Source organism: Pseudomonas sp. MPFS, from assembly GCF_022537035.1.
Lineage (GTDB): Bacteria > Pseudomonadota > Gammaproteobacteria > Pseudomonadales > Pseudomonadaceae > Aquipseudomonas > Aquipseudomonas sessilinigenes.
Genome location: NZ_CP066123.1, coordinates 1873041 through 1929312 on the forward strand (window position 1 = coordinate 1873041; position 56272 = coordinate 1929312).

At 61.6% G+C, this 56272-nt stretch carries 52 protein-coding genes (2 of these 52 only partly in view); 36 read left to right on the forward strand and 16 right to left on the reverse strand.

The window, feature by feature from the left end; translation table 11 throughout:
* Both I9018_RS08700 and I9018_RS08705 read right to left on the reverse strand, forming a co-directional pair.
* A protein-coding gene (locus I9018_RS08700; protein ID WP_241109213.1) for a VacJ family lipoprotein crosses the window boundary here: on the reverse strand, positions 1-417 show its 5' portion. It extends 372 nt beyond the left edge of the window; only the first 417 of its 789 coding nucleotides appear in the window; the start codon lies at positions 415-417; its stop codon lies beyond the left edge, outside the window.
* Positions 410-1708, reverse strand: coding sequence for a serine/threonine protein kinase (locus I9018_RS08705; RefSeq protein WP_068578525.1), 1299 nt, complete (start codon positions 1706-1708; stop codon positions 410-412). Before I9018_RS08705 ends, I9018_RS08700 begins: the two co-directional genes overlap by 8 nt.
* A 231-nt stretch (positions 1709-1939) precedes the next feature.
* Between I9018_RS08705 and I9018_RS08710 the strand changes: the two genes are divergently transcribed.
* Entirely contained in the window at positions 1940-2305 is a 366-nt protein-coding gene (locus I9018_RS08710) for a hypothetical protein (RefSeq protein ID WP_068578527.1), read from the forward strand.
* A gap of 10 nt (positions 2306-2315) precedes the next feature.
* Here the strand turns inward: I9018_RS08710 and I9018_RS08715 are convergent, their stop codons facing one another.
* Positions 2316-3869, reverse strand: a complete 1554-nt coding sequence (locus I9018_RS08715) for a beta (1-6) glucans synthase (protein WP_068578529.1) — start codon at positions 3867-3869, stop codon at positions 2316-2318.
* Positions 3870-4199: 330 nt separating this feature from the next.
* Here I9018_RS08715 and I9018_RS08720 point away from each other — a divergent pair, with 330 nt between their 5' ends.
* The 3 genes from I9018_RS08720 to I9018_RS08730 all read left to right on the forward strand — a co-directional run bounded on the left by I9018_RS08720 (position 4200) and on the right by I9018_RS08730 (position 7205).
* The gene (locus tag I9018_RS08720; protein ID WP_124346141.1) at positions 4200-5048 is read left to right on the forward strand and encodes a glycine betaine ABC transporter substrate-binding protein; all 849 of its coding nucleotides are present in this window, start codon (positions 4200-4202) and stop codon (positions 5046-5048) included.
* A gap of 190 nt (positions 5049-5238) precedes the next feature.
* The gene (locus I9018_RS08725) at positions 5239-5550 is read left to right on the forward strand and encodes a DUF485 domain-containing protein (RefSeq protein WP_068587932.1); all 312 of its coding nucleotides are present in this window, start codon (positions 5239-5241) and stop codon (positions 5548-5550) included.
* On the forward strand, positions 5547-7205 hold the full coding sequence (locus tag I9018_RS08730; protein WP_068587930.1) for a cation acetate symporter: 1659 nt from the start codon (positions 5547-5549) through the stop codon (positions 7203-7205). Before I9018_RS08725 ends, I9018_RS08730 begins: the two co-directional genes overlap by 4 nt.
* A gap of 250 nt (positions 7206-7455) precedes the next feature.
* On the opposite strand, the gene gltA is transcribed toward I9018_RS08730, so the two are convergent.
* Positions 7456-8745, reverse strand: coding sequence for a citrate synthase (gene gltA / locus I9018_RS08735; RefSeq protein ID WP_068587928.1), 1290 nt, complete (start codon positions 8743-8745; stop codon positions 7456-7458).
* 350 nt (positions 8746-9095) lie between these two features.
* Here gltA and sdhC point away from each other — a divergent pair, with 350 nt between their 5' ends.
* The 12 genes from sdhC (at position 9096) to I9018_RS08795 (ending at position 23476) form a co-directional block, all read left to right on the forward strand.
* Positions 9096-9482, forward strand: a complete 387-nt coding sequence (sdhC, locus tag I9018_RS08740; RefSeq protein WP_015634665.1) for a succinate dehydrogenase, cytochrome b556 subunit — start codon at positions 9096-9098, stop codon at positions 9480-9482.
* Entirely contained in the window at positions 9476-9844 is a 369-nt protein-coding gene (gene sdhD, locus I9018_RS08745) for a succinate dehydrogenase, hydrophobic membrane anchor protein (RefSeq protein WP_068587926.1), read from the forward strand. Before sdhC ends, sdhD begins: the two co-directional genes overlap by 7 nt.
* A gap of 3 nt (positions 9845-9847) precedes the next feature.
* On the forward strand, positions 9848-11620 hold the full coding sequence (gene sdhA, locus I9018_RS08750) for a succinate dehydrogenase flavoprotein subunit (protein WP_068587925.1): 1773 nt from the start codon (positions 9848-9850) through the stop codon (positions 11618-11620).
* Positions 11621-11632: 12 nt separating this feature from the next.
* Complete coding sequence (locus tag I9018_RS08755; protein WP_022643104.1) at positions 11633-12337, forward strand: succinate dehydrogenase iron-sulfur subunit; 705 nt, start codon at positions 11633-11635, stop codon at positions 12335-12337.
* A gap of 263 nt (positions 12338-12600) precedes the next feature.
* Positions 12601-15432, forward strand: coding sequence for a 2-oxoglutarate dehydrogenase E1 component (locus tag I9018_RS08760; RefSeq protein WP_068587923.1), 2832 nt, complete (start codon positions 12601-12603; stop codon positions 15430-15432).
* A gap of 42 nt (positions 15433-15474) precedes the next feature.
* Complete coding sequence (gene odhB / locus I9018_RS08765; RefSeq protein ID WP_068587921.1) at positions 15475-16692, forward strand: 2-oxoglutarate dehydrogenase complex dihydrolipoyllysine-residue succinyltransferase; 1218 nt, start codon at positions 15475-15477, stop codon at positions 16690-16692.
* Positions 16693-16793: 101 nt separating this feature from the next.
* Entirely contained in the window at positions 16794-18230 is a 1437-nt protein-coding gene (gene lpdA / locus I9018_RS08770; protein WP_068587920.1) for a dihydrolipoyl dehydrogenase, read from the forward strand.
* A 227-nt stretch (positions 18231-18457) separates the two neighbouring features.
* Positions 18458-19624, forward strand: coding sequence for an ADP-forming succinate--CoA ligase subunit beta (gene sucC, locus I9018_RS08775; protein ID WP_068587918.1), 1167 nt, complete (start codon positions 18458-18460; stop codon positions 19622-19624).
* Positions 19624-20505 carry a succinate--CoA ligase subunit alpha gene (gene sucD, locus I9018_RS08780; protein WP_068587916.1) on the forward strand — a complete coding sequence of 294 codons (882 nt, stop codon included), beginning with the start codon at positions 19624-19626 and terminating at the stop codon, positions 20503-20505. The genes sucC and sucD overlap by 1 nt, the downstream gene beginning before the upstream one ends.
* A gap of 352 nt (positions 20506-20857) precedes the next feature.
* Positions 20858-22171, forward strand: coding sequence for a branched-chain amino acid transport system II carrier protein (gene brnQ, locus I9018_RS08785; RefSeq protein ID WP_241109214.1), 1314 nt, complete (start codon positions 20858-20860; stop codon positions 22169-22171).
* A 166-nt stretch (positions 22172-22337) separates the two neighbouring features.
* Positions 22338-23078 (forward strand): DUF599 family protein, encoded by a 741-nt coding sequence (locus I9018_RS08790; RefSeq protein WP_124346145.1) that lies wholly within the window; start codon positions 22338-22340, stop codon positions 23076-23078.
* On the forward strand, positions 23075-23476 hold the full coding sequence (locus tag I9018_RS08795; protein WP_068587910.1) for an MAPEG family protein: 402 nt from the start codon (positions 23075-23077) through the stop codon (positions 23474-23476). Before I9018_RS08790 ends, I9018_RS08795 begins: the two co-directional genes overlap by 4 nt.
* A 66-nt stretch (positions 23477-23542) precedes the next feature.
* On the opposite strand, the gene I9018_RS08800 is transcribed toward I9018_RS08795, so the two are convergent.
* Positions 23543-23794, reverse strand: a complete 252-nt coding sequence (locus tag I9018_RS08800; RefSeq protein WP_068587938.1) for a hypothetical protein — start codon at positions 23792-23794, stop codon at positions 23543-23545.
* A 158-nt stretch (positions 23795-23952) separates the two neighbouring features.
* On the opposite strand from I9018_RS08800, the gene I9018_RS08805 reads away from it, so the two are divergent.
* From I9018_RS08805 to I9018_RS08820, 4 genes are all read left to right on the forward strand, one after another.
* Positions 23953-24429: a PaaI family thioesterase gene (locus I9018_RS08805; RefSeq protein ID WP_068587908.1), complete on the forward strand. Its 477-nt coding sequence runs from the start codon at positions 23953-23955 to the stop codon at positions 24427-24429.
* A complete protein-coding gene (locus I9018_RS08810) occupies positions 24426-24878 on the forward strand; it encodes a PaaI family thioesterase (RefSeq protein ID WP_068587906.1) in 453 nt (150 codons plus the stop codon). The genes I9018_RS08805 and I9018_RS08810 overlap by 4 nt, the downstream gene beginning before the upstream one ends.
* A gap of 89 nt (positions 24879-24967) precedes the next feature.
* Positions 24968-26872 carry a molecular chaperone HtpG gene (gene htpG, locus I9018_RS08815; protein WP_068587936.1) on the forward strand — a complete coding sequence of 635 codons (1905 nt, stop codon included), beginning with the start codon at positions 24968-24970 and terminating at the stop codon, positions 26870-26872.
* Between the two features lie 74 nt (positions 26873-26946).
* Positions 26947-27675, forward strand: a complete 729-nt coding sequence (locus I9018_RS08820) for a dienelactone hydrolase family protein (protein ID WP_241109215.1) — start codon at positions 26947-26949, stop codon at positions 27673-27675.
* 45 nt (positions 27676-27720) lie between these two features.
* Here the strand turns inward: I9018_RS08820 and I9018_RS08825 are convergent, their stop codons facing one another.
* Together I9018_RS08825 and I9018_RS08830 are read right to left on the reverse strand one after the other, a co-directional pair.
* A complete protein-coding gene (locus tag I9018_RS08825) occupies positions 27721-28593 on the reverse strand; it encodes a pirin family protein (protein WP_241109216.1) in 873 nt (290 codons plus the stop codon).
* Positions 28594-28654: 61 nt separating this feature from the next.
* The gene (locus tag I9018_RS08830) at positions 28655-29071 is read right to left on the reverse strand and encodes an OsmC family protein (protein ID WP_068587900.1); all 417 of its coding nucleotides are present in this window, start codon (positions 29069-29071) and stop codon (positions 28655-28657) included.
* Positions 29072-29265: 194 nt separating this feature from the next.
* Between I9018_RS08830 and I9018_RS08835 the strand changes: the two genes are divergently transcribed.
* From I9018_RS08835 to I9018_RS08845, 3 genes are all read left to right on the forward strand, one after another.
* Complete coding sequence (locus I9018_RS08835) at positions 29266-30228, forward strand: amidohydrolase family protein (RefSeq protein ID WP_241110123.1); 963 nt, start codon at positions 29266-29268, stop codon at positions 30226-30228.
* Between the two features lie 79 nt (positions 30229-30307).
* The gene (locus I9018_RS08840) at positions 30308-30772 is read left to right on the forward strand and encodes a DUF3859 domain-containing protein (RefSeq protein ID WP_068587980.1); all 465 of its coding nucleotides are present in this window, start codon (positions 30308-30310) and stop codon (positions 30770-30772) included.
* A 139-nt stretch (positions 30773-30911) separates the two neighbouring features.
* Positions 30912-32537, forward strand: coding sequence for a methyl-accepting chemotaxis protein (locus tag I9018_RS08845; protein ID WP_241109217.1), 1626 nt, complete (start codon positions 30912-30914; stop codon positions 32535-32537).
* A gap of 24 nt (positions 32538-32561) precedes the next feature.
* Here I9018_RS08845 and I9018_RS08850 read toward each other — a convergent pair whose 3' ends face one another.
* From I9018_RS08850 to I9018_RS08875, 6 genes are all read right to left on the reverse strand, one after another.
* Positions 32562-33767 (reverse strand): ISL3 family transposase, encoded by a 1206-nt coding sequence (locus I9018_RS08850; protein WP_241107952.1) that lies wholly within the window; start codon positions 33765-33767, stop codon positions 32562-32564.
* Between the two features lie 142 nt (positions 33768-33909).
* A complete protein-coding gene (gene fabB, locus I9018_RS08855; RefSeq protein ID WP_068587977.1) occupies positions 33910-35130 on the reverse strand; it encodes a beta-ketoacyl-ACP synthase I in 1221 nt (406 codons plus the stop codon).
* Positions 35131-35141: 11 nt separating this feature from the next.
* On the reverse strand, positions 35142-35657 hold the full coding sequence (fabA, locus tag I9018_RS08860; RefSeq protein WP_241109218.1) for a 3-hydroxyacyl-[acyl-carrier-protein] dehydratase FabA: 516 nt from the start codon (positions 35655-35657) through the stop codon (positions 35142-35144).
* A gap of 248 nt (positions 35658-35905) precedes the next feature.
* Positions 35906-37807 carry an ATP-binding protein gene (locus I9018_RS08865; RefSeq protein ID WP_241109219.1) on the reverse strand — a complete coding sequence of 634 codons (1902 nt, stop codon included), beginning with the start codon at positions 37805-37807 and terminating at the stop codon, positions 35906-35908.
* On the reverse strand, positions 37804-38727 hold the full coding sequence (locus I9018_RS08870; protein WP_241109220.1) for an ABC transporter substrate-binding protein: 924 nt from the start codon (positions 38725-38727) through the stop codon (positions 37804-37806). The genes I9018_RS08865 and I9018_RS08870 overlap by 4 nt, the downstream gene beginning before the upstream one ends.
* Position 38728: 1 nt before the next feature.
* On the reverse strand, positions 38729-40855 hold the full coding sequence (locus I9018_RS08875; RefSeq protein ID WP_241109221.1) for a TonB-dependent receptor: 2127 nt from the start codon (positions 40853-40855) through the stop codon (positions 38729-38731).
* Between the two features lie 195 nt (positions 40856-41050).
* Here I9018_RS08875 and I9018_RS08880 point away from each other — a divergent pair, with 195 nt between their 5' ends.
* The 10 genes from I9018_RS08880 to I9018_RS08925 all read left to right on the forward strand — a co-directional run bounded on the left by I9018_RS08880 (position 41051) and on the right by I9018_RS08925 (position 49605).
* On the forward strand, positions 41051-42076 hold the full coding sequence (locus tag I9018_RS08880) for an NAD(P)H-dependent glycerol-3-phosphate dehydrogenase (protein ID WP_068587967.1): 1026 nt from the start codon (positions 41051-41053) through the stop codon (positions 42074-42076).
* Between the two features lie 18 nt (positions 42077-42094).
* Positions 42095-42442 (forward strand): DUF4389 domain-containing protein, encoded by a 348-nt coding sequence (locus I9018_RS08885; protein ID WP_124346150.1) that lies wholly within the window; start codon positions 42095-42097, stop codon positions 42440-42442.
* Entirely contained in the window at positions 42439-42888 is a 450-nt protein-coding gene (sixA, locus tag I9018_RS08890) for a phosphohistidine phosphatase SixA (protein WP_241109222.1), read from the forward strand. The genes I9018_RS08885 and sixA overlap by 4 nt, the downstream gene beginning before the upstream one ends.
* A gap of 158 nt (positions 42889-43046) precedes the next feature.
* A complete protein-coding gene (locus I9018_RS08895) occupies positions 43047-44714 on the forward strand; it encodes an AMP-binding protein (protein ID WP_241109223.1) in 1668 nt (555 codons plus the stop codon).
* Between the two features lie 31 nt (positions 44715-44745).
* Positions 44746-45189 carry a hotdog fold thioesterase gene (locus I9018_RS08900; protein ID WP_068587959.1) on the forward strand — a complete coding sequence of 148 codons (444 nt, stop codon included), beginning with the start codon at positions 44746-44748 and terminating at the stop codon, positions 45187-45189.
* A 114-nt stretch (positions 45190-45303) separates the two neighbouring features.
* Positions 45304-46110 (forward strand): alpha/beta hydrolase, encoded by an 807-nt coding sequence (locus I9018_RS08905; RefSeq protein WP_068587957.1) that lies wholly within the window; start codon positions 45304-45306, stop codon positions 46108-46110.
* A complete protein-coding gene (locus I9018_RS08910; RefSeq protein WP_124346154.1) occupies positions 46107-46961 on the forward strand; it encodes an alpha/beta hydrolase in 855 nt (284 codons plus the stop codon). Before I9018_RS08905 ends, I9018_RS08910 begins: the two co-directional genes overlap by 4 nt.
* 50 nt (positions 46962-47011) lie before the next feature.
* A complete protein-coding gene (locus I9018_RS08915; RefSeq protein ID WP_241109224.1) occupies positions 47012-47671 on the forward strand; it encodes a glutathione S-transferase N-terminal domain-containing protein in 660 nt (219 codons plus the stop codon).
* An 8-nt stretch (positions 47672-47679) separates the two neighbouring features.
* A complete protein-coding gene (locus tag I9018_RS08920; RefSeq protein WP_176719737.1) occupies positions 47680-48483 on the forward strand; it encodes a DUF4892 domain-containing protein in 804 nt (267 codons plus the stop codon).
* A gap of 69 nt (positions 48484-48552) precedes the next feature.
* The gene (locus I9018_RS08925; RefSeq protein WP_068587950.1) at positions 48553-49605 is read left to right on the forward strand and encodes an AI-2E family transporter; all 1053 of its coding nucleotides are present in this window, start codon (positions 48553-48555) and stop codon (positions 49603-49605) included.
* Between the two features lie 14 nt (positions 49606-49619).
* Here I9018_RS08925 and I9018_RS08930 read toward each other — a convergent pair whose 3' ends face one another.
* Together I9018_RS08930 and I9018_RS08935 are read right to left on the reverse strand one after the other, a co-directional pair.
* Positions 49620-50672 carry a HAMP domain-containing sensor histidine kinase gene (locus I9018_RS08930; RefSeq protein ID WP_124346157.1) on the reverse strand — a complete coding sequence of 351 codons (1053 nt, stop codon included), beginning with the start codon at positions 50670-50672 and terminating at the stop codon, positions 49620-49622.
* Complete coding sequence (locus tag I9018_RS08935; RefSeq protein ID WP_068587947.1) at positions 50672-51436, reverse strand: response regulator; 765 nt, start codon at positions 51434-51436, stop codon at positions 50672-50674. Before I9018_RS08935 ends, I9018_RS08930 begins: the two co-directional genes overlap by 1 nt.
* 314 nt (positions 51437-51750) lie before the next feature.
* Here I9018_RS08935 and pyrF point away from each other — a divergent pair, with 314 nt between their 5' ends.
* Positions 51751-52452, forward strand: coding sequence for an orotidine-5'-phosphate decarboxylase (gene pyrF / locus I9018_RS08940; RefSeq protein ID WP_241109225.1), 702 nt, complete (start codon positions 51751-51753; stop codon positions 52450-52452).
* Between the two features lie 61 nt (positions 52453-52513).
* On the opposite strand, the gene I9018_RS08945 is transcribed toward pyrF, so the two are convergent.
* Complete coding sequence (locus tag I9018_RS08945) at positions 52514-53518, reverse strand: NADP-dependent oxidoreductase (protein ID WP_068587943.1); 1005 nt, start codon at positions 53516-53518, stop codon at positions 52514-52516.
* A gap of 235 nt (positions 53519-53753) precedes the next feature.
* Between I9018_RS08945 and I9018_RS08950 the strand changes: the two genes are divergently transcribed.
* Positions 53754-54515, forward strand: a complete 762-nt coding sequence (locus I9018_RS08950; RefSeq protein WP_068587941.1) for an SDR family oxidoreductase — start codon at positions 53754-53756, stop codon at positions 54513-54515.
* 195 nt (positions 54516-54710) lie between these two features.
* On the forward strand, positions 54711-56272 hold the 5' portion of the coding sequence (locus tag I9018_RS08955) for a methyl-accepting chemotaxis protein (RefSeq protein ID WP_068587982.1). 409 nt of this gene lie beyond the right edge of the window; the window shows 1562 of its 1971 coding nt (coding positions 1-1562); the start codon lies at positions 54711-54713; the stop codon falls past the right edge of the window.

The window sequence follows — 56272 nt, forward strand, 5'->3', positions numbered from 1 at the left end:
GAGCAGCAGGCGGGCCGTGGTTTCCATCGAGCGCTGGCCCTTGAACTGCAACAGGCTGTTGAGCAGGTTGGGCACGTCGCCCAGGTTGTTGAAGAAGTTGCTGACCCCGGTGCGCAGGAACCTTGGCGTCACGTAGCGGTAGCCATCTACAACAGGCAGGAACACCCATTGGTCGAAGCGGTAGTTGAAGTGATAGACCCGGCGGTTCCAGGACTCCAGCGGGTCATAGACGTTCAGTGCACTGAGGGTCGAGCGTTCGAATTCACGCTGGTCCAGGCCCGGGTTGAACTTGAGTTGTTGCAGTGGCTCGGTGAACCCGTCGGTATCGGGGGCGGTGGTGGTGCCGGCCAGGCTGTTATCGGCCTGGGCATAGCCTGTGCAGAGCAACGCAGCGATAAGCAGGAGATGTTTAGCCACGGAAGAACTCCAGCATGGCGTCGCTGTTGACGCGGTAGTTGAGGTTGCCGCAGTGGCCACCATGGGGGTAGACGGTCAGGCGCTCGCCAAAGGTCCGGCGCAGGAAGCCCAGGTCGCCGGGGCCCAGGATCACGTCGTCGGCGTTATGCATCACGGCGATCTTCGGGCTGGCCTTGAGGTAATCCTGCAGGGCGTAGAGGCTGACCTGGTCGACCAGTTGCAGCAGGCTGCCGCCATCGGTGCGGGCGCGCCACATCGGGATCACTTGCTCGGTCAGGTAGCAGTCGAAGTCGCATTGCAGGGCACGCTTGAGGAAGGGCGTGAGGCTGGTGCCCTCGCGGATCGGGTACTTGGGCGGGGTAATCAGGCCGCGACGGTTGATCAGGTCCGAGGTGAAGGCGATGTCAGCCGCCGAGAAGCGGAAGGAGGTGCCGATCAGCATCGCCATCTGCTCGTTGCTCAGGTGCTGCTTGGATTGCTGCAGGTCGTAGAGCAGGGCATCGGTCAGGTCGATGTAGCCCTTCTGCTGGAAGTAGCGGGTGAGCTTGGCCAGCATCAGTTCGTAGAAGGTAGTGCTGTTGTTGATGCCCTTGACCTCGGTCTGCACCAGTTTGTCGAGGTTGGTGATCGAGGTGTAGAGGTTGACCGGAGGGTTGAGCAGCAGGACTTTCTTGAAGTTGAAGGTACGCCGGGTTTCGTCGAGCTTGCTGACGAACGCGGCATCCAGGGCGCCGAGGCTGTAGCCGGTGAGGTAGAAATCAGTGATCGGCAGCTTGGCATTCTGTGCCCGCACAGCCTGCATGACCCGGTAGAGATCCTGGGCGTCCTCGGCGGTCACGCCCGGGGTGGCGAAGCGCGAGGCGGCGCTGATGAAGTCGAAGCTGGTGGGCGAGGACAGCTGCACCACGTGGTAGCCGGCCTTGTAGTAGAGCTTCTTCAGGTATTCGTTGAGTGTGCTGTCGTAGCGTGCGCCAGTACCGGCGATCAGGAAGATCAGCGGGGCTGCATGGTCCTGGGTGGCGATGCGGTAGGTGAGCTTCTTCACCGCCCAGAAATTGTCCGGGAGGGTGAATTCACGCTCCGGGCGCAGGGTCAGGCTGTAGTCCGACTGACGGATGTCTTCATCGGAAGGCAGCTCCGGGCGCAGGTCCGGCGGCGTGGTGACGATGGTGGCTTCGAAGGGATTGGTCAATGGATAGCCGTAGCCGGCCGGGTCGACATCGACCGCCAGTGCGGACGCACTCAGGATAAGGCCGCCGAACAGGGCGGCGAAGCGCAAGGAACGAAGCATGACTGTATCCCTAGAAGGAAGGTGCCGAATGAGGTTCGCAGGCTATGACCACCGGGCTGCTGACGAAGTGCCATGGCTGGTTCAAATAACGCCTGGGTGCATCTGGCCGGGGTGATAGTAGCCGGACGATACACGTTGCCACCCCGAGCTGAACAGCTATCTGTGCGTCGTGCTTGCCAAGCGTGGCCGGAGCATTATGCTGGGCGCCGTTTTGATTGTTCGGAGTGTTGCATGTCTAGCCGCTTTCCCGTGATTGCCCTGCTCGTTGCCTTGCCGTTGTGGCTGGCCGCCAGCTATGGCCTGCGTTACGGCTTCATGGAGGACGCTCGCTGGGTGGGCGTCTGTATCGACGAGGCCGGGCGCTGGGAGTGTTCCCTGCGTTCCAGCCTGGGATGGATGATCCACTTCAAGGTGCTGGGTTGGAGTGCCCTGGGGGCGGCGCTCCTGGCGTTCGTCGTGCCCGGACGCGCTGGCTGGGGGCTGGCGACGCTGGCGTTGCTGGCCGCCATTCCGGCGTTGGTGCTGTACAACACCACCCTGGCGGTATTTGCCCTGGTGCTCGCCAGCCTGCGCCTGGTACGTGCCAGGCGCTGCTAGCCCGTCGGTTTCAGGCGATACGGGCCCTCAGGCTGCGCCACAGGGCGGCGACCATTAGCAGGCTGACCAGCGCCCATCCCCAGGCTTGCTGGTTGGCCAGGCCTTCCTGGTACAGCTGGGGGGCGATGGCCGCACCGATGATGAAGGTCAGCAGGGCTATCTCGCGACGTGGCACTCGTACTGGCCTGCACACGAATGCCAGCGCCGGCAGCAGCAGGGCGGCACTGGGGAAGCTGCGATAACGCGGATCGAATACCAGTTCCAGTGCCATCACCGCCGCGGCGAAGCCGGCTGCCGCCAGCCACCAGCCGGCGCGCTTCTCCAGGGTCGTGAAGAGCCGTTGGCGCCAGCCTTCACGTGGGCTCAGGGCCAGTGCGCAGTGAGCCAGGACCAGCAGGTTCAGACCCAGTAGCAAGGCTGCCCAGGCCCATTCGCCGGCGAAACGGCTGGTGACTCGCGTCAGTTCTGCGAAGGTACCGATGCTGCAGGCCGCCAGGGCCCCCAGCAATGGCAGCAGTAGGGCGGCTTTGGCGCTGCGGACTCGACCGCCGAGTACCAGGGTGCTGGCGAAGATCACCGCTCCCAGTCCCAGCCACAGCGGCCAGAAAGGCAGGTTGGAGACTGGCCCGGCAAGGATGCCCTTGTCTTGGCGATTGGCATCGAACAGCCCCCAGTAGCCGCCGACTGCCCCTTCGCTGGCGCGCTTCCAGGGTTGGTCGAAGGCCTCGATCAGGTTGTAGTGCCAGCCGTTCTGTTCTGCCAGGGCGACGAAACCGCGGATGAACCTGGCCTCGTTGACCCGGCTGGGGAGTGCGGTTTCGCGCTGGCGGCCCTCGCTGGGCCAGCCGGTTTCACCGATCAGTACGTCCTTGGGGGCGAAGCGGTTGCCGAACACCTGGCGTACTTCGGCCACATGATTGAGGGCTACGTCGATGTTCGATGGATCGTCTTCCCAGTAGGGCAGCAGGTGGATGGTCAGGAAGTCCACGGCGGGGGCGATTTCGGGATGCTTGAGCCAGAACTCCCAGACGTCGGCGTAGGTCACCGGCTGCTTGACGTTGTGCTTGACCTTGAGGATCAGGCGCGCCAGCTGTGGGCCGGTGACCTCCTTGCGCAGCAGCGCTTCATTGCCGACGATCACCGCGCTGACCACGTCCGGATTGGCGTTGGCTGAGGCGATCAACAGATCGACCTCTTTCTCGCTGTCCACCGGATTGCTGTTGATCCAGGCGCCGATCATCAGCTTCAGGCCGTGCTTGCGCGCCAGTTCCGGCAAGGCTTCCAGGCCGCTCATGGAGTAGGTGCGGATGCACTCGAAGCGGGTGGCCAGCAGCGCCAGGTCGGCATCCATGCGTTCGGGCCGCAGCTTGAATGGCTGGTCGAATGGCGACTGGTCCTTGTCGAACGGGGTGTAGGAGGCGCATTGCAACTTGTGGCTGGCGCTGGCGACATCCGGCAATTGCACCGGCTGGCCGAGGCCGTACCAGTAGCTGCAGAGGGCGATCAGGCCCAGCAGGCAGGCAAGCAGATAGGCGAGGGCGGGAAAACGAGGGGTGGCGGGCATGGTCAGGCCGTCAGGGGAACGAAGCCCGGCATCTTACCTGCATTCGCCCGCAGCTTGGTGGCCGGCATGATCCAGGCATGCAAAGTTCGGGCGGACCTGCTGGCCCTGAGAGGCGGATGCTGGCTACTGGCTTTCTGATGTCGCTGCTTGTTGCCTTGAGGTCGCAGCCAGAGCAGGTCGCGGATGGTGGCGGGTTGATGATCCAGGCATCAGTACTCCGCTGATGATCGAACGCGTTCGCGGTGAGGCGTGACGGAGGCGCCGAGCACCATAACCATACGTTGATGTGCCCGGCAGCCGCCCGGCACTGCACTTTTCGGGGAAGTAACGATGAAGATGCGACGACTCTTAGGCGTAGGTGCCGCAATGGTACTTGCCCTTGGCTCCAGCTTGGCCAGCGCCGACAGCAAGACCCTGAGCATCGGCTATGTCGATGGCTGGTCCGATAGCGTGGCGACGACCTACGTGGCCGCGGAGGTGATCAAGAAGCTCGGTTATGACGTCAAGCTGCAGGCGGTGGCGACCGGGATCATGTGGCAGGGCGTGGCCACCGGCAAGCTCGATGCGATGCTGTCGGCCTGGCTGCCGGTGACCCATGGCGAGTACTGGGCCAAGAACAAGGATAAGGTGGTGGACTATGGCCCCAACTTCAAGGACGCCAAGATCGGGCTGATCGTGCCGGAGTACGTCAAGGCCAAATCCATCGAGGATCTCAAGACCGATACCAGCTTCAAGAGCAAGATCGTGGGTATCGACGCCGGCTCCGGCGTCATGCTCAAGACCGACCAGGCGATCAAGGACTACGGGCTGGACTACAAGCTGCAAGCCAGCTCCGGGGCGGCGATGATCGCCGAACTGAGCCGTGCCGAGGAGAAGCAGGAGTCCATCGCGGTGACGGGCTGGGTGCCGCACTGGATGTTCGCCAAGTGGAAACTGCGCTTTCTCGATGACCCCAAAGGCGTGTATGGCGCCGCTGAAACCGTCAACAGCATCGGTAGCAAGGATCTGGCGAAGAAGGCGCCGGAGGTGGCAGCGTTCCTGAAGAAGTTCCAGTGGGCTTCGAAAGACGAAATTGGCGAAGTGATGCTGGCCATCCAGGAGGGCGCCAAGCCTGATGTTGCGGCCAAGGATTGGGTCGGCAAGCACGCTGATCGAGTGGCCGAATGGACGGCTAAATAGCAGCGCAGCGTCTATATCAAGGGTCTCGGGGCCATTCGCGGCAAAGTCGCGGATGGCCCTGTTTTTTTGCGGGGGAGAATTGGCGCGGGGGTTAATGTCGTTCTAATACTAAGGTCGTCTAGAACCTGCCGGATAGCCGCATAGAGTGGATTAGGTTCCACCTAAAATCTGTGCTGCGAGGATAAAAACAATGAACGACAGCATTTACCTCTCGATTCAAAACAGCCCGCGTTTCAAGGAGCTGGTCAGCAAGCGGGAGCGGTTCGCCTGGATTCTTTCGGCGATCATGCTTGGGCTTTACTCGGCTTTCATTCTGCTGATCGCCTACGGGCCCCAGGTCCTGGGGGCCAAGCTCAGTCCTACCTCTTCCATCACCTGGGGCATTCCCATCGGCGTTGGCTTGATTGTCTCGGCCTTCATCTTGACGGCCATCTATGTGCGGCGCGCCAACGGTGAGTTCGACGAGCTGAACAAGGCGATCCTGAAGGAGGCTCAGCAATGATCCGCCGTCTATTCGCTGCACTCGGCCTTGCCGCGTTCGCCCCGGCCCTATGGGCCGCTGACGCCCTGACGGGCGAGGTCCACAAGCAACCCCTCAACGTATCGGCGATCGTGATGTTCGTGGTGTTCGTCGGTGCCACCTTGTGCATTACCTACTGGGCTTCCAAGCGCAACAAGTCGGCCGCCGACTACTATGCGGCGGGTGGCAAGATCACCGGTTTCCAGAATGGCCTGGCGATTGCGGGCGACTACATGTCGGCGGCGTCCTTCCTGGGGATTTCCGCCCTGGTGTTCACTTCCGGCTATGACGGGCTGATCTACTCCATCGGCTTTTTGGTGGGCTGGCCGATCATTCTGTTCCTGATCGCCGAGCGCTTGCGCAACCTGGGCAAGTACACCTTTGCCGACGTGGCGTCCTATCGCCTCGGGCAGACCCAGATCCGCACCTTGTCGGCCTGTGGTTCGCTGGTGGTGGTGGCGTTCTACCTGATTGCGCAGATGGTGGGTGCCGGCAAGCTGATCCAGTTGCTGTTCGGCCTCGACTACCACGTCGCAGTGATCCTGGTGGGCATCCTGATGTGCCTGTACGTATTGTTCGGCGGCATGCTGGCCACCACCTGGGTGCAGATCATCAAGGCGGTCCTGCTGCTCTCCGGTGCGTCGTTCATGGCCTTGATGGTGATGAAGCACGTCAATTTCGATTTCAACACGCTGTTCTCCGAAGCAATCAAGGTCCACCCCAAGGGTGAGGCGATCATGAGCCCGGGCGGCCTGGTGAAGGATCCGATCTCTGCGTTCTCGCTGGGCCTGGCACTGATGTTCGGTACTGCGGGCCTGCCGCATATCCTGATGCGCTTCTTCACCGTGAGCGATGCCAAGGAAGCCCGCAAGAGCGTGCTCTATGCCACTGGTTTCATCGGTTACTTCTACATCCTGACCTTCATCATCGGTTTTGGCGCGATCCTGCTGGTGAGTACCAATCCAGACTTCAAGGATGCCGCGGGCGCCTTGCTGGGCGGTAACAACATGGCGGCGGTGCACCTGGCCAATGCCGTGGGTGGCAGCGTGTTCCTGGGCTTCATCTCGGCGGTGGCCTTTGCCACTATCCTGGCGGTGGTTGCCGGCTTGACCCTGGCAGGCGCTTCGGCGGTCTCCCATGACCTGTACGCCAGCGTGCTCAAGAAGGGCAAGGCCAACGAGAAAGACGAGATCCGCGTGTCCAAGATCACCACGGTGACCCTGGGTGTGCTGGCCATCGGCCTGGGCATTCTGTTCGAGAGCCAGAACATCGCCTTCATGGTGGGCCTGGCGTTCTCCATCGCGGCCAGTTGCAACTTCCCGGTGCTGCTGCTTTCCATGTACTGGAAGAAGCTGACCACCCGTGGTGCCATGATCGGTGGCTGGATGGGGCTGATAAGCGCGGTGGCGCTGATGATCCTCGGTCCGACCATTTGGGTGCAGATCCTGCACCACGAGAAGCCGATCTATCCGTATGAGTACCCGGCGTTGTTCTCGATGCTTATCGCCTTCGTTGGTATCTGGTTCTTCTCCATCACCGACAAGTCGGCCTCTGCGGCCAACGAAAGGGCGTTGTTCTTCCCGCAGTTCGTGCGTTCGCAAACCGGCCTGGGTGCCAGTGGTGCGGTATCGCACTAAGCGGTCTCCGACGTTCGGCTTCTATATAGAGGCAAAGTGATGGCGAAATGCCCTGGTCGAAAGGCCGGGGCATTTTTCATTGCCCGGGAAATGACCGCAGCGTTGTGGGGTGAGGGGGATGGCTCGATGCTAGCTTGGTGGTCGTGACGGCGAAGTGGCTTTATGCAAAGGCAGGGCAGGGGCAAAAAAATACGGCCTCTGAACAGAGGCCGTATTCGATGGAGCTAAGAACGGTAGTGCAAGGCCGGTCTTACTTGCGGTCTTCCAGCTTGGTGATGTCGCGCGACTCGTAGCCGGTGTACAGCTGGCGAGGACGGCCGATCTTGTAGGGGCTGGAGAGCATTTCTTTCCAGTGCGAGATCCAGCCGACGGTACGCGCCAGGGCGAAGATCACGGTGAACATGCTGGTTGGAATGCCGATGGCCTTGAGGATGATCCCCGAGTAGAAGTCGACGTTCGGGTACAGCGAGCGTTCGATGAAGTACGGGTCGGTCAGGGCGATCTCTTCCAGGCGCATGGCCAGTTGGAGTTGTGGATCGTTGTTGATGCCCAGTTCCTTGAGTACTTCGTCGCAGGTCTGCTTCATCACGGTGGCGCGAGGGTCGCGGTTCTTGTACACGCGGTGACCGAAGCCCATGAGCTTGAACGGGTCGTTCTTGTCCTTGGCCTTGGCGATGAACTTGTCGATGTTCGAGACATCGCCGATTTCATCGAGCATGGTCAGCACGGCTTCGTTGGCGCCGCCGTGAGCCGGGCCCCAGAGTGCTGCGATGCCGGCAGCGATACAGGCGAACGGGTTGGCGCCCGAAGAGCCTGCCAGGCGTACGGTGGAGGTGGAGGCGTTTTGCTCGTGGTCGGCGTGGAGGATGAAGATCCGGTCCATTGCCTTGGCCAGTACCGGGCTGATCGGTTTGATCTCGCACGGGGTGTTGAACATCATGTGCAGGAAGTTTTCCGCGTACGACAGGTCGTTGCGCGGGTACATCATCGGCTGGCCCATGGAGTACTTGTAGACCATCGCTGCCAGGGTCGGCATCTTGGCAACCAGGCGCACGGCGGAAATCTCGCGGTGCTGCGGGTTATTGATGTCCAGGGAGTCGTGGTAGAACGCCGAGAGTGCACCGACTACGCCGCACATGACCGCCATCGGGTGGGCATCACGACGGAAACCGTTGAAGAAGCTCTTCAACTGCTCGTGAACCATGGTGTGGTTCTTCACGGTGCTGACGAACTGGGCCTTCTGCTCGGCATTCGGCAGTTCGCCGTTGAGCAGCAGGTAGCAGGTTTCCAGGTAGTCCGACTTTTCAGCCAGTTGTTCGATCGGGTAGCCGCGATGCAGCAGGATACCCTGGTCGCCGTCGATGTAGGTGATCTTCGACTCGCAGGAGGCGGTCGACATGAAACCCGGGTCAAAAGTGAAGCGGCCCGTGGCCGTCAGGCCCCGAACATCGATTACATCGGGACCAACGGTGCCGGTTAAAATGGGCAGCTCGACGGGGGCTGCGCCCTCGATGATCAACTGCGCTTTTTTGTCAGCCATGTGGCCTCCTATTTATGCTTGAAATCATCAGACAGACCCCCCACGCAGGGCCCGCACCACTATAGTGAGATAAATCCGAATGTCAATTTGCCTAAAGTCTTGTCCCAGAAGGCTTTGGGAGGGATTTTTTAGCGAAATTCACTGCCATTTACGCCTTTTATGAAGGTAACGCAATCAGCTATTAGGGGAAGGTGTTTGCGTTGTCATTAGTAGCCTAACTGTCTATACTCGGCCACCGACCGCCATGGGCTTCTGGGCCCGTTTTGATGGGGGTCGCACTCCCTGGGTGGTGGTTACCTGACCAGTGCACTCCCCAACAACTTTGCCCTGATTGTTAGGGGCTCTTCAGTGTGAAAAAAGCCGTGAATAGCCAACGACCTGTAAACCTAGACCTAAGGACCATCAAACTCCCCATTACCGGCGTTACGTCGTTTCTCCACCGTGTTTCCGGCATCATTCTCTTCCTGGGCATCGGCATCATGCTGTACGCATTGAGCAAGTCCCTGGGCTCCGAGGAAGGTTATGCCGAGGTGAAGGCGTGCTTGACCAGTCCGCTGGCCAAATTCGTTGCATGGGGCCTCCTGTCCGCCTTGCTGTACCACCTGGTGGCGGGTGTACGCCATCTGATTATGGACATGGGCATCGGTGAGACGCTGGAAGGCGGCAAGCTGGGCTCGAAAATCGTTATCGCCGTATCCGTGGTGGTAATCGTTCTGGCGGGAGTTTGGATATGGTAACCAGCGTTACGAACCTGTCGCGTTCAGGCCTTTATGACTGGATGGCGCAGCGTGTGTCTGCGGTCGTTCTCGCGGCTTATTTCATTTTCCTGATCGGATACCTCGTAGCGAATCCGGGCATTGACTACACCCAGTGGCATGGCCTGTTCGCAAACAACTGGATGCGTATCTTCAGTCTGCTGGCCATGGTGGCCCTGGGCGCTCACGCCTGGGTCGGCATGTGGACTATCTCGACTGACTACCTGACGCATATGGCGCTGGGCAAGTCGGCGACAGCAGTACGTTTCCTTTTCCAGGCAGTATGCGGCGTCGCAATGTTCGCTTACTTCGTCTGGGGTGTGCAGATTCTCTGGGGTATCTGATTCATGGCTAACATTCCAACCATTTCTTTCGACGCCATCATCATTGGCGGCGGCGGCGCTGGCATGCGTGCTGCGCTGCAGCTGGCCCAGGGCGGCCATAAAACCGCGGTGATCACCAAGGTTTTCCCGACTCGTTCGCACACTGTATCTGCCCAGGGTGGCATCACCTGCGCGATCGCCTCGGCGGATCCGAACGATGACTGGCGCTGGCACATGTACGATACCGTCAAGGGTTCCGACTACATCGGCGACCAGGACGCTATCGAGTACATGTGTCAGGAAGGTCCGGCTGCGGTCTTCGAGCTGGATCACATGGGCCTGCCGTTCTCCCGCACCGAAACCGGTCGTATCTACCAGCGTCCTTTCGGCGGTCAGTCCAAGGACTACGGCAAGGGTGGCCAGGCTGCCCGTACCTGCGCTGCTTCCGACCGTACCGGTCACGCACTGCTGCACACCCTGTATCAGGGCAACCTGAAAGCCGGTACCACTTTCCTCAACGAGTACTACGCAGTTGACCTGGTGAAGAACCAGGACGGCGCATTCGTTGGTGTGATCGCGATCTGCATCGAAACCGGCGAGACCCTGTACATCAAGTCCAAGGCCACCGTTCTGGCCACCGGCGGTGCGGGCCGTATCTACGCCTCCACCACCAACGCACTGATCAACACCGGCGACGGCGTGGGCATGGCCCTGCGTGCTGGCGTTCCGGTGCAAGACATCGAGATGTGGCAGTTCCACCCGACCGGCATCGCCGGCGCCGGTGTACTGGTAACCGAAGGTTGCCGTGGCGAAGGTGGTTACCTGATCAACAAGCACGGCGAGCGTTTCATGGAGCGTTATGCTCCTAACGCCAAAGACCTGGCGGGCCGCGACGTAGTGGCGCGTTCCATGGTCAAGGAAATCATCGCTGGCAACGGCTGTGGCCCTAATGGCGACCACGTGATGCTCAAGCTGGATCACCTGGGCGAGGAAGTGCTGCACAGCCGCCTGCCTGGTATCTGCGAGCTGTCCAAGACCTTCGCCCACGTCGACCCTGTCGTCGCTCCGGTACCGGTCGTTCCTACCTGCCACTACATGATGGGCGGCGTTGCCACCAACATCCATGGCCAGGCCATCACTCAGAACGCCGCTGGCGAAGACACCATCATCCCTGGCCTGTTCGCAGTGGGTGAAGTGGCTTGCGTATCGGTACACGGTGCCAACCGCCTGGGCGGCAACTCGCTGCTCGACCTGGTGGTATTCGGTCGTGCGGCTGGCCTGCACCTGGAAAAAGCGCTGACCGACGGTATCGAATACCGCGATGCCAGCGATACCGATGTGGACGTTGCACTGAACCGCCTGGCCAAGCTCAACGAGCGCACCACCGGCGAAGACGTCGCTACCCTGCGTCGCGAGCTGCAGAGCTGCATGCAGAACTACTTCGGTGTATTCCGTACCGGCGAATACATGCAGAAGGGTATTGCCCAATTGGCCGATCTGCGCGAGCGCATCGCCAACGTCAAGATCAACGACAAGTCTCAAGCTTTCAACACTGCGCGTATCGAAGCACTTGAGCTGCAGAACCTGCTGGAAGTGGCCGAAGCCACTGCCATCGCTGCCGAAGTGCGCAAAGAGTCCCGCGGCGCTCACGCCCGTGAAGACTTTGAAGACCGTGACGACGAAAACTGGCTGTGCCACACCCTGTACTTCCCGGGTGAGAAGCGCGTTGCCAAGCGTGCGGTCAACTTCTCGCCGAAGACTGTTCCGACTTTCGAACCAAAAGTCCGGACTTACTAAAGGGTGATCGATATGTTGCAAGTTGAAGTTTATCGTTACAACCCTGACACCGACTCGGCTCCGAAAACCCAGGTTTTCCAGGTCGACACCGGTGGCAAGGACTTGATGGTGCTGGACGTGCTGGCCCTGATCAAAGAGCAGGACGAGGGGTTCTCCTACCGTCGCTCCTGCCGTGAAGGCGTTTGCGGTTCCGACGGCATGAACATCAACGGCAAGAACGGCCTGGCGTGCATCACGCCGCTGTCCGCCGTGGTCAAGAAGAACAAGCTGGTGATTCGTCCTCTGCCAGGTCTGCCGGTTATCCGTGACCTGGTCGTCGATATGAGCATCTTCTACAAGCAATACGAGAAGGTGAAGCCATTTCTGCAGAACGATACTCCGGCCCCGGCCATCGAGCGTCTGCAGTCGCCGGAAGAGCGTGAGAAGCTCGATGGTCTGTACGAGTGCATCCTGTGCGCTTGCTGCTCGACCTCTTGCCCATCCTTCTGGTGGAACCCCGACAAGTTCCTGGGTCCAGCCGCTCTGCTGCAAGCCTATCGCTTCCTGGCAGACAGCCGCGACACCAAGACTTCCGAGCGTCTGGCTTCGCTGGATGACCCGTTCAGCGTATTCCGCTGCCGGGGCATCATGAACTGCGTCAACGTTTGTCCGAAAGGCCTGAACCCGACTAAGGCCATCGGTCACATTCGTAACATGCTTCTGCAAAGCGGCGTGTGATTCAGCTGTTGTACCTGTAGGACCGCTGTACCGTAAAAGCCAGGGCGCGGGCTTCAACCCGCGTCATGGCTCTAACCTGAGCAGTAGCTTACAAAGTGGCTGCTCTATATTTTTGAAGAAATGAGACAAGCAGGGGCATCCGGGCTGGTACCCGGACTATCAGCGTGATCCTAAGTGGCTTGTTTTGGTCGCTGCATTCGGACTTCTGCAAGCTTGCTCGGTGTCGTCGCCGGTGGTGTTCCCCTAACCGAGGGTGACCAAGCATGCAAGAAAGCGTGATGCAGCGCATGTGGAACAGCGCCTACCTATCCGGTAGTAACGCTGCCTATGTGGAAGAGCTCTACGAGCTCTACCTGCACGACCCTAACGCTGTGCCAGAAGAGTGGCGCACTTACTTTGATAAGTTGCCTGCCGACGGCAACACTGCCATCGATGTTTCGCACTCGACGATCCGCGATCATTTCGTCTTGCTGGCAAAGAACCAGCGCCGCGCCCAACCGGTTTCCGCCGGTAGCGTGAGCAGTGAGCACGAGAAGAAGCAAGTTGAAGTGCTGCGATTGATCCAGGCCTATCGGATGCGTGGCCACCAGGCATCCCAGCTGGACCCGCTGGGACTGTGGCAGCGTCCTGCACCTGCAGACCTGTCGATCAATCATTACGGCTTGACCAATGCCGATCTTGATACGACCTTCCGTGCCGGCGACCTGTTCATCGGCAAAGAGGAAGCGAGCCTACGCGAAATTCACGAAGCGTTGCAGCAGACATATTGCCGCACCATCGGCGCTGAATTCACGCACATCACCGATTCCGAGCAGCGCCACTGGTTCCAGCAACGTCTGGAAAGCGTACGCGGCCGTCCAACCTATTCTGCCGACATCAAGAGCCATCTGCTCGAGCGTGTCACCGCGGCAGAAGGCCTGGAGAAGTACCTGGGCACCAAGTACCCAGGCACCAAGCGTTTCGGCCTGGAAGGTGGCGAAAGCCTGATTCCGATGCTCGACGAGCTGATCCAGCGCTCCGGTTCCTATGGCACCAAGGAAGTCGTGATCGGCATGGCCCACCGTGGTCGCTTGAACGTGCTGGTCAACACCTTCGGCAAGAACCCGCGCGAACTGTTCGACGAGTTCGAAGGCAAGAAGAAGGTTGAGCTGGGCTCCGGCGACGTGAAGTATCACCAGGGCTTCTCGTCCAACGTGATGACCTCCGGTGGCGAAGTTCACCTGGCGATGGCATTCAACCCGTCCCACCTGGAAATCGTTTCTCCAGTGGTCGAGGGTTCCGTGCGCGCCCGCCAGGACCGTCGCAACGACCCAACCGGCGAGAAAGTCCTGCCGATCTCCATCCACGGTGACGCGGCGTTCGCCGGTCAGGGCGTGGTCATGGAAACCTTCCAGATGTCGCAGACTCGCGGTTTCAAGACCGGCGGTACTGTGCACATCGTGGTCAACAACCAGGTTGGCTTCACCATCAGCAACCCGCTGGACTCGCGTTCCACCGAGTACGCCACCGACGTTGCGAAGATGATCCAGGCGCCGATCCTCCATGTGAATGGCGATGATCCGGAAGCGGTCCTGTTCGTGACCCAACTGGCCATCGACTATCGCATGCAGTTCAAGCGTGATGTGGTCATCGATCTGGTCTGCTACCGCCGTCGCGGCCACAACGAGGCGGACGAGCCAAGTGGCACCCAGCCGCTGATGTACCAGCAGATCACCAAGCAGCGCACCACTCGTGAGCTGTACGCTGATCGCCTGACCCAGGGCGGTGTGCTCGATGCAGAGCGCGTCCAGGCGAAGGTCGACGAATACCGCAACGCGCTGGACAACGGTCTGCACGTGGTGAAGTCGCTGGTCAAGGAACCGAACAAAGAGCTGTTCGTGGACTGGCGTCCGTATCTGGGCCACGCCTGGACTGCGCGTCACGACACTCGCTTCGACCTGAAGACCCTGCAGGAACTGTCCGCCAAGCTGCTGGAAATTCCGGAAGGCTTCGTGGTTCAGCGCCAGGTCGCGAAGATCTACGAAGACCGTCAGAAGATGCAAGCCGGCGGCCTGCCGATCAACTGGGGTTACGCCGAAACCATGGCGTACGCGACCCTGGCGTTCGAAGGTCACCCGATCCGCATGACCGGCCAGGACATTGGCCGCGGTACGTTCTCGCACCGTCACGCTGTTCTGCACAACCAGAAAGATGCCGGCACCTACATTCCGCTGAAGCATCTGTACGACGGTCAGCCGCGCTTCGACCTGTACGACTCGTTCCTGTCGGAAGAGGCTGTGCTGGCGTTCGAATACGGTTACTCGACCACCACGCCCAATGCGCTGGTGATCTGGGAGGCCCAGTTCGGCGACTTCGCCAACGGTGCACAGGTCGTGATCGACCAGTTCATCACCAGCGGCGAGCACAAGTGGGGTCGCCTGTGCGGCCTGACCATGCTGCTGCCGCACGGCTACGAAGGCCAGGGCCCTGAGCACAGCTCGGCGCGTCTTGAGCGTTACCTGCAGCTGTGCGCCGAGCACAACATTCAGGTGTGCATGCCGACCACCCCGGCACAGATCTACCACTTGCTGCGCCGTCAGGTGATCCGCCCGCTGCGCAAGCCGCTGGTAGTACTGACGCCGAAGTCGCTGCTGCGCCACAAACTTGCCATCTCGACCCTGGAAGATCTGGCCGAAGGTTCGTTCCAGACCGTGATCCCGGAAGTCGATGCACTGGACCCGAAAAAGGTCGAGCGCGTGGTTCTGTGCAGCGGCAAGGTCTACTACGACCTGCTGGAAAAACGCCGTGCCGAAGGCCGCGAAGATATCGCCATCGTGCGTATCGAGCAGCTGTACCCATTCCCTGAGGACGACTTGAAAGAAGTCCTGGCTCCTTACACCAACGCCAAAGCGGCGGTCTGGTGCCAGGAAGAGCCGATGAACCAGGGCGCCTGGTACTGCAGCCAGCACCACCTGCGTCGCAGCATCAGCAACCTCAACAAGTCTCTCGTACTCGAGTACGCGGGCCGTGAGGCTTCTGCTGCCCCAGCATGTGGTTACGCATCGATGCACGCCGAGCAGCAGGAAAAACTGCTGCAAGACGCGTTTACCGTTTAACGCCTTCGCGCACCTGAAACCGAATTTAAGGAACCACAGACAATGGCTATCGAGATCAAAGCCCCCACTTTCCCGGAATCGGTTGCCGATGGCACCGTTGCCACCTGGCACAAGCAACCGGGCGACGCCGTCAAGCGTGACGAGCTGATCGTCGACATCGAGACCGACAAGGTCGTTCTGGAAGTGCTGGCCACCGCCGACGGCGTGCTGGGCGCTATCGTCAAGAACGAAGGCGACACCGTTCTGTCCGACGAAGTCCTGGGCTCCATCGTTGAAGGCGGCGCCGCTGCCGCCGCTCCAGCTGCTGCCGCTCCGGCTGCCGCTGCTGCCCCAGCTGCCGCTGAAGGCGAAGACGACCCGATCGCTGCTCCAGCCGCGCGCAAGCTGGCTGAAGAAAACGGCATCAACATCGCTTCCGTTGCCGGTACTGGCAAAGGCGGTCGTGTGACCAAGGAAGACGTAGTGGCCGCTGTTGCTGCCAAGAAGGCCGCTCCAGCCGCTGCGCCGGCCAAGGCTCCGGCTCCAGCCGCTGCTGCTCCGGTATTCGCTGCTGGCGATCGCGTCGAGAAGCGCGTACCGATGACCCGCCTGCGGGCCAAGGTTGCCGAGCGTCTGGTCGAAGCCCAGTCGAACATGGCGATGCTGACTACCTTCAACGAAGTCGACATGACCGAAGTCATGGCCCTGCGTTCGAAGTACAAGGATCTGTTCGAGAAGTCCCACAACGGCGTGCGCCTGGGCTTCATGTCGTTCTTCGTCAAGGCTGCCACCGAAGCCCTGAAGCGCTTCCCAGCGGTCAACGCTTCGATCGACGGTTCCGACATCGTCTACCACGGCTACGCGGACATCGGCGTTGCCGTTTCCAGCGATCGCGGCCTGGTGGTTCCGGTTCTGCGTAACGCCGAGCTGATGAGCCTGGCTGAAATCGAAAGCGGCATCGCCACCTTCGGCAAGAAGGCTCGTGATGGCAAGCTGTCGATGGAAGAGATGACTGGCGGTACTTTCACCATCACTAACGGTGGTACCTTCGGTTCGATGATGTCCACCCCGATCGTCAACCCGCCACAAGCGGCCATCCTGGGCATGCACAACATTCTGCAGCGTCCTATGGCGGTCAACGGCCAAGTTGTCATCCGTCCGATGATGTACCTGGCGCTGTCCTATGACCACCGCCTGATCGACGGTAAAGAAGCCGTGACGTTCCTGGTGACCATCAAGAACCTGCTGGAAGATCCAGCGCGTCTGCTCCTGGACATCTAAAAAGCAGCTGCAGGCTGCAAGCGACGAACTTCGTGCCTTCGGGCGGGACGTTTGGAACTTGCAGCTTGCGGCTTCTAGCTTGCCGCTAAAAGGAACCTTTTATGACTCAGAAATTCGACGTGGTAGTGATTGGCGCGGGCCCTGGCGGCTATGTAGCTGCAATCAAGGCCGCACAGCTTGGCCTGACGACTGCCTGCATCGAGAAGTACACCGACAAGGAGGGCAAGCTGGCCCTCGGCGGTACTTGCCTGAACGTCGGTTGCATTCCTTCCAAGGCACTGCTGGACAGTTCCTGGAAGTTCCACGAGGCGCAAGATGGCTTTGCCATCCACGGCATCAGCCACTCCGGCGTGAGCATGGACGTACCGGCCATGGTCGGTCGCAAGGCCAACATCGTCAAAGGCCTGACCAGCGGTGTTGCCACCCTGTTCAAGGCCAACGGCGTCACTTCGATCCAGGGCCACGGCAAGCTGCTGGCTGGCAAGAAAGTCGAAGTCACCAAGCCTGACGGTTCGGTGGAAGTGATCGAAGCCGAAAACGTGATCCTGGCTCCAGGTTCGCGTCCAATCGACATCCCACCAGCCCCGGTTGACCAGAACGTGATCGTGGACTCCACTGGCGCCCTGGAGTTCCAGGCAGTGCCAAAGCGCCTGGGTGTGATCGGCGCCGGCGTCATCGGCCTGGAGCTGGGTTCGGTATGGTCGCGCCTGGGCGCACAAGTGACCGTGCTGGAAGCGCTGGATACCTTCCTGATGGCAGCCGATACCGCTGTTTCCAAGGAAGCGCTGAAAACCCTGACCAAGCAGGGCCTGGATATCAAGCTGGGTGCTCGTGTGACCGGCTCCAAGGTCAACGGTGAAGAAGTCGTAGTGACCTACACCGATGCCAGCGGTGAGCAGACCATCACCTTCGACAAGCTGATCGTAGCCGTTGGTCGCCGTCCTGTGACCACCGATCTGTTGGCTGCCGACTGCGGCGTGACCCTGGACGAGCGCGGCTTCGTGCACGTTGACGATCATTGCGCCACCACCGTCCCAGGCGTCTACGCCATTGGTGACGTGGTTCGCGGCATGATGCTGGCTCACAAGGCCTCGGAAGAGGGCATCATGGTTGTCGAGCGCATCAAGGGCCACAAGGCTCAGATGAACTATGACCTGATCCCTTCGGTTATCTATACTCACCCGGAAATTGCATGGGTTGGTAAAACCGAGCAGGCCTTGAAAGCTGAAGGCGTAGAAGTTAACGTCGGCACCTTCCCGTTCGCTGCCAGCGGCCGTGCCATGGCAGCCAACGATACCGGCGGTTTCGTCAAGGTCATCGCCGATGCCAAGACAGATCGCGTATTGGGCGTCCACGTGATTGGCCCAAGCGCTGCGGAACTGGTTCAACAAGGTGCGATCGGCATGGAATTCGGCACCAGCGCCGAAGACCTGGGCATGATGGTTTTCTCCCATCCGACCCTGTCCGAAGCCCTGCACGAAGCAGCCCTGGCTGTGAATGGCGGCGCCATCCACATTGCCAACCGCAAGAAACGCTAAGCAATAATAAGAAACCACGGCGGTTGGCCCGTCGTGAGCCTTGTGCGCAAGACTCACCGCGGAATATCCGCTGGACTCGACCTCTCAGGGTAGCGCCACACACTGGACCGGGGCCCAGGCTCCGGAACCCAGGTGTGGCGCTGGTTTGAGAGTAGCGGTCACAGGTGGTGCGGCACTCCTGGAGTGCAGCGCCGAATGCGCAGTACCTAACGAAGACGGTAAAAAGCATGAATCTTCACGAGTATCAGGGTAAGCAGCTGTTCGCTGAATACGGCCTGCCAGTATCCAAAGGCTACGCGGTAGACACCCCGGAAGAAGCAGCAGAAGCTTGCGACAAGATTGGCGGCTCCGAGTGGGTTGTCAAAGCCCAGGTTCACGCCGGTGGTCGCGGTAAAGCGGGCGGCGTCAAGCTGGTTCGCAGCAAAGAAGACGCTAAGGCATTCGCACAGCAGTGGCTGGGCAAGCGTCTGGTGACTTATCAGACTGACGCCAATGGCCAGCCTGTCACCAAGATCCTGGTTGAATCGTGCACTGATATCGCTAAAGAGCTGTACCTGGGCGCTGTCGTTGACCGTTCGAGCCGTCGCATCGTGTTCATGGCTTCCACCGAAGGTGGCGTGGACATCGAGAAAATCGCTCACGACACTCCAGAAAAAATTCTCAAAGCCACTATCGATCCACTGGTCGGCGCTCAGCCATTCCAGGGTCGCGAGCTGGCATTCCAACTGGGTCTGGAAGGCAAGCAAGTTGCCCAGTTCGCCAAGATCTTCGTAGGTCTGGCCAAACTGTTCCAGGATCACGACCTGGCCCTGCTGGAAGTGAACCCACTGGTCATCAAGGCCGACGGCGATCTGCACTGCCTGGACGCGAAGATCAACATCGACGCCAACGCCATGTACCGCCAGCCTAAGCTGAAGACCTTCCACGATCCGTCCCAGGACGATCCACGCGAAGCCCACGCTGCCAAGTTCGAACTGAACTACGTGGCCCTGGACGGCAACATCGGTTGCATGGTTAACGGTGCTGGTCTGGCCATGGGTACCATGGACATCGTCAACCTGCACGGCGGCAAGCCAGCCAACTTCCTCGACGTAGGTGGTGGTGCTACCAAAGAGCGCGTGACCGAAGCCTTCAAGATCATCCTGTCCGACGCCAACGTCGCAGCAGTACTGGTCAACATCTTCGGCGGCATCGTTCGCTGCGACATGATTGCCGAAGGCATCATCGGCGCCGTGAAAGAAGTCGGCGTGAAAATCCCGGTTGTTGTTCGCCTTGAAGGCAACAACGCTGAACTGGGCGCTAAAGTACTGGCAGAAAGCGGCTTGAACATCATCGCTGCTACCAGCCTGACCGACGCTGCTCAACAAGTTGTCAAAGCTGCGGAGGGCAAATAATGAGCGTCCTGATCAATAAAGACACCAAGGTTATCTGCCAAGGTATCACCGGTTCGCAGGGTAGCTTCCACACCCAGCAAGCCATCGAATACGGCACCCAGATGGTGGGTGGCGTAACTCCGGGCAAAGGCGGCACCGAGCACCTGGGCCTGCCAGTGTTCAACACCGTGAAAGATGCTGTAGCCGCCACTGGCGCCACCGCCAGCGTTATCTACGTTCCAGCTCCTTTCTGCAAGGACTCGATCCTGGAAGCAGCCTTCGGCGGCATCAAGCTGATCGTCTGCATCACCGAAGGCATTCCTACCCTGGACATGCTGGACGCTAAAGTTAAGTGCGACGAGCTGGGCGTGACCCTGATCGGCCCTAACTGCCCAGGCGTGATCACTCCGGGCGAATGCAAGATCGGCATCATGCCAGGTCACATTCACTTGCCAGGCAAGGTCGGTATCGTTTCCCGTTCCGGCACCCTGACCTATGAAGCCGTCAAGCAGACCACTGACGCCGGTTTCGGCCAGTCCACCTGCGTCGGCATCGGTGGTGACCCGATCCCAGGCTCCAACTTCATCGACATCCTGAAGCTGTTCCAGGAAGACCCGAAGACCGAAGCGATCGTGATGATCGGTGAGATCGGCGGTTCGGCTGAAGAAGAAGCGGCTGCCTACATCAAGGCTCACGTGACCAAGCCGGTTGTTTCCTACATCGCTGGTGTGACTGCTCCTCCGGGCAAGCGCATGGGCCACGCAGGTGCAATCATCTCCGGCGGCAAAGGCACTGCAGACGAGAAATTCGCTGCTCTGCAAGACGCAGGCGTGAAAACCGTGCGTTCGCTGGCAGACATCGGCAAGGCCCTGGCCGAGCTGACTGGCTGGGCGGTCAAGTAAGCCTCGCGCTTAACTTGTAGCTCTGCTGACAAAGGCCACCTTCGGGTGGCCTTTGTGCGTTCCGAGTTCCTGAAAAGGGTCTGGGACGGGGCAAAGAGGGAAAGAGGATTAATACCCGCGGAAATATAGTTTCAAAAAAGCGACATTTGACATGTCGCATATAAGAAAATTCGCACCGTGGCGGTGCGTTCGTCTTACAGATTCGTTACGCTAGCCGCCACTTTGATGTGTCTGCGACCCACAAGGCCGCGGCACGCTAAACGGGTCAGTCTTATACGGACTGACAGCATTTCCCTCACCCATAAGGGAAATCCCTCTCTAAATTCCGATTCAGTAGTGTGGTATTTCCTTAATGAAAGTGTTGAAAGGCCAGGACATTCTGGCGCTCGGCTTTATGACTTTTGCCCTGTTCGTTGGAGCAGGCAACATTATCTTCCCGCCTATAGTCGGCTTGCAGTCCGGACCCCATGTCTGGATGGCGGCGTTGGGTTTTCTGATCACCGCAGTCGGCCTGCCGGTGATCACCGTGGTCGCCCTGGCCAAGGTCGGCGGCGCCATGGACTCCCTGAGCAGCCCCATCGGCAAGGTCGCCGGCGGCCTGTTGGCTGCAGTGAGCTACCTGGCAGTGGGCCCGTTGTTCGCCACTCCACGCACGGCCACCGTATCCTTCGAAGTGGGCCTGGCGCCGCTGACTGGCGAAAGCCCGCTGGCGCTGGCGCTCTATAGCACGGTCTACTTCCTGTTGGTGTTTTTCATCTCCTTGTACCCGGGCCGTCTGCTGGACACCGTTGGCCGCTTCCTGGCGCCACTGAAGATCATCGCCCTGGCGGTCCTGGGGATCGCGGCATTCGCCTTGCCAGCCGGTGATATCGGCCAGGCCACTCCGGAATACGTGGCGGCGCCGTTCTCCCAAGGCTTCATCAATGGCTACCTGACCATGGACACCCTGGGTGCCCTGGTGTTCGGTATCGTCATCGTCAACGCGATCCGCTCCCGTGGCGTCGAGTCACCGCGGTTGATCACCCGTTACGCGGTGATCGCCGGCCTGGTGGCCGGTGTCGGCCTGGCACTGGTCTACGTCAGCCTGTTCCGCCTGGGCTCCGGTAGCCACGAAGTAGCCGGTGGTGCGACCAATGGTGCGGCCGTGTTGCATGCCTATGTGCAGCACACCTTCGGCTCCCTGGGCAGTGGTTTCCTCGCGGTACTGATCTCCCTGGCGTGCCTGGTGACCGCCGTAGGCCTGACTTGCGCCTGTGCCGAGTACTTCAGCCGGGTCCTGCCGCTGTCCTACAAGACCCTGGTAGTGATCCTCGCGGGCTTCTCGCTGGTGGTGTCGAACCTGGGCCTGACCAAGCTGATCGCGTTCTCGATCCCGGTGCTGACCGCTATCTATCCGCCATGCATCGTTCTGGTGGCCCTGAGCTTCTGCAAGGACTTCTGGCAGGATCAACGCCGCATCGTCGGCCCGGTGATGCTGGTCTCGTTCATCTTCGGCCTGATCGATGCAATCAAGGGCACCGCGTTTGCCGATCTCATTCCTAGCCAACTGTCCCACCTGCCGTTGAGCGAGCAGGGCCTGGCCTGGCTGGTGCCTTCGGTGATCATCCTGGCGCTGGCCGTGGTCTGCGATCGCCTGTTGGGCAAGCCCAGCGAAGCCCTGGCTTGATTTGACCCGTGTTCGCCGGCCGTCACGAGCGGTCGGCCAGCGCTGATAAAAATGCCCCGTATCCATCGGTACGGGGCATTTTTTATGGGCCTTGCACGGTGTCTTTTTCCCCGGTGAGGCGTCGAAACAGTGCTCCCAGCTTTCGCCAATGCCCACAGGAATTTGCATGTCGTTCATCCAAGCCAACCAGATCCACCTATTGGCCGCTCTATGGTTCATCGTCTGCTGGGGCGGCTATACCCGCTATGCCACCTGGAAAGGCCGCGACACGCCTTGCCTGGCCAGTGTCCTGCACCTGTATCGCGAAGACTGGATGCGCCGCATGCTGCTGCGGGACAACCGTATTGCCGATGCCAGCGTGATCGGTAACCTGGAGCGCAATGCTTCGTTCTTCGCCTCCAGCACCCTGATCATCCTGGCCGGCATCATCACCGTACTGGGTGCATCGGAACGCGCGGTCTCGCTGTTGGCGGATATCCCCATGGTCCAGCAGGCTTCCCAGGGCATGTCGGAAATCAAGTTGCTATGCCTGGCCCTGGTGTTCGTCTATGCCTTCTTCACCTTCAGTTGGTGCATGCGCCAGTACAACTTCGCCGCGGTGCTAGTGGGTTCGGCGCCGATGATCGGCGAGCGGCATGTGTCCGAACAGGAGCGCAAGGCCTTTGCCGCCCGTGCTGCGCGGGTGATCTCCATGGCGGCCAACCAGTTCAACTTCGGCCTGCGCTCGTATTACTTCGGCATGAGCATGCTGGCCTGGTTCGTCAGTCCCTGGTTGTTCATGTTGATGAGCAGCGGGGTGGTGCTGGTGCTCTATCGTCGCGAATTTCATTCCGACGTCCTGGACGTCATGGTCTATACCCCTACAGAGGCGCCCTTGCCCGAGGCGAACAAGGAGAGCAACGGATGACCATTACGTTCTGGTGCGTGTTTATCAGCGCGTTGTTGATCTTCATTGCGCGGATGCCAGTGGCCAAGGCCATGAAGGAGCAGGGTGGCTACGACAACCACCTGCCGCGCCTGCAGCAGGCCCGGTTGAGCGGGCGTGGTGCCCGGGCCCTGGCGGCCCACCAGAACAGTTTCGAAGCCTTCATCCTGTTCGCCGTGGGGGTGTTGATGGCACATACCACGCAGACCCAGGGTTGGCTGATCGATACCCTGGCAATCATCTTCGTGATTGCCCGTGTGCTTTACCTGGGGTGTTATCTGGCCGACCTGGCGTGGCAGCGGAGCCTAGCCTGGGGAGTGGGCCTGTTGTGTTCTTTGTTATTGATGCTTAGTCCAACTTTTCGTTGGTTGTTGGCATAGAAGTTACGCCGGAAAAAATAAAGCCCGCACTTGGCGGGCTTTATTGTGTGTTGCGCTAAAACCGATTTAGTTGGTTTTAGGTGCGGCATCCTTAGCGGCTTCTTCGGCTGCAGCCTTGTTGGATTCAGCCTGATCTTTGGCAGCTTCGGCGTTTTCCTTGGCTGCGTCGTTCACCTTATCCTGAGCTTCGTTCATTTTCTGTTGGGCTTGCTCAGCATGTTGGTTGGCATCTTGAGCTTTGTCCTCGGATTTCTTGTCGCAGGCAGCCAGACCGAGGGAAGCGGTCAGCATCAGGGCAATAGCTAAAGTCTTACGCATGGGGTGTTTCTCCTGAGTGAAGATATCTACTGGCCTTTCGATCATGGCCTTGTGCTTTAAGTTCCTTGGGCCCCACAGATATATTAAGGATTGATGTCACGGAACTTTTTCGTGCTTTGTTAAATGCACATTTCTGACAATAACAAGAGATATCTGTGATGGCGCAAAATCTGATTTTTGAGCGTGCAACGCGATTCCTCTTGGCACTACGCCACTGCCAAGTGTTGGGTATAACCGTTCATGACGCCTCTGAGGAAGGGATTACCCTGACCCTGCCCTACAGCCCAAAAATCGTCGGCGACTCGCAAAGCGGTGTCATTCATGGCGGGGCCCTGACGTCATTGATGGACTCTGCCTGCGGTATGGCCACGCTCTGCGTGCTGCCGGAGTTCGAGGTGTGTCCGACCCTGGACTTGCGCATAGATTATATGCACCCAGCCATTCCTCACCGGGATGTGCATGGTTTTGCCCAGTGTTATCGGGTCACCAAGGATGTGATCTTTACCCGTGGTTTTGCCTATCAGGACGACCCGGCGCACCCGGTAGCCCACGTGGTGGGCACCTTCATGCGTTTGGGCAAGGGACTCAAGGGGGCCCCGGTTTCCTCCGGCACGGCAAAAGGAGATTCGGCATGAGCGAGGATTTCAAGGCGTTGCTGGAGCAGGCCCATCGACAGGGTGAGTACGCCCCGCTGCTGCAAAGGGTTCCCTATGCAGGGCTGATCGGCATCGAGTGCTCGCGACAGGGTGATGAGCTGCTGTTTCGCCTACCGGCCAACAAGGACAACATCGGCAATCCATTGCTGCCAGCACTGCACGGAGGAGTGATCGCCGGCTTCATGGAGCTGGCGGCATCCCTGCATCTGTTGATCTTCACGGGGGCGTGCGAGGTGCCGAAGATCATCGACTTCTCCCTGGATTACCTGAGTGCCGGGCGTTTTCGCGACACCTTTGCCCGTTGCCAGGTGTGTCGCCAAGGCCGGCGGGTGGCCAACGTCGCCATCACCGCCTGGCAGAGTACCGCCGATGAGCCGATTGCCACTGCCCGGGCACATTTCAAGATTCAGGAGAGTCCCGGCCCTTGAAATCTGCCGAGTGATCCCCACTTTCATGTCATCCCGCCGCCGTCCGCCTTCGGGCGCGGCCACAGCCATCTGATTGGAGTTTGATGACCATGAGTGTGGAAACTCAAAAGGAAACCCTGGGCTTCCAGACCGAGGTGAAGCAACTGCTGCACCTCATGATCCATTCGCTGTATTCCAACAAGGAAATCTTCCTTCGCGAATTGATCTCGAACGCCTCCGATGCGGTCGATAAATTGCGTTTCGAAGCCCTGTCCAAGCCCGAGTTGCTGGAAGGTGGCGCCGAACTGAAAATCCGTGTGAGCTTCGACAAGGACGCTAAAACCGTCACCCTCGAAGACAACGGCATCGGCATGAGCCGTGAAGATGTGATCACCCACCTGGGTACCATCGCCAAGTCCGGCACCGCCGACTTCATGAAGAACCTCACCGGCGACCAGAAGAAGGACTCGCACCTGATCGGTCAGTTCGGTGTCGGTTTCTATTCCGCGTTCATCGTCGCCGACCAGGTCGAGGTGTTCAGCCGTCGTGCCGGCCTGGCCGCCAGCGAAGGCGTGCATTGGTCGTCCAAGGGCGAAGGCGAGTTCGAAGTCGCCACCATCGACAAGGCCGAGCGCGGCACCCGTATCGTCCTGCACCTGAAGTCCGGCGAAGACGAGTTCGCCGACGGCTGGCGCCTGCGCAACATCATCAAGAAGTACTCCGACCATATCGCCTTGCCGATCGAACTGCCCAAAGAAGCGGCAGCTGCCGAAGGCGAGGAGAAGCCGGCGCTGGAGTGGGAAACCGTCAACCGCGCCAGCGCCCTGTGGACCCGTCCGCGTACCGAGATCAAGGACGAGGAATACCAGGAGTTCTACAAGCACATCGCCCATGACTTCGAGAACCCGCTGAGCTGGAGCCACAACAAGGTCGAAGGCAAGCTGGAATACAGCTCGCTGCTGTACGTACCGGCCCGCGCGCCGTTCGACCTGTACCAGCGTGAAGCGCCGAAGGGCCTCAAGCTCTACGTGCAGCGCGTGTTCGTCATGGACCAGGCCGAATCCTTCCTGCCGCTGTACCTGCGCTTCATCAAGGGCGTGGTGGACTCCAACGACCTGTCGCTGAACGTCTCCCGCGAGATCCTGCAGAAAGACCCGATCATCGATTCGATGAAGTCGGCGCTGACCAAGCGTGTGCTGGACATGCTGGAGAAGCTGGCCAAGAACGAGCCGGAGCAATACAAGGGCTTCTGGAAGAACTTCGGCCAGGTGATGAAGGAAGGCCCGGCCGAGGACTTCGCCAACAAGGAGAAGATCGCTGGCCTGCTGCGCTTTGCTTCCACCCAGGGCGAAGACGGCGAGCAGAACGTTTCGCTGGCCGAATACCTGGCGCGTGCCAAGGAAGGCCAGGACAAGATCTACTTCCTCACCGGCGAATCCTACGCCCAGGTCAAGAACAGCCCGCACCTGGAAGTCTTCCGCAAGAAAGGCATCGAAGTGCTGCTGCTCACCGACCGGATCGACGAGTGGCTGATGAGCTACCTCAACGAGTTCGACGGCAAGAGCTTTGTCGACGTGGCACGTGGTGACCTGGACCTGGGCAACCTGGACTCCGAAGAGGACAAGAAGGCCGCCGAGGAAGTCGCCAAGAGCAAGGAAGGCCTGGTGGAGCGGATCAAGACCGCCCTGGGCGAGAATGTCAGCGAAGTGCGGGTTTCCCACCGCCTGACCGATTCGCCGGCGATCCTGGCCATCGGTGAACAGGACCTGGGCCTGCAGATGCGCCAGATCCTCGAAGCCAGCGGGCAGAAGGTGCCGGACTCCAAGCCGATCTTCGAATTCAACCCGAGCCACCCGTTGATCGAGAAGCTCGACGGCGAGCAGAGCGAGGAGCGTTTTGGCGACCTGTCGCACATCCTCTTCGACCAGGCTGCCCTGGCGGCCGGTGATAGCTTGAAAGACCCAGCGGCATATGTCCGCCGGTTGAACAAGCTCCTGGTCGAGCTGTCGGTTTAATCAAGTAGCAAGAAAAACCCGCCCTAACGGCGGGTTTTTTCATTCTGGTGTCCCTTTGCTGGAGGAACTGAGTCATGAGTCAAATCACCGTGCGTTCCGTGGTGTATCAGATCGATGGACAACCCTATGAGGGCCGCCTGGCCTTCGATGCCGCCCACAAGGGGCCCCGCCCGGGCTTGCTGATGGCGCCGAACTGGATGGGGGTTACCGCCGGCGCGCAGAAGATCGCCGAGGCTGTCGCTGCCAAGGGTTATGTGGTGCTGGTCGCCGACCTGTATGGCCAGGCGCTGAGGCCTCGTGATTTCAACGAAGCGGGGGCGGCGATGACCCCGTTGAAGGATGACCGGGCGCTGCTGCGCAAGCGCATGCAGGCCTCGTTCGCGGCCTTGCAGGCCCAAGGGGAGGCGGCGGTCGACACCTCGAAGCTGGCGACCTTCGGTTTCTGCTTCGGTGGCTGCTGTGCCCTGGAGCTGGCCCGTAGCGGCGCGCCGGTGAAGGCTGCAGTGTCTTTCCACGGCACCCTGGATACTCCCGAGCCCGCCGACGCGCGTCATATCAAGGGCGCGGTGCTGGTGCTGCATGGGGCGGCCGATCCGTTCGTGGCCAAGGAGCAATTGCCGGCCTTCGAGGCGGAGATGGACGCGGCCGGGGTGGACTGGCAATTGGTCAGCTATGGCGGCGCGGTGCATTCGTTTACCGACACCCACGCCAATGTGCCCGGCAAGATGATGTATGACGCCAAGGTCGCGGGCCGCGCCTTCGCCACCATGCACCACCTGTTCGACGAGGTGTTCCAGGGCTGATTTCCCAGTCCCTGTGCAAGCGGGCAGGCTTGCGCAGGGGTGGGTTCAGTGGCGGACGGGCGGCAGTTCGATGCGCTCGCTTTCTCCTGGCACCTGTGGCCAGTCCCCGGCCGCCCAGCGCTGGCGAGCTTCGTCGATCAGGGCTGGATCGCTGGCGACGAAGTTCCAGTTGATGCGCCGTGGCCCGTCCAGTGGGGCGCCACCGATCAGCACCGCGTGGCAATCGCTTTCGGCGAACAGCGTGGCGTTTTCCCCCTCCGGCAATACCACCAGCGAATGCACGGGCAGTGGCTCGCCGTCCAGCTGTGCCTCGCCGTCCAGCACATACAGTGCCCGTTGTTGATGCTCGGTCGGTATCAGCAGGCTGGTGGCGGTCTGCAGGTGCAGTTCGGCATACAGGGTCGGTGAGAGCACCGGTACTGGCGACTCCAGGCAGAAACCATTGCCCGCGATCATGCGGATGCTCACCCCGAGGTTGTCGCTCACTGGCAAGGTGCCAGCCGGATGATGGCTGTAGTGCCCGGGTCCTTGTTCATGTTCCCTGGGGGACGCCAGCCAGACCTGCAATCCATGCATCCGCCGGTCCTGGGCCAGTTGCGCCGGTGGAGTACGTTCGACGTGGGCAATGGCGCTGCCCGCGGTCATCCAGCTGACGTCCCCGGCCTGGACGATCTGGTCCGAGCCCAGGCTGTCCTTGTGCTGGATCTGCCCGGCAAACAGATAGGTGAGGGTGGACAGGCCGATATGCGGATGCTGGCGGATGTTCATGCCCTTGCCCGCCGGGTAGGCGGTCTCGAGCATGTGGTCGAAGAATACGAAAGGCCCGACGCTGCGGCATTGTGCCGAGGGCAGGGGGCGCAGGATGGGCTGGCCTTCGACGTCCTCGGCACGGGGACGGATCACGAGGGGGGAATTCATGGCGGGCTCCAGGCTGATCGGGTTATGCCCCGGAGCATAACCCGCTTGCCCGTGCCGCGCGCTACTGGCTGAAGGCGCCTTCGGAGAGGTGGGTCTCGATGGTCACCTCGCTGGTGGTCATCAGCTTGTGGATCGGGCAGCGGTCGGCCACCCGGTGCAGTTCCTCGCGCTGGGCATCGGTGAGCACGCCCTTGAGGGTCAGCTTCACGTGCAGGGCGTACTTGCCCTTGGGCTCCTCGCTGTTGTCATGCTTGATCTCCACCGTGACGCCGGTGAGCGGGATGTTCTTCTTCTGCGCATAAAGCTTGAGGGTCAGGGCCTTGCAGGCACCCAGGGCGGCATCGAAGTAGTCGTGGGGTTCGGGAGCGGTGCCTTCGCCGCCTGCGGACTTGGGCAGGTCGGTGAAGAAGTGGTGGTCGTCCACCTGGATGCTGTGGCGGTAACCTTCGCTGGACTCGGTATTGACGGTGATAGTCATGGCAAACCTCAGGCAGTGGTTGATGGAATCGGGTGTTAAAGGTGCTGAAGTTATAGAGCATCGCACAAGCCTCACGTTCCCCTTTTTCTGAACCTGCGAACTGGCGCCACGGTCTACCCTGCCTCGACACCCCAGGAGACCGTTCAGTGCACTGGAGACTTTTCTACGTTGGTACATTGTGGGCCTGGGCCCTGATGCCCCTGGCGGCCCAGGCACGGGACTACGCCTACAGCGATGCGCACCTGCACTACGTGGACTTTTTCCAGGAAACCCAAGGGATGCAAGTGCTGCTCAAGGCCATGGCCGACAACCGTATCGAGCAGGCAATGATCTCGGGGATTCCGGTAGCCAAGAAATGGCACGAGGACGAACCCAAGCGTCCACGCTACTACGCGGGAGACGACGCCGGTGCCTATTGGTACAGCGCCACCGATGTGCTGGTGGCTGCGGCGGTGAAGCAGTTGCCGGTCGAACAACGGCGGCGCCTGCACCCGTTCCTGTCGGGGTTCAATCCCAACGACAAGAATTCCGCGGTCCATATCCAGCGCATGCTCGATCTCGATCCGGGGTTGTGGCAGGGCATCGGTGAGGTCTTTACCCGCCACGATGACCTCACCGCACTGATCGATGACGACACGCCGCGGGCCAATAACGAAGCGATGGCCAAGGTCTACCGCCTGGCCGCAGAGCGTGATCTGCCCGTGATGTTGCACTCCAACATCACCTCCAAGCGTGAGCGCAATCCCTTGTATCTCGCAGAAATCGAAGAGCCGCTCAGCGAGCATCCGCAGACGCGCTTCATCTGGGCCCACGCTGGTACCAGCGCCGAGATCCATCGCCACCAGGAGCGCCTGGCGTTCCTGCTGCCAACCCTGGAGCGTTTGTTGCAGGCCTATCCCAATCTCTACATCGACCTGTCCTGGAGCTTGCTCACGCCGTATCTGATGGATGAGCAGGGCATACCGAGCCAGGAGTGGCTACAACTGGTGCAGCGCTTCCCCGAGCGCTTCATGCTGGGGTCGGATGGGGTCGGTCGCTTCGACAAGCTGGGGCAGGAGCTCCGGAGCTTTGATGGCTTTCTCGATGCCTTGCCGGTGGAGGTGGCGCGCAAGGTGGCCCGTGACAACTTCCTGGCGATCCTGCCGGACTCTCGCTAAGGCGGCTCCTCGGGCGGATTGTCATTAGCCTGTCATGCCTTCTTCATAAGCTCGCGCCATCTCAATCAAGGAGCGCGGTATGCATCTCACTCGTTCAAGCGTTCTGGCAGCGCTGATGGTTTTCAGTGGCCTGGCCAGTGCCGAAGTCCGCATTGAAGGACCCGTGGAATACGGCGTGTTCGAAGGCCCCAAGGCCGAGCTGCAATCGGGGGAGCGGGTGCTGCGTCGCAGCAACGAGAAGATCCAGCAGACGGCAGTGGTTCCGGCGAGGTTGGGCACCAAGTTCGGCATGCGCTACCAATTGCAGGGAAAGGCCGCCGAAGGGCAGCCCCTGACCCTGCTATACCTGACTCCAGGCATCCGTACTCCCGATGGGGTGCGCCATGACAAACTGGAGGTCACCCAGAAGCTGGTGCCCAACGCGCCCCAGGATGTGATGGCCTACGAGTTCACGCAAAGCCATGAAGTCGTTCCTGGCGAATGGCACTTTATGGTGTTCCAGGGCGACCGTTTGCTGGCAGAACAGCGATTTTCGGTGCGCTGAATCGTTTTACGCCCAGGTATCGAAGTGCTTGGGCGTTTTGATATCACCTTTTCGTCTTACGCAAAATCCTTCCGGCCCGATACCGTCTAAGAGCACCCTGCTGCAAGGTCTTGCAGCGCTCTAGGAAGGAGCCAGAGGAATGAGTCTCAGAAGTCTCAATATTGCGCCTCGCGCAAGCCTGGGTTTTGGTTTGCTGGCGCTCATGGTGTTTATCCTCGGGGCATTCGCCCTGATGCAAATGGCCAACATGCGCCAGCAGTCCGATGAAGTGGAGAGCAATTGGCTGCCCAGTGTCATGTCCGTCGGCGATATGAATCAGGATCTCTTGCGCATCCGCGCCCTGACCCTGCGCTTGCTGATCAATCGCGATCCGCAGGCCATCGCCCAGAACGAAACCAAGATCAACGACATCAAGAGTGGCCTGGGGGTTGCCCAGGGGCGCTATGAGTCCCTGATCGTGCTGCCCCAGGAGCGTGCCCTGTTCGACCGCTTCAAGTCCATAGAGAAACAGTACCTGCAGCGTCAGTCCCAGGTCATGGCATTCTCCAGCCAGAATCAGGTGGAGGATGCGGTCAAGGTGGTCAATGGCGAGATGAACCAGTTGGCCGATGACATGGCTGCAACCCTGCATGAGCTGGTCGAACTGAACAAGCAGAGTGCCACCCAGGCCACCGACCTGGCCCAGGCAGTGTTCAGCAAGTCGCGGATCTGGGTGGTGGTGATGATCGTGCTGGCCGCGCTGGTGACCATCAGCCTGGCGCTGTTATTGACCCGTAGTATCGTCCTGCCGCTGGCGCAGTCGCTGAACGTGGCTGAGGTCGTCGCCGGTGGCGACTTGACCGGTGATATCAAGGTGATTGGCAAGGATGAGCCGGCGCGCCTGCTGCACGCACTCAAGGCGATGCAGAGCAGCCTGCGGGAAACCATCAAGCGGATTTCCGACTCCTCCAGCCAGTTGGCGTCGGCATCGGAAGAACTCAGTTGTGTCACCGAGGATGCGACCCGGGGCTTGCATCAACAGAGCCTGGAAATCGAGCAGGCGGCCACGGCCGTCAACCAGATGACCGCGGCAGTGGAGGAAGTAGCCAGCAATGCCGTGGCCACGTCCCAGGCCTCCCGGGAGTCCGACCGGATCGCCCAGCATGGGCGCGAGCAGGTGCAGCAGACGGTGCTTTCCATCGAGTCACTGGCACAGGATGTGACGTCCAATGCCACTCAGGTGGAGGACCTGGCGCAGAAGGTCTATGGCATCAGCAAGGTGCTGGAGGTGATCCGCTCCATTGCCGAGCAGACCAACCTCCTGGCCTTGAACGCGGCCATCGAGGCGGCCCGGGCCGGGGATGCCGGGCGCGGTTTCGCGGTGGTAGCCGATGAAGTGCGAGCCTTGGCCCATCGGACCCAGCAGTCGACCCAGGAAATCGAACAGATGATCGGCGGGATCCAGCAGGGCACCGATCAGGCGGTCAGCTCCATGCAGCAGAGTAATAACCGTGCCCGTTCGACCCTCGAGGTGGCCAAGGCCGCCGGCCAGGCCCTGGAGGAGATTGCCTCGGCCTTCACCGAGATCAACGAGCGCAATGTCGTCATTGCCAGTGCCTCGGAGCAACAGGCGGCGGTGGCACGGGAAGTGGACCGCAACCTGATGAACATCCGCGACCTGGCCCACCAGACTTCGGCGGGAGCCAACCAGACCAGCGCCGCCAGCCAGGAGTTGTCGCGCCTGGCCGTGGACTTGAACACCATGGTGGCGCGTTTCTCGGTGTGAATCGCGGGCAATAAAAAAGGTTCTTCACGGATTACCGGGAAAGACACTCTTGATCTTCATGAAAAAGAATTCGCTGTCCCGGTAGCCGTAGGCCATCCGTTTGATGACCTTAATCCGATTATTGATCCCCTCCAGTTGCCCGGTATGCATCGGCCAGCACACCCGGCTAACGATGCCGCGCCAGTAGCCCTTCAAACGTTTGGCAAATTGCTTCAGAGCGGGTATCGCGCTTTCATCGGCCAGACACAGCCACTGTTTCCACGCTGATCGCCAGCCCCAAGCAGTGGTGGGCGACCACAGCGCTTTGAGCTCTGCCTTCATCAGATAAACCGTCATCAACGACTGGTTGGCAGCCAGCAGATCCTGTAAATGCACCTGTTGATCTGCACTCTGGAGATTCTCCGGGTTCCGCAACAGCAGCCATCGCGCTTGCTTGATGACCTTGCGTGCAGTCTTGTCATGACGCAGGCGGTTGGCTTCATCGACCCGTACTCGATCAATCACTTCTCGCCCATATTTGGCCACCACATGAAACAGGTCGTAGACCACCCGTGCCTGGGGACAATGCTGGCGTACCTCCAAGTCAAACGCGGTATTCATGTCCATCGCGACCGCTTCAATCCGTGCACAACCCTCAAGCCCCAACTCCTCGAAGAAAGGCCTGATTGCGGCGCGACTGCGTCCCTCGCCAATCCAGAGCACCCGACGGGTATCGGCATCCAGCACGACGCTGGCGTAGCGATGCCCTTTGAACAGGGCAAACTCGTCCATGACCAAGCGCCTGGGGCGGGCTGCAGGCAGCGCATCCAGTTCCATCTGTAGAGCCCGTCGCTCCAGTAGTCGCACGCTATCCCAGTGCAATCCGAATAGCTGAGCCACATGCAAGGTAGGCAGTCGTCGACAGGTCTGGATGACGGTTTCAGCCAAGCGGCGTGTCATCCGGGAGTAGCGGTCAAGCCAGCTGACCCCCTCCATTCGTTTGCCGCAGGCGGCACATTCAACTCGCCTGAGCTCGACGTTCAGCCGCACCGGTTGTCCAAGGATGGGCAGGTCTCGGATGAAGCGCTGACAGTATTCATGGGTGATTGTGCTGGGCTCGTTGCAGCCGCTGCAGATGGGAAAGCGAGTGCTCAGAGGGACGAGATCGATCTGTAAAGCGCCACCCTCAGGTTTGATGGCGACCACAGAAAAACCCTCCCAAAACGGAAGGAACGTATTAACATCGCGCATAAGAACGCCGGTTTTTTAGATGTGTTTGTTCGCACTAACATCATCTATCAAATCGGCGTTCTTGTTTCTGTTTCCCGGGATTCCGTGAAGAACCATAAAAAAGCCCCGAACCAGTCGGGGCTTTTTATTGCAGCGGCTGGGCTTACTTGCCCTGCCAGCGCTTGAGGACCAGGGTAGCGTTGGTGCCACCGAAGCCGAAGCTGTTGCTCATCACGGTGTTGAAGGCAACGTCTTCGCGGGTCTTGGTCAGGATCGGCATGTCGGCCACTTCCGGGTCCAGCTCGTCGATGTTGGCCGAGCCGGCCATGAAGTTGCCTTCCATCATCAGCATGCAGTAGATCGCTTCATGGACACCGGCAGCGCCCAGGGAGTGACCCGACAGGCTCTTGGTGGAGCTGATGGCCGGGGCCTTGTCGCCAAACACTTCACGCACGCCCTTCATCTCGGCAACGTCGCCGACCGGGGTCGAGGTGCCGTGGGTGTTCAGGTAGTCGATCGGGGTGTCAACGGTGGACATGGCCATCTGCATGCAGCGGATGGCGCCTTCGCCGCTTGGGGCGACCATGTCGTAACCGTCGGAAGTCGCGCCGTAGCCGACAATTTCCGCGTAGATCTTGGCACCACGGGCCAGGGCGTGTTCCAGCTCCTCGACCACCACCATGCCGCCACCGCCGGCGATGACGAAACCGTCACGCTTGGCGTCGTAGGCGCGGGAGGCCTTGTCCGGGGTCTCGTTGTACTGGGTGGACAGGGCGCCCATGGCGTCGAACAGGAACGACTGGGTCCAGTGCTCTTCTTCACCACCACCGGCGAAGACGATGTCCTGCTTGCCCATCTGGATCTGCTCCATGGCGGTACCGATGCAGTGAGCACTGGTGGCGCAGGCAGAGGCGATGGAGTAGTTCAGGCCCTTGATCTTGAACGGGGTGGCCAGGCAAGCGGAAACGGTGCTGCTCATGGTCCGGGTGACGCGGTACGGGCCAACGCGCTTGACGCCTTTTTCGCGCAGGATATCCAGCGCTTCCATCTGGTTCAGGGTCGAGGCGCCGCCGGAGCCTGCGATCAGGCCGGTGCGAGGATTGGACACCTGCTCTTCGGTCAGGCCGGAGTCGGTGATGGCGTCCTTCATGGCCAGGTAGGCGTAGGCCGCCGCATGGCCGACGAAGCGATAGATCTTGCGATCGATCAGTTCTTCGAGGTTCAGGTCAATGGAGCCGGAAACCTGGCTACGCAGACCCATTTCGGCATATTCCGGGTTGAAGCGGATGCCAGGGCGACTTGCACGCAGGTTAGCGGAGACGGTCTCTTTGTCATTGCCCAGGCACGAAACGATGCCCAGACCAGTGATAACGACGCGGCGCATGCGGATAACCCTTAAAAATTGTCAGTGGAGGTGAACACGCCGACCCGCAGGCCTTCGGCAGTGTAGATTTCCTTGCCGTCGACGCTGACCGAACCATCGGCGATGGCCAGGTTCAGCTTACCCTTGAGTACGCGCTTGATATGAATGTTATAGGTGACCTTCGTGGCGGTCGGCAGCACCTGGCCGAAGAATTTCACTTCGCCCGAGCCCAGGGCCCGGCCACGGCCCGGCAGGCCTTGCCAGCCCAGGAAGAAACCGACCAGTTGCCACATGGCATCCAGGCCCAGGCAGCCTGGCATGACCGGATCGCCCTCGAAGTGACAGGCGAAGAACCACAGGTCAGGATTGATATCCAGCTCGGCGACCAATTCACCTTTGCCATACTTGCCGCCTTCGCTGCTGATATGGGTAATGCGATCGATCATCAGCATGTTACCGGCGGGCAGTTGCGCATTACCTGGGCCGAACAGCTCACCGCGACTGCAGCGCAGCAGATCTTCCCGAGTAAAGGCGTTTTGTTTGGTCATGCGAGCTCCTCAATAGTCCCGTGCGGCAGGGTTGGGCAAATCTTCCCGGCCGATCGAAGCATTCATGCCTCGAGCCGGCAGCCTACTCATAGACTATTGCGTTGTAGTGAAAGTCACAGCGCCAAGGGCATGAATGTACACTTGTGCACTGAAATTTTTTTCAAGGGCCTTTTCAGGACCCTGTCGGGTGCCTAAGACTGCCGCACTTTCGCCCGCCACGCCAGTCGCAGAAGTTCGAAAATAACCCGTTACTGCACCCAACGTTGGAGAATTTGCTGCAGATCGGCACGCTTGAATGGCTTGGCCAAATAGTCGTTCATGCCCGCTGCAAGGCAGGCTTCGCGGTCGCCCTGCAAGGCGTTGGCGGTCAGGGCGATGATCGGTAGATCGACGCAACCGGGCAGTTGGCGGATCTGCCGGGTGGCCTCGTAGCCGTCGACCAGCGGCAGCCGGCAATCCATCAGGACGGCCTCGAAAATCAGGCTTTCGGCGCTGCGTACCGCCTGGGCTCCGTCGGTGACGATGGTCACGGTGAAGCCCAGGCTGCGCAGCATGGCCTGGATCACCGTCTGGTTCACCGGATTGTCCTCCACCAACAGGACATTGCGGCCTTCGCCCTGCTGGGCTGCGCTGTTCACCCGTGGGGCCAGTATCGGCAGGCTCTGCTGGAACAGCGCCAGCGGAATCTCCAGGGTGAATACCGATCCCCGGCCTTCTTCGCTCTGGGCGCGCAAGGTGCCGCCCATGCGCTCGGCCAGGGTCCGGGCAATGGGCAGCCCCAGCCCGGTACCGCCATAGCGCCGGGAGATCGAGCTGTCGGCCTGCTGGAAGGCATCGAACATCAGCTCCAGGCTGGCCGGGCTGATCCCGATCCCGCTGTCGCGCACTGCGCAGGTAAACCACAAGAGCTCGTGGTCCAGGGCCTGCCATTGCGGTTCGATACTGATGCTGCCCTGGTCGGTGAACTTCAGTGCGTTGCCGATCAGGTTGACCAGGATCTGGCGGATCCGCGTCGGATCGCCCTTGACCTGCAGGGCCTCCATGCCTGGCGGTAGTCGCAGGCGCAGGTCCAGGCCGCGTTGCATCGCGCTGTGCTGGAAGGCCTGGGCCGAACTGCTGATCAGTTCGGCCAGGTTGAACGCAATGTGCTCCAGCTCCAGGGCCGAGCGCTCGATACGCGAGAAGTCGAGGATGTCGTTGATCACCTTCAGCAGATGCTCGGTGGACTCGGAGGCAAGCGCCGCATACTCGCTCTGCTCGCGGGTCATTTCAGTGGTCTCCAGCAACTGCAGCATGCCCAGGACACCGTTCATCGGAGTGCGCAGTTCATGGCTCATCATCGCCAGGAAGTCCGACTTGGCCTTGTTCGCCTGCTCTGCTTCTTCCCGGGTCTGGATCAGCTGGGACATCGCCTGCTGCTGCTCGCGGCTGGCCACCTCGAGGCCGGCCGCCAGGTTATTGATGTGGCGCGCCAGGTTGCCCAGTTCGCCGTCGTCGACGATGGGCAGTGGTGTCTTGAAGTCGCCTTCCTGGATCGCCTTGACCGCGTTGCCCATGGCCCTGATCGGCTGGGCCAGGCCCGAGGCCAGGCGTCGGGCCAGCAGGTAGGTGAAGAGGAGGGCGAACAGGGCAAGGATGGCGGCCTTGAGCAGGATTTCCTGCTGGCGCTGGCTGAAGGCATCGTTGGACATGCCGACGATCACCCGTCCCAGGTAGCCGTCGCCCTGGCTGGCCAGGCTGCCTGGATCGTTCTGCAGGAAGTCGTTGTGCACCTGGATGCGTTGCAGGCGTATCGGTGCCTGGAACACCTTGATCTGTTGTGCGTGCTTGTGGCTGGCCGAGGCTTGCTCGACATACACCAGGATATTGTTGGCGCTGTCCTGGACTTCCAGGAAGTGCACGTGAGGCGTGGCCAGGGTCGCCTGCAACAGGGCCTCCAGGCCTTCGTTGTTACCCGAGATCACCCCGTACTCGGTGGCCGGGGCCAATTGGTTGGCGATCAACTGGCCGGTATGGTTCAGCTCCTGGTGCAGGTCCTGGATGCGCACGAAAGTGAAGAAACTGATCAACAACAAGGTCAGGAGCAGGGCAGGGCCCAGGCTGATGAGCTGCGTGCGGGTCTGGATGTCCCAACGGCGACGCACTGTCATGGGCGTTTCTCTCCTTCGCTCAACTGGCGTGCTACGGCCTGGGCATCGACTTCCTCGATGCCCAGGGAGCGTGCCACCTGAGGGTTGCTCAATACTTTGAAGGCCGCCGGGTACAGCGAGCGGGGCCAATGTGCCGGTGGTTGGTCCAGTAGCTTGTCCAGGGTTTGCAACCAGTCTTGCTGGTCGCTGTAGGTGCTGGCCAGGCTACCGGCCCTGACGAAGCCCGCGTTCGGGCCGATCAGGGCTTGTTGTCGGGCATAGCTGCTGAGCAGCAGGTTCTTCACGGTCTTGGGGTTGTACAGGCTGGGGTCGTCCAGGCCCAGCAGAACCTCGCTGTTGCGCAGGACTGCCTGCAGCGGCCGGCTGTCGCCGATGTTGTCCCAGGATTCGGCGATGATCTCCAGCTCCAGGCTGCGTGCTGCCAGGCGCAGTTCCTCGAGCAGGAACTGGCTGTCATGGCCATACAGCACTCCCACGCGGCGGACCTGGGGTAGCACACTGCGGATCAAGCGTAACTGGCGCGCCAGGGGCGGGTCGCTCCAGAGCAGGCTGAGCCTGGCGCGTGGGGCTCCCTGCAAGCGCTGCTCGGCTTGCAGGCGGCTGATGCGCAAGACCAGGGTCGCCGGTCCCAGGGGCTCCTGCAGGCGCCAATCGAGGCTTTGCGGGTCCAGCAGGACCAGGCGTATGCCCCCGGGCAATTGCCCTGGCGCCGGTAGCTGTGCCAACGGCACGAAATGCACCTGGTCCTGGGGACGCAGGCTGGCCAGCTCCTGGGTAAAGGTGCGCACCCCTTCGCTATCCTCGCTGGCGGTCAGCAAGACCTCGGCGGCGCGCAATGGGACGCACAGCAGCAGTCCCAGCAGGGCCAGGCCCCAACCCAGGCGACGCGCGCTGTACCGGCCCGTGCGCAGCAGCACCATGCTAGAACTCCAGCTCGGCGCTGACATAGGCTACGTGCCGCGAGTCGTAGCGGTTGTCGGCGAAGGTGGTGGGCTGGTGGTCGAGCCGTTGCTGCAAGGTGCCGGCCAGTTCCAGGTTGGCCCGGCCCAGGGCCAGCCGCTTGGCGATACGGGTATCGATCCGTTGGAAGCGATACCCGTTGAGGGCGTCGCTCCCATAGTAGAAGAGCGAACTGGACCAACCCTGGCCCCAGTTGCGCAGCCAGCCGGCAGAACCACTGTTGGTGGCGCTCAGGCGCCGGTCCAGGCGGTTGCTGGCCTGGGCATGGACGTAGGCATAGGTCAGGCGCAGGCGATCATTGCGGTCCAGTTGCCAGTCCAACTGGCTTTCGGTCCCGGAGAAACGTGCCGAGTTGCTGTTGCTGGCGATGTACTGGTTATTGCGCAGCGGCTCGCTGATCATCCGGCTGATCTCGTCGTAGAACAGCTTGATGTCGAGGTTCAGCGCCTGATCGACGAAGTAGCCGTTGTAGCCCAGCTCCCGCGAGCGCATGCGTTCCTGGTCAAGATTGCCCGGGCCTCGGGTCTTGACGAAGTACTGGGCGCTGTTCTGGCCGTAGACCGGGCGATCCAGGCCGGTGACCCGGTAGCTCCAGTTGACGTTGTTCTCGAACATGTCCGGGGACCGGACGGCCTCGGAATACACTGCCCGCAGGCCATGGCGCGGGTTGATCAGGTAGTTGGCCGCGATCCTGGGTGTCAGGGAGTGGCCAGTCAACTGGGAGTCTTCGTACATGGCCCCGCCCTGGATCAACCAATGCTCGCTGGCCCGCCACTCCAACTGGCCGAAGAGGCGCCAGGTGGTGTCGTCGAGCGTGCCGTTGAAGTAGGTCTGCGAGTCGGCACGGTCATAACGATAGTTCATGCCGCTGACCAGCCGCAGGTTGTCGGCCAGGCTCAGGGTGTCCTGCAGCTCCAGGTCGTAGCGGGTTTCCCGCGAGCTCTGGTCGATAAGGCCGCAGACGGTGCTTTTACCTTCCTTTCTCCATTGGGAGAGAACCTGCTCAGCGATGGCTTGCTCTGCCTCCGTGCTTGCAGGAGGGGCTTTGTCCTCGCTGAAATCCTTTATGCCTCGGGCCAGACGCTCGGCATAGTTCGGGTTGAGTTGCCACAGGCGTGTCAGTTCGGGGCTGAAGGAGATGGCCGCATCGCAGGCTCTCCAGGTTTTCTGGCGATCCCAGTGTTGGGCCGAGCCTTGGATATACAGGCTGTGCCGTGGATCGATATCCAGGTTCCAGCGCAGGGAACCGGCGTAGTCCTTGGCGACTACATCGGAGTTGTTGCCTTGCTGGGAGACGCCATAGAACACCGGCCGATAGGTATAAGGCTGCTGGTTACTGCCTTCCTTGGCATTGAACTGCCAGTCGAGGCTCTGTCGCTCATCGAGCATCTGGTTCACCGACAGGCCGATGCGGTTCAGGCGCTTGCTGTCGCGATAGTCCGATCCGTCAAGGCGCCTGTCGAAACCGTCATCCTCCTGCCCGGACATCGACAGGCGCAGGTCGCCGCCGTCCCAGCCCGTGCCCTGGCTGGCGTACCAGTCGCTGATGCCGCGTTGGCCGCGGGTCACCTTGAACCGGGTGCCATGGCTGTTGGCTGGCGAGCGGGTGATGATGTTGACCACCGCCATCAGGGCGTTGGCGCCGTAGCTGACGGTATTGGGGCCGCGAAATACCTCGATGCGCTCGATATCCTCCATGGCCACCGGGATATCGCTCCAGTCCACCGTGGCCAGGCCCGGTCGGTAGACCGAGCGGCCATCGATCAGCACCTGCATGCGCCGGGCCTCGCTGGCGTTGGTGCCGTGGTAGTTGACTGTGGCCTGGTTGCCACTGATGGCGCCGACCATCATGCCCGGCACCAGGCGCAGCAGTTCACTGATCTCCCGGGCACCGCTGGCCCTGATCAGTTCGTTGTCGAGTACCGTCATGCTGCCGGGGACCGCTGCTGGCGACTGCTTCAGACGAGTGGCGGTCAGTACCTGGGGCAGGCTGGTCTCATCGACGAACAGATCTTCGGCCTGCGCCGGATGGCCAAGCAGCAGGCCCAGCAGCAGTGGCAGGCGAATAGAGGGGGGACCAGCGGACACGGCGCAGCCTTGAATCTTGAAAGATGGCGCGCATGTTAACCGAGACGCTCGAGTTTTCCAGTCGCTGTGCCCGGCAAGCGCCCAGTGCCCGCGCGGGTTTGCGACAGATCGTCGGAATGGTTGCCGGGGCTGGTGGTGCAGTGGCCGCTCCGTATAATGCCGCCATCGCCACTGCTATGGATAAACGGATTGCATATGACACAACAGCGCCCTATTGCGGTCCTGGGAGGCGGTAGTTTCGGTACCGCCGTGGCCAATCTGCTGGCCGAGAACGGCCAGGCAGTGCGCCAGTGGATGCGTGATCCCGAACAGGCCGAGGCCATTCGGCTCAATCGCGAGAATCCGCGTTATCTCAAAGGCATCAAGATCCATCCCGCGGTGGAGCCGGTCACCGACCTGCTGGCCACCCTGAGCGACAGCGAACTGTGCTTCGTCGCCTTGCCCTCCAGCGCCTTGCGCGCCGTGCTGGCCCCCCATGCGCAGCTGTTGGGCGGCAAGATGCTGGTCAGCCTGACCAAGGGCATCGAGGCCCAGACCTTCAAGCTGATGAGCGAGATCCTCGAAGACATCGCCCCCCAGGCGCGGATCGGGGTGCTGTCGGGGCCCAATCTGGCGCGCGAAGTGGCCGAGCACGCCCTGACCGCCACGGTGGTCGCCAGCGAGGACGAACAGCTGTGCCAGCAGGTCCAGGCCGTGTTGCATGGGCGGACCTTCCGGGTCTATGCCAGTGCTGACCGCTTCGGCGTCGAGCTGGGCGGCGCCTTGAAGAACGTCTACGCAATCATCGCCGGCATGGCGGTCGCCCTGGGCATGGGCGAAAACACCAAGAGCATGCTGATCACCCGGGCCCTGGCGGAAATGACCCGTTTTGCCGTGAGCCAGGGAGCCAATCCGATGACGTTCCTGGGCCTGGCCGGGGTGGGCGACTTGATCGTCACCTGTTCCTCGCCCAAGAGCCGCAACTACCAGGTGGGTTTCGCCCTGGGCCAGGGCTTGAGCCTGGACGAGGCGGTGACCCGCCTGGGCGAAGTGGCGGAGGGCGTCAATACTCTCAAGGTGCTCAAGGCCAAGGCCCAGGAGCTGGGCGTCTACATGCCGCTGGTGGCCGGCCTGCATGCGATCCTGTTCGAAGGCCGGACGCTGAACCAGGTGATCGAGCTGTTGATGCGCGGCGAACCGAAAACCGATGTCGACTTTATCTCCACCAGCGGATTCAACTGAGCAGTACAGGAGCGAGACATGAACGATACGAATTCCGAGGCCAAGTACGAATCCATTCTCCTGCGGGTGTTGTGGATGCTGGTATTCGCCCTGGTGTGGCAGGTGGCGCAGTTCCTCCTGGGCGCGTTGGTGGTGGTGCAGCTGATCTACCGGTTGGTCTACGGCGCCCCCAATGCCGGCCTGATGAATTTCGGCGACAGCCTGAGCCAGTTCCTGGCGCAGATCGGCCGTTTCGGCAGTTTCCATACTGAGCAGAAACCCTGGCCATTCGCCGACTGGCCGGCACCACGGGCACCGGAAGGCGAGGCGCCTCACAGCGTGCCGCCAGCACCGCATCCGGTACGTGACGAGGAGCCCAAGCTGTGAAGCTGTGGGTGCTGCGTCATGGCCAGGCTGAATCCCATGCGGCCACCGACGCCCAGCGCAACCTTACGGCCCATGGCCGTCAGCAAGTGCTGGACAGCGCGGCACAGCTGATCGGCCAGCCCATTGCGGCGATTCTCGCCAGCCCATACGCCCGGGCCCAGCAAACGGCGCACCTGGTACGCGAAGCCCTGGGGTTCGAAGGAGAGGTGCTTACGGTGCCGTGGCTCACGCCGGACACCAATCCCTTGAAGGCGCTGGAGCAACTGGGCAGCGCCGACAATCTGCTGCTGGTCAGCCACCAGCCCCTGGTGGGCAGCCTGATCGGCCTGTTGCAGCATGGTCATTTGCGTGACCCGCAAGCCATGGACACCGCCAGCCTGGCCGAGCTGCAAGGCGACTGGCCGCTGGCCGGGACCATGACCCTCACCCGCGTCAGGCATCCCTGAATCCTGCAGGTAAGCGGTGCGTGGACCCGTTTGCCTGCAGGTGCGTGCGCTACATTTCTTAACTTGCGGCGCTCCTTTGTGCGTGGAATAGTCGACCGAGCAAGTGCTTGGTTGGTCATAGGCTGTTCCCGAACACAACAAAAACAGAGGAGCGAGTCATGTCTGCTGCTTTTCGTTTGCCCCTGCAAGTGTTCTACGAGCGCGAGGCTCGTCATCCCCAGCAACGTTTTCTGGTCCAGCCCTGCGGGGGTGGCAAGGTGCAGGAGCTGAACTGGGCTGACGTCGCGCGACAGGTCCGCAGCGCCGCCCAGTGGCTTCGGGAACGGCAACTGCCCCCGGTCAGCCGTATCGCGATCATCGGCAAGAACTCCGCCCACTGGATCATCGCCGACCTGGCGATCTGGATGGCCGGACATGTCTCGGTGCCGTTGTACCCCAACCTCACCGCCGAGTCGGTGGCCCAGGTTCTGGAGCACTCCGAATCGGCCCTGGTGTTCATCGGCAAGCTCGATGCCTGGCCGGAAATGGCTGCGGGGGTCAGGCCCGGATTACCTACGATCAGCCTGCCGCTAGCCCCCGAGGGGCGCTTCGATTTTTGCTGGGACGACCTGCAACGCTGCCAGCCCCTGGCAGAGAGTCCCTGCCCAGCGGCTGAGCAATTGGCCACCATCATCTATACCTCCGGCACCACCGGGATGCCCAAGGGCGTGATGCACAGCTTCGCCAACCTGGGGTTTGCCGCCAGCCATGGGGTCGACCTGTTTGGCCTGGGCCCCGATGACCGGCTGCTGTCCTACCTGCCGCTGTGCCATGTGGCCGAGCGCATGTTCGTCGAGATGGCGGCGATCTACACCGGACAGACGGTGTTCTTCGCTGAAAGTCTCGATACCTTCCTGGTTGACCTGCGACGTGCCCGGCCCACCGCGATGTTCGGGGTACCGCGAATCTGGACCAAGTTCCAGATGGGGGTCTACAGCAAGATGCCAGCCAGGCGCCTGGATTTTCTCCTGGGCCTGCCTTTGATCGGCAAGCGGGTCGGGCACAAGGTCCTGGCGGGCCTGGGGCTGGATGCCTTGCGGGTTGCCCTGTCCGGGGCGGCGCCGGTGCCCCAGGCCCTGCTGCATTGGTACCAGCGCCTGGGCCTGGACGTGCTGGAGGTCTATGGCATGACCGAGAACTGTGGTTATTCCCATATCGGCCGTTCCGGGGAATATGCCCCCGGCTGGATCGGCCGCCCGTGTCCCGAGGTCCAGGTGCGCATCGATGAGTCGGGGGAAGTCCAGGTGCGCAGTGGCGCGGTGATGCAGGGGTACTACAAGGACCCGCAGAAAACCGCGGAAACGGTCACGGAGGATGGCTTCCTGCGCACGGGCGACAAGGGTGAGCAGGATGCTGCCGGCAACCTGCGCCTGACCGGCCGGCTCAAGGAGATCTTCAAGACCAGCAAGGGCAAGTATGTGGCCCCGGCCCCCATCGAGATCCGCCTGGCCGAACACGCGCATATCGAGCAGGTGTGCGTGGTCGGTGATGGCCTGAGCGCGCCCCTGGGGTTGTGCGTATTGTCGGCGGCTGGCCAGCGGGCTGCCGGAGGCAGTACTCGCGAAGACCTGCACAGCAGCCTGGAAGGCCTGCTGGCCCAAGTCAATGGTCGCCTGGACAAGCATGAGCGCCTGCATCGCCTGGTGGTGGTCAAGGACAGCTGGGCGGTGGAGAACGGTTTCCTGACTCCGACGCTGAAGATCAAGCGCAATGTGATCGAGTCCACCTATGGCGGTAGTTTCCAGGCCTGGAGCGAGCGCGAAGAAGTCGTGCTGTGGCAGGATTGAGCGACGACAACCTAACAAGAAGGAAATGGCGATGAGCCTGTGGCGCACCACCCCGAACCTCGAACAATTGAATGCGATCCAGAAGAACACCATCGGTGAAGTGCTGGATATTCGCTTCGAGTCCTTTGACGAGCAATCGCTGACCGCGAGCATGGTCATCGACCACCGTACCCACCAGCCCTACGGTTTATTGCATGGCGGCGCCTCGGTGGTACTGGCCGAGACGGTCGGTTCCATGGCCAGCTACCTGTGCATCGATGCCAGCAAGTTCTATTGCGTGGGGCTGGAGATCAACGCCAATCACCTGCGCGGCCTGCGCAGCGGGCGGGTCACAGCGGTGGCCAGGGCCATTCACATAGGGCGCACCACCCATGTCTGGGACATCCGCCTGAGCAGCGACGAAGGCAAGGCCAGCTGTGTCTCGCGCCTGACCATGGCGGTGGTGCCCCTGGGACAGACTCCGCCAGCGCAGTGAGGCCGCACGCCATAGGCTGAGCCTGGGTGTCAGTATTCCTGTCCGTTACGGTCATTGCCCTGGTGCAAGGGCCTGCGGACAATCGGTATTCGTTTGGTGGATGGATAGGACGGTATGTCGCAACAGGTGTTTTTCGCTCACGCCAATGGGTTTCCCTCCGGCACGTACGGCAAGTTGTTTGCCGCCCTGGCGCCGGAATTCGAGGTGGCTCATTTGCAGCAGCATGCCCACGATCCACGCTTTCCGGTGGATGACAATTGGCAGAGCCTGGTGGATGAGCTGATTCATCACCTGCAACAGCAGGCGCAGCCGGTGTGGGGCGTGGGGCACTCGTTGGGTGGCGTGCTGCACCTGCACGCGGCCCTGCGGTGCCCGGAGTTGTACCGGGGGGTGGTGATGCTCGATTCGCCGGTGCTGACCCGCGCCGACCAGTGGGTGATCCGCGCGGCCAAGCGCTTTGGCTTCATCGACCGCCTGACCCCGGCTGGCCGTACCCTGGGCCGCCGCGAGGAGTTCACCGACATCGAGTCGGCCCGCAGCTACTTTTCGCGCAAGACCCTGTTTCGCGCCTTCGATCCGGATTGCCTGGATGCCTACTTGCAGCATGGCTTGCTGCAAGTAGGCGATCGCCTGCGCCTGCGTTTCGACCCGGCCACCGAGATCAGTATCTACCGCGGTGTACCGCATACCAGCCCGGGCAGTGCCCGCCAGCTCAAGGTGCCCCTGGCGGTGGTACGCGGCCAGCAGAGCAGGGTGGTGATGCGCCATCACACCAGCGCCGTGGGCCGCATGCCCCAGGGCGTGTCGCTGACCATGCCCGGCGGCCACATGTTTCCCCTTGAGCGACCTGAAGACACCGCGACCTTGCTCAAGGACCTGTTCAATCGCTGGCAGCACGACCAGCAACGGAGCCTGGCATGAACCAGGCCGTGGAAGAAGTGCGCCTGAGCCTGCCGCATATCGAGCTGGCAGCCCATCTGTTCGGCCCCGAGGACGGCCTGCCGGTCATCGCCCTGCATGGCTGGCTGGACAATGCCAACAGCTTCGCGCGCCTGGCTCCCAGGCTCGAAGGGCTGCGTATCGTCGCCCTGGATCTGGCCGGCCATGGGCACTCCGGGCATCGCCCGCCTGGAGCGGGTTATGCCTTATGGGACTATGTGTACGACGTGCTGCAGGTGGCCGAGCAACTGGGGTGGCAGCGTTTCGCCCTGATGGGCCACTCCCTGGGGGCCATCGTGTCCCTGGTGCTGGCGGCAGCCATGCCGGCCCGCGTCAGTCACCTGGCCCTGATCGATGGCGTCATCCCGCCTACCGCTACCGGCGAAGGTTCCGCCGAGCGCCTGGGCATGGCACTGCAGGCGCAACTGGATTTGCAGGGCAAGCGCAAGCCGGTCTACAGCACCCTGGAGCGAGCCATCGAGGCGCGGATGAAAGGGGTGGTGGCCGTCAGCCGAGAGGCCGCCGAGCTGTTGGCCCAACGTGGCTTGATGCCGGTGCCCGGTGGCTACACCTGGCGCAGCGACAGCCGCCTGACATTGGCCTCGCCGCTGCGCCTGACCCAAGAGCAGGCCATGTCCTTCGTGCAGCGGGTCGCCTGCCCAACACAACTGGTGGTGGCTGGCGATGGCATGCTGGCCAAGCACCAGGAATTGCTCCAGCGTCTACCCTTCAACCTGGAACAGCTGCCGGGCGGGCACCACCTGCACCTGAACGATGAGGCCGGTGCCACCTTTGTCGCAGACTGTTTCAATCGGTTTTTCGCCCTTCCTTGACTTGATCCGGTCAACTGTCGAGGCTTGGCGGGTTGAAATGGGAGACAACCATGATAGATCTGTACACCGCTGCGACCCCCAATGGCCATAAGGTTTCCATCCTGCTTGAAGAGCTCGGCCTGCCCTATACCGTGCATGCCCTGAGCTTCGACAAGAAGGAGCAGAAGGCGCCGGCGTTCCTCAAGATCAATCCCAATGGGCGTATTCCGGCCATCGTCGACCGCGACAATGGCGATTTTCCGGTATTCGAATCCGGTGCGATCCTGGTGTACCTGGCCGAGCGCAGCGGCCGCTTGCTGCCGGCCGATGCCAAGGGGCGCTCGGTGGTCATGCAATGGCTGATGTTCCAGATGGGCGGCATCGGTCCGATGCAGGGGCAGGCCAATGTGTTCTTCCGCTATTTCCCGGAGAAGCTCCAGGGCGCCATCGACCGTTACCAGCACGAGACCCGGCGGCTCTATGAGGTGCTCGACACCCGCCTGCAGCAGGTCGAGTACCTGGCCGGCGACTACAGCATTGCCGACATCGCCACCTTCCCCTGGGTACGCGGCCATGAGTGGTCGGGTGTTCCGGTCCAGGGGCTGGAGGCGCTGCAACGCTGGATGGCGGCCATGGAGGCTCGGCCTGCGGTCCAGCGTGGCTTGCAGGTCCCGCAACGCAGCGATGACGCCAGCGTCGTCAAGGGCGCCCAGGCCATGCTGATCCGATGAGGGGCCCAATGCGTTCTCTGAGTGTTCTGGGCCTATCGCTGGTCAGCCTGCTGGCGGTCGCCGCCGATCTGCCCGGCAGCCAGGATCTGCCCCTGGTACCACGGTTGACCGATGCGCAAATCGTCGACTACCGCCCCGAAGCGGAGCAGGAGCGGATCTACCCCATGGGGGCGATCCGCAGAATCAGCGGCCAGTTGCGTTTCGATGGCCAGGTCAATGCCCGCGGCAAGCTCACTACCGTCACCTACCAGTTGCCCGCCGAGCGTAGCTCCAACGAAGCCTTCACCCTGGCCCGCGAAGCCTTGCAGAAGCAGGGGGCCGAGCTGCTGTTCTGGTGCCAGGCCCGGGACTGCGGCGAGAGCAGCCTGTGGGCCAATGAGGTATTCGGCAATGCCAAGCTGTACGGCATCGACGAGCAACAGGCCTACCTGTTGTTGCGCCTGGCAGCGCCCAGGGACAACTCCCTGGTGGCCCTCTACAGCATTACCCGGGGCAATCGCCGGGCCTACCTGCATGTGGAGCAGTTCGACGCAGGGACCCCACTGGGAGAGCTGCTACCTACCTCCGCGACCTTGCTGCGCCAGCTCAAGGATACCGGCAGGCTGGACCTGGCCAGGCTTGCCGAGCCACAACCGGCCTGGCTCAACTTGCTGTCGCGTGGGTTGAACCTGGATACCACTTTGCGGGTCAGTCTCTCCGGTAGACAGGCCGAAGCCTGGCGCCAGGCCCTGATCGGCCAGGGCGTACGCGCGACGCGAATGGAAACCGGCGACACCCAGGCATCCGGCCTGCACTTCGAACTGCTGCGTTAAGCTCTTGCAGGCGGCCCGCACTCGCGGGCTCGCCTACTCTTTACTGGTTACTCTTGCGCGAGACATTTCATGCCCAATAACGATCGCCTGTTGGTGCAGATCCTGCTCCTGGTGCTGTTCGGTGCCAGCTTCTGGGTGATGGCACCTTTCTGGTCGGCCCTGTTCTGGGGGGCGGTCCTGGCTTTTGCCAGCTGGCCGTTGATGCGTTTGCTGACTCGCTGGCTCAACGGCCGCGAATCCCTGGCCGCCGGTTTGCTGACCCTGGGCTGGATGCTGCTGGTAGCGGCTCCACTGGTCTGGCTCGGCCTCAACCTGGCGGATCACGTGCGTGATGCCACGGCGTTCATCAAGGATGTCCAGGTGGATGGCTTGCCCGAGGCCCCGGCATGGCTGGGCAGCTTGCCGCTGGTGGGCGAGCGCCTGGTGGGTTGGTGGAACAGCATCGACGAACAGGGCGCGGCACTGATGGTGGCGGTCAAGCCTTACCTGGGGCAGGTGGGCAACTGGTTGCTGGCCCGTAGCGCCCAGGTGGGCGGGGGCATCCTGGAGCTGACCCTGAGCCTGGTCTTCGTGTTCTTCTTCTATCGCGACGGCCCGCGCCTGGCGTTGTTCGTGCATCGCTTGCTGGAACGCCTGATCGGCGATCGTGCGGGCTACTACATCGACCTGGTGGCCGGTACGGTGCAGCGCGTGGTCAACGGGGTGATCGGCACAGCGGCGGCCCAGGGCCTGCTGGCCTTGATCGGCTTCATCATCGCCGGGGTGCCCGGAGCACTGGTGCTGGGGATCGTGACCTTCCTGCTCAGCCTGATTCCCATGGGGCCGCCCCTGGTCTGGATTCCGGCCACCGCCTGGCTGGCCTGGAAGGGCGAGTACGGCATGGCGGTGTTCCTGGGGATCTGGGGCACCTTCATCATCAGTGGCGTCGACAACGTGCTCAAGCCTTACCTGATCAGTCGCGGTGGCAACCTGCCGCTGGTGATCGTCCTGCTGGGAGTGTTCGGGGGCTTGTTCACCTTTGGCTTCATCGGCTTGTTCATCGGCCCGACCTTGCTGGCAGTGGCCTACAGCCTGTTGCTGGATTGGAGCGCCAGCCAGTCACGGCCCCAGGAACCGCGCTGAGGCCTGCAGGGCGCTCAGGGGCGCGACAGTCGCAATACCGCGGTCAGGCCGCCGCCAGGGGTTTCCTCCAGGCGCAACTGGCCGCCCATGCGCTCGGCCGCTTCGCGGGCGATGGTCATGCCCAGGCCCACCCCGCCTGAGTTGCGGTTGCGCGATCCTTCCAGGCGAAAGAACGGCTCGAACACCGCCTCGCGCTTGTCGGCAGAAATACCCGGCCCATGGTCGATGACGCGGATCAGCAATTGATCGCGGCTGTCCTCCAGGGTCAAGGTGGCCTGGCCGGCATAACGCAACGCGTTGTCCAGCAGGTTGTTCAGGCACGATTGCAGGGCCATGGGCTGTACCAGCAAGGGCGCGCAATGGCCCTGGGCCTGGACATCGGCGCCCTGGTCCTGGGCGTTCTCGCACATCGATTCCACTAGCGCCTGGACGTCCATCAATTGCCAGATCTCGCTGGTGCGCTGTTCATGCAGATAGCTGAGGGTGGCATCGAGCATCTTGATCATGTCGTCCAGGTCCTGGCGCATCTGTCCTTGCAGCTTGCTGTCCTCGATCTGCTCCAGGCGCAGCTTCAGGCGCGACAGGGGCGTGCGCAGGTCGTGGGAGACCGCACCGAGCATGCGCCCGCGTTGCTGGACCTGCTCGCGTATGCGCTTTTGCATCTGGTTGAAGGTGCTGGCGGCTTGCCGTGCCTCGTGGGGACCGAGTTCTTCCAACGGCGGGCTGTCGAGGTTTTCACTGAGCCGCTCGGCGGCAGCGCTAAGGCGCTGGATGGGGCGTGATAGCAACTTGGCGCCGTACCAGGCTGCGATGATCAGCGAGATGAACTGGAAGGTCAGGGGCACCAATGGGCCGCCGAACCAGGGGCGCGGTCGCCGGGGGAAGCGTGGCACCGGGGCCGGGGCCTGGCCATTGTCGAGAGCCACCGATCCGGGCGGTGGGGGCGGCGGCGGTGGAGGGGGGCCGTAATGGTGGAACCAGAAGAATGCCAGTAGATGGGCGAGGACAATTGCCACCAGCAAGACGCCGAACAGCCGGCCGAACAGCGTATCGACGCGTCCACGCATCAGCCGATGTCCCGGGCGTCGAACAGGTAGCCCTCGCCACGTACGGTCTTGATCAATTGCGGTGATTTGGGGTCATCGCCGAGCTTTTGCCGCAGGCGCGACACCAGCAGGTCGATGCTGCGGTCGAAGGCTTCGATGGAGCGCCCACGGGCGGCATCCAGCAACTGCTCGCGGCTCAGGACCCGGCGTGGGCGTTCAAGGAAGACCCAGAGCAGGCGGAACTCGGCGTTGGACAGTGGTACGACCAGGCCGTCGGCGGAAATCAGTTGGCGCAGGACACTGTTCAGGCGCCAGTTGTCGAAGCGCACGTTGGCCCGTTGTTCGCTGCGATCGTCGCGCACCCGGCGCAGGATGGTCTGGATTCGCGCCACCAGCTCCCGGGGCTCGAAGGGCTTGGCCATGTAGTCGTCGGCGCCCAGTTCCAGGCCGATGATGCGGTCGGTAGGCTCGCACCGCGCGGTGAGCATGAGGATCGGGATCTCCGATTCGGTGCGTAACCAACGGCACAGGGACAGGCCGTCTTCGCCGGGCAGCATGAGGTCGAGAACCACCACGTCGAAATGTTCGGTTTGCAGGGCCTGGCGCATCGCGGCCCCATCGGTGACGCCGCTGGCGTGGATGTTGAAGCGCGCCAGGTAACCGATCAGCAGCTCACGGATCGGCAGGTCGTCGTCGACGATCAGCGCCCGGGTGTTCCAGCGTTTGTCGTCGCCATTGGCCGGGGCTTTGGAGTCGTCGTTGAGAGGGGCTGGAGTGTTATGCATGGGTAGGGTCATCTGCCAGGTAGGCTGCCGGCCACCAGGGAGTGGCAAGCTTGCGACTTCAGCATAGGCGTCCGGCCCGGGGGCTGGAAGCGCTGTTCGAGGGTCTTGCGGCTGGCAAGGGTAGCGTCATGGCGTGTTACGGGCGTGTCGTTCGTGTATCCGGATCGATACAAAAGACCCGATGCCTGGGGAATTTGCCGTGCTGGTGGGAACCTCGGATCGCCATTGAGGAGGAATTAGCGCGCATCGGGTCCCGGATCGGTGCAGCTTGCGCTACAATCCGCGCCGATTTCGACTTGCCTGAGAGCTTCTTCATGTCCGCCTGCCAGACACCTATCATCGTCGCCCTGGATTTCCCCACCCGTGACGCCGCACTGAAACTGGCCGATCAATTGGACCCCAAACTGTGCCGGGTCAAGGTCGGCAAGGAGCTGTTCACCAGCTGCGCGGCCGAGATTGTCGGGACCCTGCGGGACAAGGGATTCGAAGTGTTCCTGGACCTGAAATTCCATGACATTCCCAACACCACCGCCATGGCGGTCAAGGCTGCTGCGCAAATGGGCGTCTGGATGGTCAACGTGCACTGCTCCGGTGGCCTGCGCATGATGGCCGCCTGCCGTGAGGTGCTGGACCAACGCAGCGGCCCGCAGCCCCTGCTGATCGGTGTCACCGTGCTCACCAGCATGGAGCGTGAGGACCTGGCTGGCATTGGCCTGGATATCGAACCCCAGGAACAGGTACTGCGCCTGGCCGCGTTGGCGCAAAAGGCCGGTATGGATGGCCTGGTGTGCTCGGCGCTCGAGGCCCAGGCCCTGAAGAGCGCCCATCCGTCCCTGCAACTGGTGACCCCGGGGATCCGTCCGGCGGGCAGCGCCCACGACGATCAGCGGCGTATCCTGACGCCGCGCCAGGCCCTGGATGCCGGTTCCGACTACCTGGTGATCGGTCGCCCCATCAGCCAGGCAGCGGATCCGGCCAAGGCCCTGGCCGACGTAGTGGCCGAGCTGGCCCTGTAATACCCGGGAGCCGTTCTTCCGGCTCCCTGTCTCCAGCCCCGGTTCCGGGGCTGGCCTGCTTTCAGACTTTGAGCACCAGCTTGCCGAAGTTCTCGCCGCTGAACAGTTTCATCAGGGTTTCCGGGAACGTCTCCAGGCCCTCGACGATGTCCTCCTTGCTCTTGAGTTGCCCCTTGGCCATCCAGCCGGCCATTTCCTGCCCGGCGGCGGCGAACTGCGCGGCATGGTCCATCACCACGAAGCCTTCCATGCGCGCCCGATTGACCAGCAACGACAGGTAGTTGGCCGGTCCCTTGACCGCTTCCTTGTTGTTGTACTGGCTGATGGCGCCACAGATCACCACCCGGGCCTTGAAGTTCAGGCGGGTGAGCACGGTGTCGAGGATATCGCCGCCGACATTGTCGAAATACACATCGACCCCTTTGGGGCACTCGCGCTTGAGACCGGCCTGGAGGTCTTCGCTCTTGTAGTCGATGGCACCGTCAAAGCCCAGTTCCTCGACGAGGAAGCGGCACTTGTCCTGGCCGCCGGCGATGCCGACCACCCGGCAGCCCTTGAGCTTGGCAATCTGCCCGGCAATGCTGCCCACTGCGCCTGCGGCCCCGGACAACACCACGGTTTCGCCAGCCTTGGGGGCGCCGACATCCAACAGGGCAAAGTAGGCGGTCATGCCGGTCATTCCCAGCACGGACAGGTAGCGCGGCAAGGGCGCCAGGCGTGGGTCTACCTTGTAGAAGCCGCGGGGCTCGCCGACAAAATAGTCCTGTACCCCCAGGGCTCCATTGACGTAGTCGCCGACGGCGAAGTCCGGATGCCTGGAGGCGCTCACCCGGCCTACGCCCAGGGCGCGCATGACCTCGCCGATACCCACCGGCGGGATATAGGACTTGCCTTCGTTCATCCAGCCGCGCATGGCCGGGTCCAGGGACAGGTATTCGTTCTTCACCTGGATCTGTCCGGCACCGGGCTCGGCCACGGCCACTTGCTGGTAGGTGAAGGTATCGCGGGTGGCCGCGCCAACGGGGCGCTTGGCGAGCAGGAACTGGCGGTTGGTCAGGGTGGTCATGGCAGGCCCTCGAGAGCTGGATGAAACCCTAGTTGATAGTCCCTTGGGCCGGCTGCTGCAAGGCTCACCCGCCCAGCGAATGGGCTGCGATCCAGAGCCGTGATAAGTGGCAGGAGGCCTCATCACTCGGACGCATGGGGTGGCAAACGGATGCCTGATAGTGCTGCCGCTGCGTCTACCCTCTATGGCTAGATGGGTCCGGGTATTGGGCCCGTACAGGATCGAGGAGCTTTGCATGAGCATGACGTTTTCCGGCCAGGTAGCCCTGGTGACCGGCGCGGCCAACGGTATCGGCCGCGCCACCGCCCTGGCGTTCGCTGCCGAGGGCCTGAAGGTGGTCGTGGCGGATCTGGACGTGACCGGCGGCGAGGGCACCGTGGCGCTGATTCGCGAGGCGGGGGGCGAGGCGCTGTTCGTGCCCTGCAATGTCACTCTGGAGGCCGATGTGCAGCAGCTCATGGCCCGCACCCTCGAGGCCTACGGTCGCCTGGACTATGCCTTCAACAACGCCGGGATCGAGATCGAGAAAGGTCGCCTGGCCGAGGGTTCGCTGGATGAGTTCGACGCCATCATGGGGGTCAACGTCAAGGGGGTGTGGCTGTGCATGAAGCATCAGCTGCCGCTGTTGCTGGCCCAGGGTGGGGGCGCCATCGTCAATACCGCCTCGGTGGCGGGGCTGGGCGCGGCGCCGAAGATGAGTATCTATGCCGCGTCCAAGCATGCGGTGATCGGCCTGACCAAGTCGGCGGCCATCGAATACGCCAAGAAGAAGATCCGGGTCAATGCCGTGTGCCCGGCGGTGATCGATACCGACATGTTCCGCCGTGCCTACGAGGCAGACCCGAAGAAGGCCGATTTCGCCGCGGCCATGCACCCGGTCGGACGCATCGGCAAGGTCGAGGAGATCGCCAGCGCCGTGCTTTATCTGTGCAGTGACGGCGCAGCCTTTACCACCGGCCAGGCACTGGCTGTCGATGGAGGGGCCACGGCGATCTGATGAGTGGCCGGTTCCTGGCGGCAAATGCCGCCAGGTGTCGATGGAATCGACCTTCAGCGTCCTGAAAACGACCTCTATCTAGCTTTTTGCCATTATTGCGACGCCAGAGACTTGTGTGCCGGTGTTCGCCGTTGCGACCCTTCGCAAAAACAAATGGCCCTGTCGCCATTGGGGACTTGAAGGGGATTGCGCAGCATGACGACGACCTCTAGCGGACGCTTTGCCAACCTGGGCATGGCCAAGAAACTGGGCATGGGCTTTGCCCTGGTGTTGCTCCTGACGGCACTGGTGGCCGGTATCGGGGTCTGGTCCCTGCAAACCATCAGCCAGCGTTTCGATGGCCTCAAGCAGATGTCGCAGCTCAATAGCGGGGTCCTCAAGATTCGCTTGCTGGAGCAGGACTATGCGTTGCATGGCGACAGCAAGGTCGTCGATACCCTGCACGAAAACCTGGAGGCGCTGGGGGCATTGGCTCAGCGGCTCAAGGGCCAGTCCTCGGCCAACCAGGCGGTCATGGCGGATGTCGAGTTGGCATTGGCCGACTATCGCAAGGCCTTCGATGGGTTCGTCGAGTTGACCCAGGCCAAGGACCTGGCGCTGGAAATGGCCAGTTGGTCGGTGTCCAGCGTGGCCAACAACCTCGATGTGCTGCAGGCCGGGCTGGTGGACGACGGCACTTATTCCTTCAAGGATTCCCAGGGCCAGGAGGGGGCCGGGTTCATCGAGCAGGCCAGCCAGGTCAGCCAGGTCTCGCGCCTGATGTTGCAGGCCATGAACGAGGCACGGGTGCGCCTGGACCAGAACCGCAAGGGTGGGGACCAGGAACCCGGCGAGCAGGGACGGATCGAGCAGGCCGTGCAGTCCCTGGCCCTGGTCGAACAGCTCAAGGGCAGCGTCAAGGACGCGGGATACCAGACCGTTCTGAATGAGGTATCGGGGCACATCGGCAACTTCAGCGAAAAACTCGACGAGTACACCGGCCTGTTGGTCCAGGAGAAGCAGGTCTATAGGCAGTTGCACGAGCGTGCCGCCCAGGTGATGGCCCGTGTTGACCAGGCCTACGCCGCCCAGGATCGGTCGATGCAGGACGAGCTGGAGAAAAACGCCCTGTTGATCCTTGGGTCGTCGGCCTTGGCCTTGTTGGTGGGGTTGTTGGCGGCCTTGGCTATTACCCGGTCGATCGTCCGGCCCCTGCGCACTGTGATGCAGGTGGCCCAGCAGATAGCCGCGGGGGACCTGACGGCGACGGTGGCGGTCGGGCGGCGTGACGAGATCGGCCAATTGATGCAGGCGATGCAACAAATGAGCAGCGGCTTGAGCAGTATCGTCAGCGGCCTGCAATCGGGAATCGAAAGTCTGGCCGGATCGGCGCAGTCGCTGTCTGCCGTGACCGAGCAGACCAACCTGGAAGTCAGCAACCAGAAGGAGGAAACCGAACAGGTGGCCACGGCCATGAACCAGATGACCGCCACGGTCCATGATGTGGCACGCAATGCCGAGGAGGCGGCGCTGGCGGCCCAGGCCGCGGATGACAAGGTCGAGACTGGCCAGCAGGTGGTACGCCAGAGCATGCAGCGTATCGAGCAACTGGCGGATTCAGCGAATCGCGCCAGCAGCGGTATCCAGAGCCTGAATGCCGAGATCGCCAATATCGGCAGCGTGCTGGATGTGATCAAGAGCGTGGCCGAGCAGACCAACCTGCTGGCGCTCAATGCGGCCATCGAGGCTGCGAGGGCGGGTGAGCAGGGCAGGGGATT

Excerpts from the sequence above, each read along its gene's own strand:
- sdhD (WP_068587926.1), top strand. The coding sequence starts at position 9,476 with ATGGTAACCAGCGTTACGAACCTGTCGCGTTCAGGCCTTTATGACTGG.
- I9018_RS08905 (WP_068587957.1), top strand. The coding sequence starts at position 45,304 with ATGTCGCAACAGGTGTTTTTCGCTCACGCCAATGGGTTTCCCTCCGGC.
- I9018_RS08865 (WP_241109219.1), bottom strand. The coding sequence starts at position 37,807 with ATGACAGTGCGTCGCCGTTGGGACATCCAGACCCGCACGCAGCTCATC.
- I9018_RS08760 (WP_068587923.1), top strand. The coding sequence starts at position 12,601 with ATGCAAGAAAGCGTGATGCAGCGCATGTGGAACAGCGCCTACCTATCC.
- I9018_RS08870 (WP_241109220.1), bottom strand. The coding sequence starts at position 38,727 with ATGGTGCTGCTGCGCACGGGCCGGTACAGCGCGCGTCGCCTGGGTTGG.
- I9018_RS08925 (WP_068587950.1), top strand. The coding sequence starts at position 48,553 with ATGCCCAATAACGATCGCCTGTTGGTGCAGATCCTGCTCCTGGTGCTG.
- sucC (WP_068587918.1), top strand. The coding sequence starts at position 18,458 with ATGAATCTTCACGAGTATCAGGGTAAGCAGCTGTTCGCTGAATACGGC.
- I9018_RS08895 (WP_241109223.1), top strand. The coding sequence starts at position 43,047 with ATGTCTGCTGCTTTTCGTTTGCCCCTGCAAGTGTTCTACGAGCGCGAG.
- I9018_RS08935 (WP_068587947.1), bottom strand. The coding sequence starts at position 51,436 with ATGCATAACACTCCAGCCCCTCTCAACGACGACTCCAAAGCCCCGGCC.
- I9018_RS08885 (WP_124346150.1), top strand. The coding sequence starts at position 42,095 with ATGAACGATACGAATTCCGAGGCCAAGTACGAATCCATTCTCCTGCGG.
- I9018_RS08805 (WP_068587908.1), top strand. The coding sequence starts at position 23,953 with ATGGCGCAAAATCTGATTTTTGAGCGTGCAACGCGATTCCTCTTGGCA.
- htpG (WP_068587936.1), top strand. The coding sequence starts at position 24,968 with ATGAGTGTGGAAACTCAAAAGGAAACCCTGGGCTTCCAGACCGAGGTG.
- gltA (WP_068587928.1), bottom strand. The coding sequence starts at position 8,745 with ATGGCTGACAAAAAAGCGCAGTTGATCATCGAGGGCGCAGCCCCCGTC.
- I9018_RS08705 (WP_068578525.1), bottom strand. The coding sequence starts at position 1,708 with ATGCTTCGTTCCTTGCGCTTCGCCGCCCTGTTCGGCGGCCTTATCCTG.
- brnQ (WP_241109214.1), top strand. The coding sequence starts at position 20,858 with ATGAAAGTGTTGAAAGGCCAGGACATTCTGGCGCTCGGCTTTATGACT.
- fabA (WP_241109218.1), bottom strand. The coding sequence starts at position 35,657 with ATGACCAAACAAAACGCCTTTACTCGGGAAGATCTGCTGCGCTGCAGT.
- lpdA (WP_068587920.1), top strand. The coding sequence starts at position 16,794 with ATGACTCAGAAATTCGACGTGGTAGTGATTGGCGCGGGCCCTGGCGGC.
- I9018_RS08795 (WP_068587910.1), top strand. The coding sequence starts at position 23,075 with ATGACCATTACGTTCTGGTGCGTGTTTATCAGCGCGTTGTTGATCTTC.
- I9018_RS08845 (WP_241109217.1), top strand. The coding sequence starts at position 30,912 with ATGAGTCTCAGAAGTCTCAATATTGCGCCTCGCGCAAGCCTGGGTTTT.
- I9018_RS08800 (WP_068587938.1), bottom strand. The coding sequence starts at position 23,794 with ATGCGTAAGACTTTAGCTATTGCCCTGATGCTGACCGCTTCCCTCGGT.
- I9018_RS08755 (WP_022643104.1), top strand. The coding sequence starts at position 11,633 with ATGTTGCAAGTTGAAGTTTATCGTTACAACCCTGACACCGACTCGGCT.
- sdhA (WP_068587925.1), top strand. The coding sequence starts at position 9,848 with ATGGCTAACATTCCAACCATTTCTTTCGACGCCATCATCATTGGCGGC.
- I9018_RS08850 (WP_241107952.1), bottom strand. The coding sequence starts at position 33,767 with ATGCGCGATGTTAATACGTTCCTTCCGTTTTGGGAGGGTTTTTCTGTG.
- I9018_RS08790 (WP_124346145.1), top strand. The coding sequence starts at position 22,338 with ATGTCGTTCATCCAAGCCAACCAGATCCACCTATTGGCCGCTCTATGG.
- I9018_RS08710 (WP_068578527.1), top strand. The coding sequence starts at position 1,940 with ATGTCTAGCCGCTTTCCCGTGATTGCCCTGCTCGTTGCCTTGCCGTTG.
- sucD (WP_068587916.1), top strand. The coding sequence starts at position 19,624 with ATGAGCGTCCTGATCAATAAAGACACCAAGGTTATCTGCCAAGGTATC.
- odhB (WP_068587921.1), top strand. The coding sequence starts at position 15,475 with ATGGCTATCGAGATCAAAGCCCCCACTTTCCCGGAATCGGTTGCCGAT.
- I9018_RS08820 (WP_241109215.1), top strand. The coding sequence starts at position 26,947 with ATGAGTCAAATCACCGTGCGTTCCGTGGTGTATCAGATCGATGGACAA.
- I9018_RS08720 (WP_124346141.1), top strand. The coding sequence starts at position 4,200 with ATGAAGATGCGACGACTCTTAGGCGTAGGTGCCGCAATGGTACTTGCC.
- I9018_RS08810 (WP_068587906.1), top strand. The coding sequence starts at position 24,426 with ATGAGCGAGGATTTCAAGGCGTTGCTGGAGCAGGCCCATCGACAGGGT.
- I9018_RS08915 (WP_241109224.1), top strand. The coding sequence starts at position 47,012 with ATGATAGATCTGTACACCGCTGCGACCCCCAATGGCCATAAGGTTTCC.
- I9018_RS08880 (WP_068587967.1), top strand. The coding sequence starts at position 41,051 with ATGACACAACAGCGCCCTATTGCGGTCCTGGGAGGCGGTAGTTTCGGT.
- I9018_RS08835 (WP_241110123.1), top strand. The coding sequence starts at position 29,266 with ATGCCCCTGGCGGCCCAGGCACGGGACTACGCCTACAGCGATGCGCAC.
- I9018_RS08950 (WP_068587941.1), top strand. The coding sequence starts at position 53,754 with ATGAGCATGACGTTTTCCGGCCAGGTAGCCCTGGTGACCGGCGCGGCC.
- I9018_RS08945 (WP_068587943.1), bottom strand. The coding sequence starts at position 53,518 with ATGACCACCCTGACCAACCGCCAGTTCCTGCTCGCCAAGCGCCCCGTT.
- I9018_RS08920 (WP_176719737.1), top strand. The coding sequence starts at position 47,680 with ATGCGTTCTCTGAGTGTTCTGGGCCTATCGCTGGTCAGCCTGCTGGCG.
- fabB (WP_068587977.1), bottom strand. The coding sequence starts at position 35,130 with ATGCGCCGCGTCGTTATCACTGGTCTGGGCATCGTTTCGTGCCTGGGC.
- I9018_RS08725 (WP_068587932.1), top strand. The coding sequence starts at position 5,239 with ATGAACGACAGCATTTACCTCTCGATTCAAAACAGCCCGCGTTTCAAG.
- pyrF (WP_241109225.1), top strand. The coding sequence starts at position 51,751 with ATGTCCGCCTGCCAGACACCTATCATCGTCGCCCTGGATTTCCCCACC.
- I9018_RS08900 (WP_068587959.1), top strand. The coding sequence starts at position 44,746 with ATGAGCCTGTGGCGCACCACCCCGAACCTCGAACAATTGAATGCGATC.
- I9018_RS08730 (WP_068587930.1), top strand. The coding sequence starts at position 5,547 with ATGATCCGCCGTCTATTCGCTGCACTCGGCCTTGCCGCGTTCGCCCCG.
- I9018_RS08840 (WP_068587980.1), top strand. The coding sequence starts at position 30,308 with ATGCATCTCACTCGTTCAAGCGTTCTGGCAGCGCTGATGGTTTTCAGT.
- I9018_RS08930 (WP_124346157.1), bottom strand. The coding sequence starts at position 50,672 with ATGCGTGGACGCGTCGATACGCTGTTCGGCCGGCTGTTCGGCGTCTTG.
- I9018_RS08715 (WP_068578529.1), bottom strand. The coding sequence starts at position 3,869 with ATGCCCGCCACCCCTCGTTTTCCCGCCCTCGCCTATCTGCTTGCCTGC.
- I9018_RS08830 (WP_068587900.1), bottom strand. The coding sequence starts at position 29,071 with ATGACTATCACCGTCAATACCGAGTCCAGCGAAGGTTACCGCCACAGC.
- I9018_RS08825 (WP_241109216.1), bottom strand. The coding sequence starts at position 28,593 with ATGAATTCCCCCCTCGTGATCCGTCCCCGTGCCGAGGACGTCGAAGGC.
- I9018_RS08910 (WP_124346154.1), top strand. The coding sequence starts at position 46,107 with ATGAACCAGGCCGTGGAAGAAGTGCGCCTGAGCCTGCCGCATATCGAG.